This is a genomic window from Massilia eburnea, from assembly GCF_009720745.1.
GTDB classification, from domain to species: Bacteria; Pseudomonadota; Gammaproteobacteria; order Burkholderiales; family Burkholderiaceae_D; genus Rugamonas; species Rugamonas eburnea.
Window position 1 is genome coordinate 112,869 of record NZ_WNKX01000012.1, and the last position, 46,415, is coordinate 159,283.

At 61.9% G+C, this 46,415-nt stretch carries 41 protein-coding genes (1 of these 41 only partly in view); 20 read left to right on the forward strand and 21 right to left on the reverse strand.

Features of this window, described 5'->3' with window-relative positions; translation table 11 throughout:
- Positions 1-720, reverse strand: partial view of a rod shape-determining protein gene (locus tag GM658_RS16745; RefSeq protein WP_028102363.1) — the 5' portion only. Its footprint begins 324 nt before the window's first position; only the first 720 of its 1,044 coding nucleotides appear in the window; the start codon lies at positions 718-720; its stop codon lies off the left edge, out of view.
- 239 nt (positions 721-959) lie between these two features.
- On the opposite strand from GM658_RS16745, the gene gatC reads away from it, so the two are divergent.
- The 3 genes from gatC (at position 960) to gatB (ending at position 4,325) form a co-directional block, all read left to right on the forward strand.
- Positions 960-1,259 carry an Asp-tRNA(Asn)/Glu-tRNA(Gln) amidotransferase subunit GatC gene (gene gatC, locus GM658_RS16750; RefSeq protein WP_155455194.1) on the forward strand — a complete coding sequence of 100 codons (300 nt, stop codon included), beginning with the start codon at positions 960-962 and terminating at the stop codon, positions 1,257-1,259.
- Positions 1,260-1,374: 115 nt separating this feature from the next.
- Positions 1,375-2,850: an Asp-tRNA(Asn)/Glu-tRNA(Gln) amidotransferase subunit GatA gene (gatA, locus tag GM658_RS16755; RefSeq protein ID WP_155455195.1), complete on the forward strand. Its 1,476-nt coding sequence runs from the start codon at positions 1,375-1,377 to the stop codon at positions 2,848-2,850.
- 14 nt (positions 2,851-2,864) lie between these two features.
- On the forward strand, positions 2,865-4,325 hold the full coding sequence (gene gatB / locus GM658_RS16760; protein ID WP_155455196.1) for an Asp-tRNA(Asn)/Glu-tRNA(Gln) amidotransferase subunit GatB: 1,461 nt from the start codon (positions 2,865-2,867) through the stop codon (positions 4,323-4,325).
- 126 nt (positions 4,326-4,451) lie between these two features.
- On the opposite strand, the gene GM658_RS16765 is transcribed toward gatB, so the two are convergent.
- The 3 genes from GM658_RS16765 to pyrE all read right to left on the reverse strand — a co-directional run bounded on the left by GM658_RS16765 (position 4,452) and on the right by pyrE (position 6,462).
- Positions 4,452-5,354, reverse strand: coding sequence for an alpha/beta fold hydrolase (locus tag GM658_RS16765; protein ID WP_155455197.1), 903 nt, complete (start codon positions 5,352-5,354; stop codon positions 4,452-4,454).
- A gap of 4 nt (positions 5,355-5,358) precedes the next feature.
- Positions 5,359-5,733: a hypothetical protein gene (locus GM658_RS16770; protein WP_155455198.1), complete on the reverse strand. Its 375-nt coding sequence runs from the start codon at positions 5,731-5,733 to the stop codon at positions 5,359-5,361.
- A 72-nt stretch (positions 5,734-5,805) separates the two neighbouring features.
- Positions 5,806-6,462: an orotate phosphoribosyltransferase gene (gene pyrE / locus GM658_RS16775; protein WP_155455199.1), complete on the reverse strand. Its 657-nt coding sequence runs from the start codon at positions 6,460-6,462 to the stop codon at positions 5,806-5,808.
- 48 nt (positions 6,463-6,510) lie between these two features.
- Here pyrE and GM658_RS16780 point away from each other — a divergent pair, with 48 nt between their 5' ends.
- From GM658_RS16780 to GM658_RS16795, 4 genes are all read left to right on the forward strand, one after another.
- Positions 6,511-7,281, forward strand: coding sequence for an exodeoxyribonuclease III (locus tag GM658_RS16780; RefSeq protein ID WP_155455200.1), 771 nt, complete (start codon positions 6,511-6,513; stop codon positions 7,279-7,281).
- 105 nt (positions 7,282-7,386) lie between these two features.
- Complete coding sequence (locus tag GM658_RS16785; RefSeq protein WP_155455201.1) at positions 7,387-8,133, forward strand: DUF4386 domain-containing protein; 747 nt, start codon at positions 7,387-7,389, stop codon at positions 8,131-8,133.
- Positions 8,130-8,531: a hypothetical protein gene (locus GM658_RS16790; protein ID WP_155455202.1), complete on the forward strand. Its 402-nt coding sequence runs from the start codon at positions 8,130-8,132 to the stop codon at positions 8,529-8,531. Before GM658_RS16785 ends, GM658_RS16790 begins: the two co-directional genes overlap by 4 nt.
- A gap of 3 nt (positions 8,532-8,534) precedes the next feature.
- Complete coding sequence (locus tag GM658_RS16795; protein ID WP_155455203.1) at positions 8,535-9,224, forward strand: hypothetical protein; 690 nt, start codon at positions 8,535-8,537, stop codon at positions 9,222-9,224.
- 1 nt (position 9,225) lies between these two features.
- Here GM658_RS16795 and GM658_RS16800 read toward each other — a convergent pair whose 3' ends face one another.
- The 12 genes from GM658_RS16800 to GM658_RS16855 form a co-directional block, all read right to left on the reverse strand.
- Positions 9,226-10,131: a pseudouridine synthase gene (locus GM658_RS16800; RefSeq protein ID WP_229416944.1), complete on the reverse strand. Its 906-nt coding sequence runs from the start codon at positions 10,129-10,131 to the stop codon at positions 9,226-9,228.
- A 1-nt stretch (position 10,132) separates the two neighbouring features.
- A complete protein-coding gene (locus tag GM658_RS16805) occupies positions 10,133-11,029 on the reverse strand; it encodes a M48 family metallopeptidase (RefSeq protein WP_155455204.1) in 897 nt (298 codons plus the stop codon).
- Between the two features lie 23 nt (positions 11,030-11,052).
- On the reverse strand, positions 11,053-11,664 hold the full coding sequence (metW, locus tag GM658_RS16810) for a methionine biosynthesis protein MetW (protein ID WP_155455205.1): 612 nt from the start codon (positions 11,662-11,664) through the stop codon (positions 11,053-11,055).
- Positions 11,661-12,818 carry a homoserine O-succinyltransferase MetX gene (metX, locus tag GM658_RS16815; RefSeq protein ID WP_155455206.1) on the reverse strand — a complete coding sequence of 386 codons (1,158 nt, stop codon included), beginning with the start codon at positions 12,816-12,818 and terminating at the stop codon, positions 11,661-11,663. Before metX ends, metW begins: the two co-directional genes overlap by 4 nt.
- 30 nt (positions 12,819-12,848) lie before the next feature.
- The gene (ptsP, locus tag GM658_RS16820) at positions 12,849-14,597 is read right to left on the reverse strand and encodes a phosphoenolpyruvate--protein phosphotransferase (protein WP_155455235.1); all 1,749 of its coding nucleotides are present in this window, start codon (positions 14,595-14,597) and stop codon (positions 12,849-12,851) included.
- Between the two features lie 18 nt (positions 14,598-14,615).
- Complete coding sequence (locus GM658_RS16825) at positions 14,616-14,885, reverse strand: HPr family phosphocarrier protein (RefSeq protein WP_155455207.1); 270 nt, start codon at positions 14,883-14,885, stop codon at positions 14,616-14,618.
- Positions 14,886-14,898: 13 nt separating this feature from the next.
- Positions 14,899-15,300: a PTS sugar transporter subunit IIA gene (locus GM658_RS16830; RefSeq protein WP_155455208.1), complete on the reverse strand. Its 402-nt coding sequence runs from the start codon at positions 15,298-15,300 to the stop codon at positions 14,899-14,901.
- A 2-nt stretch (positions 15,301-15,302) separates the two neighbouring features.
- Positions 15,303-16,253 carry a glutathione synthase gene (gene gshB / locus GM658_RS16835; protein WP_155455209.1) on the reverse strand — a complete coding sequence of 317 codons (951 nt, stop codon included), beginning with the start codon at positions 16,251-16,253 and terminating at the stop codon, positions 15,303-15,305.
- Between the two features lie 145 nt (positions 16,254-16,398).
- Positions 16,399-17,697, reverse strand: a complete 1,299-nt coding sequence (gene gshA / locus GM658_RS16840; protein ID WP_155455210.1) for a glutamate--cysteine ligase — start codon at positions 17,695-17,697, stop codon at positions 16,399-16,401.
- A gap of 118 nt (positions 17,698-17,815) precedes the next feature.
- On the reverse strand, positions 17,816-19,366 hold the full coding sequence (locus GM658_RS16845) for an ammonium transporter (protein ID WP_371865136.1): 1,551 nt from the start codon (positions 19,364-19,366) through the stop codon (positions 17,816-17,818).
- 23 nt (positions 19,367-19,389) lie between these two features.
- Positions 19,390-19,728, reverse strand: coding sequence for a P-II family nitrogen regulator (locus GM658_RS16850; RefSeq protein WP_028102386.1), 339 nt, complete (start codon positions 19,726-19,728; stop codon positions 19,390-19,392).
- A gap of 12 nt (positions 19,729-19,740) precedes the next feature.
- Entirely contained in the window at positions 19,741-20,502 is a 762-nt protein-coding gene (locus GM658_RS16855; RefSeq protein ID WP_155455212.1) for a TorF family putative porin, read from the reverse strand.
- 194 nt (positions 20,503-20,696) lie between these two features.
- Between GM658_RS16855 and GM658_RS16860 the strand changes: the two genes are divergently transcribed.
- From GM658_RS16860 to GM658_RS16875, 4 genes are all read left to right on the forward strand, one after another.
- A complete protein-coding gene (locus GM658_RS16860) occupies positions 20,697-20,939 on the forward strand; it encodes an accessory factor UbiK family protein (RefSeq protein WP_155455213.1) in 243 nt (80 codons plus the stop codon).
- A gap of 108 nt (positions 20,940-21,047) precedes the next feature.
- Positions 21,048-22,058 carry a patatin-like phospholipase family protein gene (locus tag GM658_RS16865; protein ID WP_155455214.1) on the forward strand — a complete coding sequence of 337 codons (1,011 nt, stop codon included), beginning with the start codon at positions 21,048-21,050 and terminating at the stop codon, positions 22,056-22,058.
- 9 nt (positions 22,059-22,067) lie between these two features.
- On the forward strand, positions 22,068-24,017 hold the full coding sequence (locus tag GM658_RS16870) for a gluzincin family metallopeptidase (protein WP_155455215.1): 1,950 nt from the start codon (positions 22,068-22,070) through the stop codon (positions 24,015-24,017).
- A 9-nt stretch (positions 24,018-24,026) separates the two neighbouring features.
- A complete protein-coding gene (locus GM658_RS16875) occupies positions 24,027-25,556 on the forward strand; it encodes a ComEC/Rec2 family competence protein (RefSeq protein ID WP_155455216.1) in 1,530 nt (509 codons plus the stop codon).
- Here the strand turns inward: GM658_RS16875 and gcvA are convergent.
- The gene (gene gcvA / locus GM658_RS16880; protein ID WP_170298849.1) at positions 25,549-26,442 is read right to left on the reverse strand and encodes a transcriptional regulator GcvA; all 894 of its coding nucleotides are present in this window, start codon (positions 26,440-26,442) and stop codon (positions 25,549-25,551) included. The genes GM658_RS16875 and gcvA overlap by 8 nt on opposite strands.
- 113 nt (positions 26,443-26,555) lie before the next feature.
- Between gcvA and gcvPA the strand changes: the two genes are divergently transcribed.
- From gcvPA to GM658_RS16905, 5 genes are all read left to right on the forward strand, one after another.
- A complete protein-coding gene (gcvPA, locus tag GM658_RS16885) occupies positions 26,556-27,938 on the forward strand; it encodes an aminomethyl-transferring glycine dehydrogenase subunit GcvPA (protein ID WP_155455218.1) in 1,383 nt (460 codons plus the stop codon).
- A 5-nt stretch (positions 27,939-27,943) separates the two neighbouring features.
- Positions 27,944-29,512: an aminomethyl-transferring glycine dehydrogenase subunit GcvPB gene (gene gcvPB, locus GM658_RS16890; RefSeq protein ID WP_229416945.1), complete on the forward strand. Its 1,569-nt coding sequence runs from the start codon at positions 27,944-27,946 to the stop codon at positions 29,510-29,512.
- On the forward strand, positions 29,509-30,642 hold the full coding sequence (locus tag GM658_RS16895; RefSeq protein ID WP_155455220.1) for an ATP-NAD kinase family protein: 1,134 nt from the start codon (positions 29,509-29,511) through the stop codon (positions 30,640-30,642). The genes gcvPB and GM658_RS16895 overlap by 4 nt, the downstream gene beginning before the upstream one ends.
- Positions 30,643-30,673: 31 nt before the next feature.
- Positions 30,674-33,160, forward strand: a complete 2,487-nt coding sequence (locus GM658_RS16900; protein ID WP_155455221.1) for a TonB-dependent receptor — start codon at positions 30,674-30,676, stop codon at positions 33,158-33,160.
- An 85-nt stretch (positions 33,161-33,245) separates the two neighbouring features.
- Positions 33,246-35,474, forward strand: a complete 2,229-nt coding sequence (locus GM658_RS16905) for an MGH1-like glycoside hydrolase domain-containing protein (RefSeq protein ID WP_155455222.1) — start codon at positions 33,246-33,248, stop codon at positions 35,472-35,474.
- Here GM658_RS16905 and GM658_RS16910 read toward each other — a convergent pair.
- Genes GM658_RS16910 through GM658_RS16925 form a run of 4 tightly spaced genes read right to left on the reverse strand, consistent with a single transcriptional unit; the run spans position 35,410 to position 41,088 of the window.
- On the reverse strand, positions 35,410-36,858 hold the full coding sequence (locus tag GM658_RS16910) for an amino acid permease (protein ID WP_155455223.1): 1,449 nt from the start codon (positions 36,856-36,858) through the stop codon (positions 35,410-35,412). The genes GM658_RS16905 and GM658_RS16910 overlap by 65 nt on opposite strands.
- A 7-nt stretch (positions 36,859-36,865) precedes the next feature.
- The gene (locus GM658_RS16915; RefSeq protein WP_170298850.1) at positions 36,866-37,321 is read right to left on the reverse strand and encodes a beta-galactosidase subunit beta; all 456 of its coding nucleotides are present in this window, start codon (positions 37,319-37,321) and stop codon (positions 36,866-36,868) included.
- Positions 37,318-40,305 (reverse strand): beta-galactosidase subunit alpha, encoded by a 2,988-nt coding sequence (gene ebgA, locus GM658_RS16920; RefSeq protein WP_170298851.1) that lies wholly within the window; start codon positions 40,303-40,305, stop codon positions 37,318-37,320. Before ebgA ends, GM658_RS16915 begins: the two co-directional genes overlap by 4 nt.
- A gap of 3 nt (positions 40,306-40,308) precedes the next feature.
- Positions 40,309-41,088: an SDR family NAD(P)-dependent oxidoreductase gene (locus tag GM658_RS16925; RefSeq protein ID WP_155455224.1), complete on the reverse strand. Its 780-nt coding sequence runs from the start codon at positions 41,086-41,088 to the stop codon at positions 40,309-40,311.
- 187 nt (positions 41,089-41,275) lie between these two features.
- On the opposite strand from GM658_RS16925, the gene GM658_RS16930 reads away from it, so the two are divergent.
- The 4 genes from GM658_RS16930 (at position 41,276) to GM658_RS16945 (ending at position 46,137) form a co-directional block, all read left to right on the forward strand.
- On the forward strand, positions 41,276-42,796 hold the full coding sequence (locus GM658_RS16930) for a YifB family Mg chelatase-like AAA ATPase (RefSeq protein WP_155455225.1): 1,521 nt from the start codon (positions 41,276-41,278) through the stop codon (positions 42,794-42,796).
- Between the two features lie 68 nt (positions 42,797-42,864).
- Positions 42,865-45,174: a TonB-dependent receptor domain-containing protein gene (locus GM658_RS16935; protein ID WP_229416946.1), complete on the forward strand. Its 2,310-nt coding sequence runs from the start codon at positions 42,865-42,867 to the stop codon at positions 45,172-45,174.
- A gap of 30 nt (positions 45,175-45,204) precedes the next feature.
- On the forward strand, positions 45,205-45,717 hold the full coding sequence (locus tag GM658_RS16940) for a hypothetical protein (protein WP_155455226.1): 513 nt from the start codon (positions 45,205-45,207) through the stop codon (positions 45,715-45,717).
- 69 nt (positions 45,718-45,786) lie between these two features.
- Positions 45,787-46,137, forward strand: a complete 351-nt coding sequence (locus GM658_RS16945) for a DUF1840 domain-containing protein (RefSeq protein WP_155455227.1) — start codon at positions 45,787-45,789, stop codon at positions 46,135-46,137.
- Positions 46,138-46,415 lie beyond the last annotated feature (278 nt).

Consider the following 46,415-nt stretch of genomic DNA (forward strand, 5'->3'; position numbering starts at 1 on the left):
GCGGCCCTTGACTTCCATTTCCTTGACTTCGGAGCCAGGGAAAGCGGAGCCGATGGCCTTCTTGATCGCTTCGGCGGTCTGTTCGCCGATCAGCATGCCGTAGTTGCGGCGGATGTAGTTGACGATCGCTTCGTCGAACTTGTCGCCGCCCACGCGCACGGAGCCCTTGTACACCATGCCGCCCAGCGAAATGATGCCCACCTCGGTGGTGCCGCCGCCGATGTCGACCACCATCGAGCCGGTCGCGTCGGATACCGGCAGGCCGGCGCCGATCGCCGCTGCCATTGGTTCTTCAATCAGGTATACCTGGGATGCGCCGGCGCCCAGCGCCGATTCGCGGATCGCACGGCGTTCCACCTGGGTCGAGCCGCAAGGCACGCAAATGATGATGCGCGGCGATGGGCGGAAGAATTTGGAGTCGTGCACCATGCGGATGAACTGCTTGAGCATCTGCTCGGTGACGGTGAAGTCGGCGATCACGCCGTCTTTCATCGGGCGGATGGCCTCGATGTTGCCAGGTACTTTACCCAGCATCTGCTTTGCTTCCTTACCAACGGCCTGGATCGTTTTCTTGCCGTTCGGGCCACCTTCCTGGCGGATCGCCACGACGGAAGGCTCGTCCAGCACGATGCCGGAACCGCGGACATAAATCAGGGTGTTCGCCGTACCCAGGTCGATAGCCAGGTCAGACGAAATATAGCGACGTAAAAAACCAAACATGAGTGTCCTGTAGGGCGCAATGCGCAAAATTCGTTATTTAAGGTATCCGGTCAAATGCGGCCGGGCGGGCAGTCAGCACCAGCAGCGCATTAACCCGCGATTGTACCTTATAATCTGTGGGTTATTTGCCCTAAATCCACTCTATTGTGCGCGCATGCAACCGTTGATTTATGCGGTGTTCGCCGCGATTTAACTGGTGATAGGCAATCAATCCAATAAATTATATTTTTGACAATTCCATGTCCCTGACACTGAACGACGTTAATCGCATCGCCAAACTGGCCCAGTTGGAGATGGACGAAGCCCATTCGGCCAATATGCTGGACAAACTGAACGGCATTTTTGCGCTGGCCGAGCAGATGCAGGCTGTCGACACCGAGGGCGTCGCCCCGCTGTCCCACCCGCTGGCCAACGCCATGCAGGTCGCCCTGCGCCTGCGCGAGGACGTGGCCACAGAGCCGAATCGCCGCGAGGAGTACCAGAAGGTGGCGCCGAAGACTGAGGATGGCCTGTATCTGGTGCCGAAGGTGATCGAATAAAACCCGGTAAACCTGGGTCAGACCCAAGGGGCTGGCCCGATCGGCGACCGCCGCGTCATACAGGGTCTGACCCTTGGGTCTGACCCCGCCTTACCGGGTTTAAAAAGGAAAACGAATGCACACCAAAACAATCAAAGAGCTCTCCGAGCTCCTGCAAAAAAAGGAAGTCAGCGCCGTCCAACTGGCGACCCACTTCCTGGACCGAATTGAAAAAAGCGACCTGAACGCCTTCCTGCACGTGGACCGCGCCCTGACGCTGGCCCAGGCCGCAGAAGCCGACAAGCGCATCGCCGCTGGCACAGCAACGCCCCTGACCGGCGTGCCGATCGCGCACAAGGACATCTTCGTGACGCAAGGCTGGCGCTCGACCGCCGGCTCGAAGATGCTGGCCAACTACACCAGCCCCTTCGACGCCACCGTGGTGCAGAAGATGCTGGACGCCGGCATGGTCAACCTCGGCAAGCTAAATTGCGACGAATTCGCCATGGGTTCCTCGAACGAGAACTCGGCCTTCGGCGCCGTGAAAAACCCTTGGGATAAAGCAGCCGTTCCAGGCGGCTCCTCCGGCGGCTCCGCAGCGGCTGTTGCAGCGCGACTGGCACCAGGCGTCACCGGCACCGACACCGGCGGCTCGATCCGCCAGCCGGCATCGTTCTGCGGCATCACCGGCATCAAGCCAACCTACGGCCGCGCATCGCGCTTCGGCATGATCGCTTTCGCCTCCTCGCTCGACCAGGCCGGCCCGATGGCGCAAACCGCCGAAGACTGCGCGCTGCTGCTGTCCACCATGACCGGCTTTGACGAACGCGATTCGACCAGCCTGACCGCTGAACAGGGCAACGCCGCCGAAGACTTCACCCGCGACCTGAACAAGCCGCTGGCCGGCCTGCGCATCGGCGTACCGAAAGAATACTTCGGCGAAGGCCTTGCTGCCGACGTGGAAAAGGCCGTGCGCGCCGCGCTGGCCAAGTTCGTGGAACTGGGCGCCACCCTGGTCGACATCTCCCTGCCGAACACCGCGCTGTCGATTCCTGCGTATTACATGATTGCTCCGGCGGAAGCCTCGTCCAACCTGTCGCGCTTTGACGGCGTGCGCTACGGCCACCGCGCCGAAGGCTACAAGGACCTGCAGGACATGTACAAGAAGAGCCGCGCCGAAGGCTTCGGTCCCGAAGTACAGCGCCGCATCATGGTCGGCACCTACATCCTGTGCCACGGCTACTACGACGCCTACTACCTGAAAGCGCAGAAGATCCGCCGCAAGATCACCCAGGACTTCGCCAATGTGCTGGGCAGCCAGTGCGACGTGATCATGGGCCCTGTGGCCCCGACCGTGGCCTGGGACCTGGGCTCGAAGGCCGACGATCCGGTAGCGAACTATCTGGCCGACATCTTCACCCTGTCCACCAGCCTGGCCGGCTTGCCTGGCATGTCCATCCCTTGCGGTTTCGGCGAAGGCGAAAAGAACGCCAAGCGCCCGGTCGGCCTGCAAATCATCGGCAACTACTTCGCTGAAGCGAAGCTGCTGAATGTGGCCCACCAGTTCCAGCAAGCGACCGATTGGCACAAGCGCGCACCGAGCGGCATCTGATAAGGAAAAAGAATATGGAATGGGAAGTCGTCATCGGTATTGAGAACCACGTACAGCTCACTACCGAATCCAAAATTTTCAGCGGCTCGCCGACCAGGTTCGGCGCCGAACCAAACACCCAGGCCAGCCCGGTTGACCTGGCGCTGCCAGGCGTGCTGCCTGTGATGAACAAGCAAGCGGTCGACCGCGCGATCCGCTTCGGCCTGGCCGTAGGCGCGAAAGTGGCGCCGCAATCGATCTTCGCCCGCAAGAACTACTTCTACCCTGACCTGCCGAAGGGCTACCAGATCTCGCAGTTCGAAGATCCGGTGGTCCAGGGCGGCCAGCTGACTTTCGGCTTCGAGAAAGATGGCCAGTTCGTCACCCGCACCGTGAACCTGACCCGCGCTCACCTCGAGGAAGACGCAGGCAAGTCGCTGCACGAGGACTACCACGGCATGTCGGGCATCGACCTGAACCGCGCCGGCACCCCGCTGCTGGAGATCGTGTCCGAACCAGAGATCCGCTCCGCAGCCGAAGCCGTGGCCTACTGCAAGGCCTTGCACGGCCTGGTGATGTGGCTGGGCATCTGCGATGGCAATATGCAGGAAGGCTCCTTCCGCTGCGACATCAACGTATCAGTACGCCCGAAAGGCCAGAAGGAATTCGGCACCCGCTGCGAGATCAAGAACCTGAACTCCTTCCGCTTCATCGAAGAAGCCGTGCACGTTGAAGTCGCGCGCCAGATCGAGCTGATCGAAGATGGCGGCAAGGTAGTGCAAGCGACCCGCCTGTACGATCCGGACAAGAAGGTCACCCGCGAAATGCGCACCAAAGAAGATGCGCAGGATTACCGTTACTTCCCTGACCCGGACCTGCCACCTCTGACCATCGGCGCCGACTGGATCGAGCGAGTGAAAGCCTCCATGCCGGAACTGCCGGCCGTGATGCGCGCACGCTTCGTGGAAGAGTACAAGCTGCCGGAATACGATTCGCTGGTCCTGACCGCTTCCAAGGGAATGGCTACCTACTTCGAAGCGGTGGTTGCCGCTGCGGGCAAGGAGAACGCGAAAGCTGCCGCCAACTGGCTGATGGGCGACGTGTCCTCGACCCTGAACCGCGAAGGCGTGGAAATCACCGAGGCGCCGGTGCGGCCGGCGCAGCTGGCCGGTATGCTGAAGCGCATTGCCGACGGCACGATCTCCAACAAGATCGCGAAGGAAGTGTTTGGCGCGATGTGGGAAGCGAAGTCGGAAGATCCTGACTTGGTTGATGTGATCATCGAGCAGAAGGGCCTGAAGCAGATTTCCGACACCGGCGCGCTGGAAGCAATCGTCAACGAGGTGATCGCCAACAATGAGAAGTCGGTTGAGCAGTACCGTGCTGGCAAGGAAGCGGCGATCAACGCGTTGATCGGCCAGGCGATGAAGGCTTCGAAGGGTAAGGCGAATCCGGCGCAGCTGACCGAGCTGCTGAAGAAGAAGCTGGCCTCCTAAACCCGGTAAACCTGGGTCTGACCCAAGGGTCAGACCCCGTCTGCGGCGCAGCCAAGGGTAACGGTTGTGCGCAGTTGACCTTCGTCGAAAGTCAAATACTTAGCCCCAACCCCGTTGGCCGGGAGATCATACAGGGTCTGACACTTGTGTCAGACCCTGGTTTACCGGGTTCGAAAGGTGCGCGCACATCCACCGCAAAATATCAGCGAAGATTTCCTCGCGATTCACCTCATTGAAATTCTCGTGGTAATTCTCATGCTGCACATGGCACTCCAGCAGCTTAGGATCAACCATCGCCAGCAAATCCAAAGTAGCCTTCGGATCCGCCAGCTTATCATCCCCCGCCACAACAGCGTATAACGGCCAGCGCCAGGTCGGCATCAGCGACGCCAGCCCCTTCTGCGCCCCTTGCAACGCCACCCCAAACCGCACCGTACACTCGCTCGCTCGCACATTGTCCGCCTCATCGCGATGATGACGCGCAGTAATCGCCACATCATGCGTCAGCAAGTCCGTCAACGAAGCCATCGGCACTTTCATGGTCGGCAGCAAAGTCGCCAGCACCCCAGACAGCTTTTCAAGCACCGCAGGCACCTTGATCGCATTCACGTAATACGGAGAAGACAGCACAAAGCCCTTCACCAGCGGATCGCGCTCCAGCCGTTCAAGCCCGAAACGCGTCGCAATCAGCGCTCCCATCGAATGTCCCATGATGAACACTGGCATACCAGGGAAGTGCTGCTTGACCCAATGCTGGAACAGCTCCACTTCCTCAATAAAGATGCCAAAGTCCGGAATATCCACCCGTCGCGCATTCTCATGCCCGCACAGATCGAACGCCACCGTGGCGAAGCGATGCTGCTTGAAATACAGCGCCGGCGTCACATAATCACCCGCATGTGCCAACCCGCCGTGGATCGCCAGCAGCACGCCAGCCGGAGCCTCCAACGGCTCCCAGATATGGATCTTGCGTTCAGCGCCGTGCCGGCCCTTGAAAGTGGCAAAGCGGTCTTCGGAGAATCGGTTCATTCGGTCAGGAGGAAATGCTCAACGCAATACCCATCTCCAGCAACAGCGAGAGATCGGCCAGCGTAAAGTCGAGAGTGGATGCGCCCTGTGCAGGCGCGGCAGGAGCAAAAGCAAGGCGCAATTCAGCCTGGATCGGCGCCACGTCAAAGGTGATGCCGCGCGCTTGGCATTCGTGCAGATAGGCGCGCACCTGGCGCATCAAGGCGTCGGGATCGGCGTCCGTGCCCAGCGTGGCATAGAAGCCGTGGTCAATGCGGGTACGGCCGGTCGGGCTGGTGTCGCCCTTTTTCCAGTCGCTTTCGGGCTCGCTGGGGAGCCCGTCCCGCACATCCGCCACGGCGGCCTGGTCGCCGTACACCTTGAGCGTTGCGATGTTCATTACTTTCCTCGTTCCAATGTTGTAAGGAAGTAATCGCAGTCTAGCACAACGCCCGCCCGGCGCCAGCGTGCTTTATACGACGCCGTAGCGTGAACGGTAAGCCGCCACCGCGTCCTTGTATTGCGCAAGCGACGGGTCGGCCGACAGGTAGGCGAACAGGTCGGCCAGGTTGCCGATCGAGATCACCGGGATACCGTAGTTCTTGCTCACTTCCTGCACCGCCGACAACTCGGACATCTGGCCATCCTTGCCGCCACGTTCCATGCGGTCCAGCGCGATCAGCACGGCGCAAGGCTCGGCGCCTGCGTTGCGGATCATTTCCACCGACTCGCGCACCGACGTGCCGGCCGAGATCACGTCGTCAATAATGACAACCTTGCCAGTCAGCTTGGCGCCCACCAGGGTACCGCCTTCGCCGTGGTCCTTGGCTTCCTTGCGGTTGTAAGCGAAGGACGTGTTGCGGCCCTTGGCTGCCAGCGCCATCGAGGTGGCCGACGCCAGGGTGATGCCCTTGTAGGCCGGGCCAAACAGCATGTCAAATTCAACGCCGGAATCCAGCAGGGTCTGGGCGTAGAAGTCAGCCAGCCTGGCCAAAGTCGCGCCGTCGTGGAACAGGCCAGCGTTGAAGAAATAGGGCGACTGGCGCCCTGCTTTGGTCGTAAACTCGCCGAATTTCAGCACTCCCGCCTGTACGGAAAACGCGATAAACTCTTGCCTCAAATTGCTCATAGTGCACCCATCCTTGTTCAAAGTGCCGATATTTTAACCGGAACACCTATGCCAAAAATCATTTCCGCAAACCTGAACGGAATCCGCTCCGCCGCCAAGAAGGGCTTTTTCAACTGGATGGCCACTGTCGACGCCGACATCATCTGCGTGCAGGAACTGAAAGCGCAGGCGCCGGACATGACCGAGGAATTCCTCAACCCGCATGGCTACCACGGCCACTTCCACTACGCTGAGAAAAAAGGCTATTCCGGCACCGGCATCTACAGCAAGACCGCGCCTGACCGCGTGATGATCGGCTTCGGCAGTCCTGAATTCGACGCCGAAGGCCGCTATGTGCGCGCCGACTTCGGCAACCTGACCGTGATTTCAGTCTACTGCCCTTCCGGCTCTTCATCCGAAGAACGCCAGCTGGCCAAGTTCCGCTTCATGGAACTGTTCCTGCCGCACCTGCAGCAGTTGCGCGACGAAGGCCGCGAGTTCGTGATCTGCGGCGACTGGAATATCGCCCACAAGGAGATCGACCTGAAAAACTGGAAAGGCAACCTGAAAAACTCCGGCTTCCTGCCGGAGGAACGCGCCTGGATGACCAAGCTGTTCGACGAAGTGGGCTATGTCGACGTGCACCGTGGCCTGGACCAGCGTCCGGAGCAATACACCTGGTGGTCCAACCGCGGCCAGGCTTATGCGAAGAACGTGGGCTGGCGTATCGACTACCACGTCGCCACCCCAGGCATCGCCGCCAAGGCGCACACCGTGTCGGTCTACAAAGACGAGAAATTCTCCGATCACGCGCCACTGATCATCGAATACCACGCTTGATGTATCCCGTTCGGTGCCGGCGCAACAGGCCGGCACCGTCTTATTGCTTGTGGCGGTAGCCTGTGCCATCCTGCATATTCTTTTCAAAAACACAAGGAAAAGACTATGCAACAGAGTACGCCCACCAAGCGCCTCGCGCGCACTGCCGGCCTGCTGTACCTGGTCGTCGTCGTCGCCGGTACGTTTGCCTTGTTGTATGTCCCGTCGCAGCTGAAGATTGGCACCGATTCCGCCGCGGCCTTGGCGAACATCCGCGCCAACGAGGGTTTGTTCCGCGCAGGGATCGCGGCAAGCTTGGTATGTTATCTCGCCTTCCTGCTGCTGCCGCTGGCGCTCTATAAACTTCTCAGTCCATACGGCCGCAATACCGCAATAGTGATGGTGGCGCTGGCGGTGGCCAGCGTACCGCTATCCTTTGCCAATGTTGGCCATCGGATTGAGGTCCTTAACCTGATCGGCAACGCTGAATACTTGCGCAGCATTGCGCCCGATGTACTGGCGCAGCAAGTGATGCTGTCGCTGAAGGCCTACAGCGAGGGGATGGTACTTGATCAGGTTTTCTGGAGCTTGTGGCTGGGGCCTTTGGGCTACCTTGTCTACAAGTCCGGTATATTGCCCAAGCTGCTCGGCATTCTCTTGATGGTGGGCAGTGCGGGGGATGTGGCGGAGACATTCGGCCTTATCCTGATGGCGGATTTTGAAAAGTTGCCGGGGGCAGTATTTTGGTCCGTCCCCGCGTCACTTGGGGAGATCGGCACTTGCCTGTGGCTCTGCATTATGGGCGCGCGCGAGCCGGCGCCGAGCGTGGACGCCTATAATATGGGAATAGAAATCGTCCGGAACCAAACATGAAATCAGTCCTTGTCCTTTTCCTGCTGACCATCAAAAGCAGCTTTATCAATGACGAAGAATCCGAAGCCACCGACGAGCAATTCGACACGATCCAGTTCGTGCAAACCGAGAAAGGCACTTGGCGCTTCAAGACTTTCGCCGAGGACGAGGATGTGCACCTGTGGAGCATTGAGGCCGACGGCGACCTGGTTGAACTGGCGATCGAAACCACCAACCGCCACTACGGCGATGTGATTGACGAAGCCTTCATCATCGAAAGCGAAGATGGCGTGGAAGGCCTGCGCCGCGAATTGAAAAAGCAAGGCTTGAGCGACAACCTGCAAATCTCGCCGAAAGGCCCGCTGTTCTGGGCCCCGCCAGGTTCCGACTACAGTCCAAAGTCCGCCCCTTCACACTGAATCATGCGCCGGGCTACCCTCGCCTTAGCGGCGCTTGCCGGCCTGACCGCATGCGCCGGCAATTCCATCGACTACGCCTACAGCAGCGCCAGGATTGGGAATCTCGAGATCCGCATCGTAAACTCTCCTGTTGGAGCATCGTTCGATCTCGCTGGCGTGTCCCCTGCGGCCGGCAAGATCAACGCATACACCAAACACTGGAGGGATGAGCAGGCCGCCAGCGCCCGCGAATGCCGCTCTAATGGCGATCCGGGATGGCAAAGCAAGCTGACCGCAAAGCAGGTCATTGGGCGCTACCTGCTTGTCATCGATGAGACGGGGCAAAACGTCTGCGGTGGCGCACTCGATAATTCGCATCATTACACCGACATATTCGACCTCGATTCCGGCGACAAGGTCAACGCATGCGGCTGGCTGGCGGGCAGGTGCGAGGGCCTCGAAAATTATGGGCATCCCCTAAGCCGCCTGGGCGAAATGATCAAGGAACGCGCGCGCACTTCGCCGGGGTGCCAGATCCTTTCGTCCATGTACGGCGTTCCGGAACCTTATCCCACTGCCGACGGCCTCGCTTTTCCCACCATCCACGATGCCAAAGATTGCGATGTCGAAGTACTGGTAAGTTACGACGAAATCGCCCCATTTCTTTCTGCGGAAGGCAAGAAGGTCGTCGCCGGCTTGAAAGGCCTGCGCTAATTCAAAGCGTGCGCTTGCTTTCGAAGTAGCGCCACTCCCCCGTCAGCGGATCCGGGAAACCGATGGCTTTCGCCAGCAGCTTGAGGGGCGACGACACGTCGTCCTGCTTGCATGGCAGGGCGACCGGATAGAAGACATCGTTCACGATGGGGATGCCGAGCGACGACAGGTGCACACGCAGCTGGTGCTGGCGGCCGGTATGCGGCCACAGCCGGTACAGCACATGTTCGCCGCGCTGCTCGATCACGTCGATCATGGTTTCCGAATTCGGCTCGCCCGGTTCTTCCTTCATGGTAAAGAACTTGTCGCCCTCTACCATGCGGCTGCGGTAGACGAAGGGGAACTCGCGGCCCGGCAGCGGACCGGCCAGCGCTTCGTATTCCTTCTGCACAAGGCGTTTCTGGAACAAAGACTGGTAATCGCCGCGGCTGCGGGCATTGCAGGAAAAGATCACCAGGCCCGCCGTTTCGCGGTCCAGGCGGTGGATCGGCACCAGGTCTTCGATGCCCAGCTTCCGGCGCACGCGCACCAGCAGCGTCTCTTTCACAAATCGGCCGGACGGAATGGTGGGCAGGAAGTGCGGCTTGTCGACCACCACGATATGTTCGTCCTGGTGCAGCACTTCTTCTTCAAATGGAATCGGGAATTCGTGATCGAGCTCACGGTAGTACCAGATGCGGGCGCCGCGCACGTAGCGAGATTCGGGCTGCACCGGCACGCCCTTGCCGTCCACCACATCGCCGCGCGCCATGCGTTCGCGCCACTGGGCTTCCGTCACGGCGGGATAGTTGGCGGACATGAAGGTGATCATATCCGGCCAGTCGCCCTCCGGCAGCCACAAATAGCTGGGCGTGACGCCATCGCGCATCGGCAGCGGCGGCGCGACGGCTTGCTTCGGGCGGGGCATCTCAGTTCGGCAGCGGCGACGTCTGGTAAGGCGGCAGCTTGTTCACGTCCAGGCCGCGCACGCGGGCGTAGACCGGCAGCACCAGCGGCATCTGCTTCTGCATGTCCTGGATGCGCGACTCGCCGCTTGGGTGGGTCGACAGGAATTCCATCGGCTCCTGCGAATTCACGGCGCCCATCTTCTGCCACAGCGCGAGGCCTGCGCGCGGATCGTAGCCGGCTCGGGCTGCCAGGTCGATGCCAACGAGGTCGGCCTCGGTCTCATCGCCGCGCGAGAATTTCATTACCGTCAGTTGGCCGGCCATATTCGCGCCGGCATCAGTAAGGCGCGGATCGATGCCCAGGTAGGAAGACAGCGCAGCGCCACCCAGCCTGCTGGCAATCGACACGGCGGTCGATTGCACCGCGCGCTTGCGTGCATGTTCACGCAGGGCGTGGGAGATCTCGTGGCCCATGACCATGGCCACCTCATCATCGGTCAGGTTCAGTTTCGTCAGGATGCCGCTGTAGAAAGCAATGCGGCCGCCCGGCATGCAGAAAGCATTGACCTGGTCGGAATTGAGCAGGTTGACTTCCCAGTTCCAGTTGGCGGCGGCAGGATTCCAGCGCTTTGCATTCGGCACGATGCGCGCGGCGATGGCGCGCAGGCGCTTGACCTGCGGATCGCTGTCCGGCACCAGGGCCTCTTTCTGCTTTGCTTCGCTCAGCAGTTGCGAATACTGGAGCTTGGACTGCTGGTCCATCTCCTGTTCGTCGGCGAACACGCGCAAGCGCGACAGCTTGGTGACGGGAATACCGTCAGCCCTGGGATTCATCGGCGCCTGTGCGGGCGCTTGTCCGGCCGAGGCGGCGCCGGCAGCCAGGGCCAGCGCAATCAGTGTGAGCTTGAACTTCTTCATATTGCCTACGATACCACAACAACTTAACTGCTTTGCTTTTTGCGCAAGCGGAACACGGCCAGGTCGCCGCGCAGGTTAGGCAGCAAGGACACGGTCTTGCCCTCGGCCAGCGCCACGCATTCGATCACTTCCAGCCCCACCTCTTCCGCCAATTCCTGGAAGTCATAAATGGTGGCGCAGCGCACGTTCGGCGTGTCGTGCCACTGGTATGGCAGCGACTTGGAGACCGGCATGCGCCCCTTCAAGAGTGCCACCCGGTGCGGCCAGTAAGCAAAGTTGGGAAAGGATACGATGGCTTCACGGCCCACGCGCACGATGTCGCGCAGCAGGTCTTCCACATGCTTCATCATCTGCAGCGAGGACAGGCACAGCACCGTATCGAAAGAGTTATCGCCGAACATGCCCAGGCCATTCTCGAAGTCCTGCTGGATCACGCGCACGCCGCGCTGGGTCGAAGCCAGCACCTGCTCGTCCGCCAGTTCCAGCCCGTAGCCGGAACAGCGCTTGTCGCTCTGCAGGTAATCCATCATCACGCCATCGCCACAGCCCACGTCGAGCACGTGGGCGCCTTCGCGCACCCAGTGCGCAATGAAGGCCAGGTCGGGACGGGCGCTGCTCAGGTCATCGAAAGTCATGCTGCTTGTTCCTTGTTCGTTTCTTTCCACACTTGCTCGTAATAGGCGCGCACCATATTCATATAGCGCGAATCCTCGAGCAGGAAGGCGTCGTGCCCATGCGGTGCATCGATCTCGGCATAGGTCACCTCGCGGCGGTTGGCCAGCAGCGCCTGCACGATTTCGCGGCTGCGTTCAGGCGAAAAGCGCCAGTCCGTGGTGAAGGAAGCGAGGAAGAACTTGGCCTTGGTACCGGCCAGGGTCTTCGTGAGGTCGCCGTCGAATTTGCGCGCCGGGTCGAAGTAGTCGAGCGCCTTGGTGATCAGCAGGTAGGTGTTGGCGTCGAAATATTCCGCGAACTTGTCGCCCTGGTAGCGCAGGTAGGACTCGATCTCGAAGTCGATGCCGAAGCCGAATTTGTAGTCGCCGCCGCTGGCAGCAATATCGCGCAGCTTGCGGCCGAACTTCTCGGCCATGTCGTCGTCGGACAGGTAGGTGATGTGGCCAATCATGCGCGCCACTTTCAGGCCGTTCTTCGGCACCACGCTGTGTTCGTAAAAGTCGCCGCCATGGTAGTCCGGGTCGGACAGGATAGCCTGGCGCGCCACGTCGTTGAAGGCGATATTCTGCGCCGACAGCTTGGGCGTGGAGGCGATCACCAGGCAGTGGCGCAAGCGTTCCGGATACATGATGGACCAGGCCAGCGCCTGCATCCCGCCCAGCGAACCACCCATCACGGCGGCGAACTGCTGGATGCCCAGCTGGTCGGCCAGGCGCGCCTGCGCCGCCACCCAGTCTTCCACCGTCACCACCGGGAAAGCGGCGCCGTACTGCTTGCCGGTCTCCGGATTGATGTGCATCGGGCCGGTGGAGCCGAAGCAGGAACCGAGGTTGTTCACGCCGATGACGAAGAACTTGTCGGTATCGAGCGGCTTGCCGGGACCGACCATATTGTCCCACCAGCCCACGTTCTTCGGATTGTCGGCGTAGTAGCCGGCCACGTGATGCGAGGCATTCAGCGCGTGGCACACCAGCACCGCGTTCGACTTGTCCGCATTCAGCGTGCCATAGGTCTCGTACATCAGCATATAGTCGCGCAGGGACGCTCCGCTCTGCAGCTGAAGGGGTTCCGCAAAGTGCATGGTCTGCGGCGAGACGATTCCAATCGAAGGCATGTGAATCCGGTTGTATGAAAAAGGTTGGTATTACAGGGCTTGCAGGGCGATCACGGCGTCGGCAATTGTGTCCGGGTCCATGGCCCGCATGATCTTGCGCATCTGCGGCTTGATCAGCGATAGGTCGCTGTTCAGGATTTCCTGCTTGACCGACAGCAGCTGCGACGGGTGCATCGAGAATTCGCGCAGGCCCATGCCCAGCAACAGGCGGGTCAGCTTGGCGTCGCCCGCCATTTCGCCGCACACCGCCACTTCGATGCCGGCTTTGTGTCCGGCTGCAATGGTCATGGCAATCAGTTGCAGGATGGCCGGGTGCAGCGGGTTGTACAGGTGCGCCACCTCGTAATCAACGCGGTCGATTGCCAGCGTGTACTGGATCAGGTCATTGGTGCCGATCGACAGGAAGTCCATCTTCTTGACGAACATAGGCAGCGCCAGCGCCGCAGCGGGAATCTCGATCATGGCGCCGACCGGCACGTCGGGATCGTACCTCTCGCCCCGCTCGTCCAGCTGCGCCTTGGCGCGCTTGATCATGGCCAGCGACTGTTCGATCTCGAAGGCATGCGCCATCATCGGGATCAGGATGCGCACCTTGCCGTGCACCGATGCGCGCAGGATGGCGCGCAGCTGGGTCAGGAAAATCTGCGGTTCGGCCAGGCAGTAGCGGATGGCGCGCAAACCCAGTGCCGGATTGAGCGCCGTGTGCTCCATCTGGTCCAGCGGCTTGTCGGCGCCGATGTCGAGCGTACGGATGGTGACCGGGCGGCCCTTCATGGCCAGCACGGCCCTGGTGTATTGCTCGTATTGCTCGTCCTCGGACGGCATGCTGTCGCCGCGGCCCATGAACAGGAACTCGGAACGGAACAGGCCGACGCCATTGGCGCCCGACTCCATCGCGTGTTCGCAATCTTCCGGCAGCTCGATATTGGCCATCAGCTGGATCTGGGTGCCGTCCTTGGTGATGGCAGGCGTCTTTTTCAGCTTGCCCAGCTTCTTGCGCACGCGCAGCGCAGCCAGCTGGCGTTCGCGGTACTGCTCCAGCACCTGTGCGCTCGGGGTGACGATCACCACGCCGGCGTCGCCGTCGATGATGACCCAGTCGTCCTGCTGGATCAGGGTCGAAGCCTGCGACATGCCGACTGCCGCCGGAATGTCGAGCGAACGGGCCACGATGGCCGTGTGCGAGTTCTGCCCGCCCACATCGGTCACGAAACCGATGAAGGAACGGTCGCGGAACTTCAGCATGTCGGCTGGCGAGATATCGTGGGCCACCACGATCATCTGGGCCAGGAATTCATCGCCTTCGAGTTCGCCCTGCTTCGGCAGCAGCGGCTCGCTGCCCATCAGGACTTTCAGCACCCGCTCGGCAACCTGCTGGATATCGGCCTTGCGCTCGCGCAGGTAAGGATCTTCGATTTCGTCGAACTGCGCCGACAGCTCGTCGATCTGCGTCAGCAGCGCCCACTCGGCGTTGTAATGGCGCGAGCGGATAATCTCCAGTGGCGCCTCGGAAATCATCGGGTCGGACAGGATCAGGGCGTGCACGTCGATGAAGGCGCCCAGCTCCGTCGGGGCGTCTTTCGGCAACTCATTCCACAGCGTCTGCAGCTCGCGGTGCACGGCGGCCAGCGCCAACTGCAGGCGCCGTACTTCCGCTTCCACGTGCTCCTCGGCGATCAGGTAGTGCTTGACGTCGAGCGCCGCCGGCGCAAGGATGTGCGCGCGGCCGATCGCGATGCCACGCGAAACCGGGATGCCGTGGAGGGAGAACGATGCCATCGGGCTGCCGTCCCGCATTTACTCGCCTTCGCCGAACTTGTCGTTGACCAGTGCGGTCAGGGCGTTGATGCAATCCTGTTCGTCGGAGCCGTCCGCTTCCAGCAGGACCTTGGCCCCCTTGCCAGCGGCCAGCATCATCACGCCCATGATGGACTTGGCGTTGATGCGGCGGCCGTTACGCGACAGCCAGACATCGCTCTGGAATTTGGCTGCCAGCTGGGTGAATTTTGCAGAAGCACGTGCATGCAATCCGAGCTTGTTGATAATTTCAAGTTCTTGCTGAATCATGTTTTAGTTTTGTTTAGTTGACTCGGATACGGTTATCAACCTTGACGGCGCCATTCTGCGCGCCGGCCAAGGCCATTTCCACTACGACGTCCAGCGTGTCGGTACGGTAGGTAATCGCGCGCAGCAGCATCGGAAGGCTGATGCCCGCAACCACTTCGACCCGGCCCGCGTCGGCGATCTTGTTGCAGCAATTGGCGGGCGTACCGCCCTTGATATCGGTCATGACCAGCACGCCGGCGCCGGAATCGAGGCGTTTGATGGCCTCGCGCGCCAGCTGCTGCACTTCGTTCAGGTCCTGGTCCGCCATTACGTCGATCGCCTCCAGTTTCTCCACCGGGGCGCGGAACACATGCGCTGCGGCGGCCATGAAGGCCTGGCCCAGCGGCGCGTGCGTCATCAGTAAAATCCCTACCATGTTTATCCTTGCTTGCCTGCCCGGGCTTCCACCGCGTCGATGAACATGGACGCGACCTGGAAACCGGTCTGCTGCGTGATCTCCTGGAAGCAGGTCGGGCTGGTGACGTTTACCTCGGTGAGGTAATCGCCGATCACGTCTAATCCTACCAGCAAGAGGCCGCGCGAAGCCAATTCCGGACCAAGGGCCTCGGCAATTTCGCGGTCGCGCTGCGACAGGGGCTGGGCCACGCCGGTGCCGCCAGCGGCCAGGTTGCCGCGCACTTCGCCGGCTTGCGGGATGCGGGCCAGGCAGAAGGGCACCGGTTTGCCGTCGATCAGCAGGATGCGCTTGTCGCCCTTGACGATGTCGGGGATGTAGCGCTGCGCCATGATGGTGCGGGTGCCGAGCTGGGTCAGCGTCTCGATGATGGAGCCCAGGTTCAGGCCATCGGCCTTCACGCGGAAGATGCCGGCGCCGCCCATGCCGTCCAGCGGCTTGAGGATCACGTCGCCGTGTTCGGCCTGGAAGTCGCGCAGGCGGGTTTCGTCGCTGGTGACCAGGGTCGGCGCGGTGAATTGCGAGAACTGGGCGATGGCCAGCTTTTCGTTGTGGTCGCGGATGGCGGAAGGCTTGTTGAAGACCTTTGCGCCCTCTTTCTCGGCCAGCTGCAGCAGGTAGGTGCCGTAGACGTATTCCATGTCGAACGGCGGGTCTTTGCGCTGGATCACGGCGTCGAAGGCGGCCAGGCTGGTGTCTTCCGATGGCGCGGCCTTGTACCATTCGTCCGTGTCGCCGGTCAGCTCGATGCGCGAGACGTAGGCCGTGACCTTGCCTTCCTTGAGCGCCATATGGCGCTGCTGGAAGGCATACACCTCATGCCCCCGGCGCGCCGCCTCGGCCATCATGGCGAAGGTGGAGTCCTTGTAGATCTTGAAGCTGGACAGCGGGTCGGCGAGGAAGGCGATTTTCATGGATTAGTCCAAAAATGTAACAACTGATTCTAGCCTAAACCCGGAAAATCTGGGTCCGACCCAAGGGTCAGACCCGATATGCACCCGCCGCAGGCCGTTGATCAGACAGAGTCTGACCCTTGGGTCAGACTCAGGTTTACCGTGTTTAGTAGACCTCCGGATCCGGATCAGTCCTCTCCATCTCCAGCGAAGCCGCCAGCAGCGCCAGCCGCGCCACCACGCCATAGACATAGAACCGGTTCGGCACTGCCGTCCCCGGCTTAGCCTTCACGTCCGGCACCGCATGCTGCTGCGCGAACGCCAGCGGCACAAACTGCGACCCCGGCGCGTTCAGGTTCTGGTCCGGCCCCTTCTCGCCATGCACGCGATAGAAGCCGCCCACCACATAGCGGTCGATCATATAGACCACCGGCTCCGCAAATGCCTCCTTGATGCTCTCAAAGGTCGGCACACCCTCCTGGATATTCAGGTCGGTCACCGCCTTGCCATCCTTAATCACCGTCATGCGCTTGCGCTGTTCTTCCGACAACTCTTTCAGCTCGGCCGCGTCGCGGATGGTGATCACACCTTTGCCATACGTCCCGGCATCCGGCTTGATGATCACAAACGGCTTCTCCTTGATGCCGTATTCCTTGTATTTCTTGCGGATCTTGGCCAGCACCGCATCGACCGAGGCCGCCAGGCTCTCCTGCCCCTCGCCGGTGGTCAGGTCCACCGCACCGCACTTGGCGTGGAACGGATTGACCATCCACGGATCGACCCCAATCAGCTTGCCGAACTTCTTCGCCACCTCGTCATAGGCATTGAAGTGGTTGGACTTGCGGCGCAGCGCCCAGCCGGCATGCAGCGGCGGCAGCAGGCTTTGCTCGTGCAGGTTGGTCAGGATGTCCGGGATACCGGCCGACAGGTCGTTATTCAGCAGGATGGTGCAAGGATCGAAATCCTTCAGCCCCAGGCGGCGGCCATTGGGCGAGCGTACCAGCGGCTCCACCACCAGCATGTTGCCGTCCGGCAGCGCCAGCGGCGTCGGCTCGGTGACCGAAGGGTCCAGCGAGCCGAAACGCACGTTCAGGCCGGTCTGGCGGAAGATCTGCATCAGGCGGGCGACGCTCTGGAAGTAAGTCGGGTGGCGCGGCTTAATTTCCGGAATCAGCAGCAGGTTACGTGCATCTGGGCAATATTTGTCGATTGCCGCCATGGCCGCCTGTACCGACAGCGGCGCCATCTCATTGGCCAGGAAATGGAAACCACCCGGGAACAGATTGGTATCCACCGGCGCCAGCTTATAGCCGGCATTGCGCAAGTCCACCGAAGCGTAGAACGGTGGCGTATGCTCCTGCCACTCGAGGCGGAACCACCGTTCAATGGCTGGGGTCGCGGCAATGATCTTTTCTTCAAGATCCAGTAACGGTCCGGTCAGGGCCGTGACGAGATGGGGAACCATGTGACTTCCTTGCGGGTTGGAATTTGCAGACTCTCCATTTTGGGGCAAAACCGCCAATTAAAAGATACTTTTAAACAAAAAAAGCGCCCCGCAGGGCGCTTTTCTCGTTCCAGGCTTATCAAGCGTGGTACGCGGACTCGCCGTGGCTGGTGATGTCCAGGCCTTCGCGCTCTTCTTCTTCCGGTACGCGCAGGCCGATCACGACGTCAACCAGCTTGTAGGCGAGGAAGGCGACGACAGCCGACCAGACGATGGTGATGCCCACGGCAGTTGCCTGGGTCAGTACCTGGCCGCCGATCGAGTAGTCGGCACTTGCCTTGTTGGCAACGTAGTCAAAAGTACCCTGGCCGCCCAAAGATGGTGCAGCGAACACGCCGGTCAGGATCGCACCCAGGATACCGCCCACGCCGTGCACGCCGAACACGTCCAGCGAATCGTCGGCGCCGATCAGGCGCTTCAGGCCATTCACACCCCACAGGCAGACGATACCAGCCAGCAGGCCGATCGCCAGTGCGCCCATTGGGCTGACGAAGCCGCAAGCCGGGGTGATCGCCACCAGGCCGGCCACCGCGCCGGACGCGCCGCCCAGCATGGAAGGCTTGCCCTTGAAGATCCACTCGCCGAACACCCACGACACGGTTGCGCAGGCAGTCGCCAGCAGGGTGTTGACGAAGGCCAGCGCTGCGATGTCGCCAGCTTCCAGCGCGGAGCCCGCGTTGAAGCCGAACCAGCCCACCCACAGCAGCGAAGCGCCGATCATGGTCATGGTCAGCGAGTGCGGAGCCATGGAGTCGCGGCCGTAGCCAACGCGCTTGCCGATCAGGATCGCGCCCACCAGGCCGGCGATTGCGGCATTGATGTGCACCACGGTGCCGCCGGCGAAGTCCAGCGCGCCCTTCTGGAAGATCAGGCCGCCCTTGGCGGTTTCAGTCGCCAGGGTGGCGGCGTTGGTGATCGCGTCAGGACCGGTCCAGAACCAGACCATGTGGGCGATCGGCAGGTAGCTGAAAGTGAACCACAGCACCATGAAGGCCACCACGGCGGTGAAACGCACGCGCTCAGCGAAGGCGCCGACGATCAGCCCGCAGGTAATGGCAGCGAAGGTGCCCTGGAACGCAACGTAGACGAACTCAGGAATCACGACGCCCTTGCTGAAGGTAGCAGCGGTCGAGAAGGCGCCCTTCACAGGATCGTAAATGCCGTTCAGCAGCGCACGGCTGAAGCCGCCGAAATAGGCATTGCCTTCGGTGAATGCCACCGAGTAGCCATACAGGCACCACAGCACAATGATCAGAGCGAAGATGAAGAACACTTGCAGCAGCACGGACAGCATGTTCTTCGAGCGCACCAGGCCGCCGTAGAACAGGGCCAGGCCAGGAATGGTCATCATGATCACCAGCAGGGTCGATACCATCATCCAGGCGGTGTCGCCTTTCTGTGGAACCGGTGCGGCGGCTGGAGCGGCAGCCGGGGCTGCAGCAGCGGCTGGCGCGGCAGCATCAGCGGCCGCCGGCGCAGCGGCAGCTGGCGCAGCAGCAGGAACAGCGGCCGATGCGGCAGCGCTGGCGGCAGCAGTAGGTGCTTCAGCCGGCTTGGCGTCTTGCGCCAGCACAGGCAGTGCTGCGCTGAAAGCCAACAGGACAGTCACCCCCGCCAGCCATTTCTTCATGGTCTTATGCATCACGGTTCCCCTTACAGTGCTTCGTTGCCGGTCTCGCCGGTACGGATACGGATTACTTGTTCCAGCGACGAGACGAAAATCTTGCCGTCGCCGATCTTGCCGGTGCGGGCAGCGTTTTCGATCGCCTCGATCGCCTGGTCAACGATGGCGTCGTCCACCGCCGCTTCGATCTTGGTCTTTGGCAGGAAATCGACCACGTATTCCGCGCCGCGGTACAGCTCGGTGTGGCCTTTTTGGCGTCCGAAGCCTTTGACTTCGGTCACCGTAATACCTTGCACGTTGATCGCCGACAGGGCTTCACGCACCTCGTCGAGCTTGAACGGCTTGATAATGGCGGTAATCATTTTCATACGGTTGCCTCTTTAGAAGGTTTTGGACACGGTCAGCACCACGCCGCCCTTGCCCAGGTTTTTGCCATTGGTCGGCGCGATATAGGCCTCGCTGGTGGTCTTGATATATGCCAGTGCAACCGATGCCACGCCAAAGTCCTTGGTAGCGCCGACCTTGTAGTCGGTGTAGCTGAAGGCTGGGCTGTTCTTCACTTTCTGGCGGCCCACGTGCAGGTTCAGCGTGTAGCCTTCACCCAGGTCCTGGTTGACGGAAGCATCGATGTAAGAGCTGTGCTTGCTGTCCGCAAAACCGAACAGGTTGCTCAGGGAGTTCGAGTATTTCAGGGTGGCGGGGCCGTAACCGACCTGGCCGTAGACTTCACGCGTATTGGCGCTTGGGTTCAGGCCGTTGGACGGGTAGATATAGGCCAGGAAGCCTACGTCGTAGCTGACGCCAGGGACGATCTCGCCGCGCTTGCCGCCATACACGTCGATTTCGACGCTGGCGTCGCCGCCGCCGTCCTTGACCCATTTGATGGTCGAGGCCCAGGTGCCCGCATAGAAACCGGTCGGATTGTTGACCCAGTCGGCGCCGCCTTGCAGCGCAGGTTTCAGGCGAGTTTGCGAGATACCACGGTAGCGGTAGTCGCTGGTCAGGGCCGCGTTATAGCTAATCTCATTATCAGGCTTCGCCTCGGGTGCGGCATCGGCTGCTTGGGCCTGGCTGGTTCCCATCGATGCGATTGCGAATGCGACTGCAGCGGTGAGACCCAGCTTCTTGCTCTTATGAATCATGGCGATTTCCTTTGGAGTGAACTTTTATTGCGGTTTAAAATTCAGTCTGAAACAACAGCTTTACTGCTTAGTAGCAGATTGCGTGCCAGCCATAATCCGTGCAGGAATTGAAGTAAAGACAGCTTTCCGCACCATTACAATCCAAAGCTGCACCGTCGTGGTGCACAAACTCACACACATCAGGAATAGACAACATGGACATGAACGCCTTCTTCAATGACTTGCAACAGAAGGTCAACCAGGTCATCGAAAATTCGCCGGCCAAGGATATTGAAAAGAACGTCAAAGCGATGATGACCCAGGGCTTTGCCAAGCTGGACCTGGTCACCCGCGAGGAATTCGATATCCAGGCGCAAATGCTGGCCAAGGCCCGCGCCAAGCTGGAACTGATGGAATCGCGCCTGGCCGAGCTGGAAGCCAAACTGGCCGACAAGTGATAATTCGTGAATTTCCTGGCAATTTTTTGACCTACTCTGTAGGAATCGCCCTAACGTAGCGGAAGATTCCTCACGCCATGGGCGAGCGCTTTCCTACGGAGGTGTTCCATGGCGATCATTGTCAACGGTGCCAGCAAGCGCATCGGCCTTACCCTGTCCGGCGGCGGCTTTCGAGCTGCCGCTTTTCATTTGGGCGTGTTTCGGCAGCTGCAGGCGCAGCAGTTGCTGGACAAGGTCGATCTCATCTCCTGCGTCAGCGGCGGCAGCATTGCCGGCGCCTTCCTCGCCCTCAACTGGCACGATCCGAAAGCGTTGGACAAGCTGGACCAGTATCTCGCCACGCGTTCGATTGCCGTCGCTTCGGTCATCGGTGGCGTGCTCGATCCCTTCCATTCGCGGCTGGACAAGCTGGCCGAGACTTACGAGCGCGACCTGTTCCAGGGCAAAAAGCTGGGCGACCTGACGGAAGGCCCGCGCATTTACCTGAACACCACCAACCTTGCCACCGGCAATATGTTTTCCTTCATCGCCGGCGGCAAGGGCAAGAGCGAGATGGGCGACCACGAGCTGGGTTATGCCGACGCGGCCGACTTCCCGATCGCGCGCGCGGTGGCCGCGTCCTCGGCTTTCCCGCCCGTGTTTCCTCCATTGCGGCTCGACAAGGCGGCCTATCCGCCCGCCGCCAAGTGCGACTACGTCACCCTCAGCGACGGCGGCTTGTACGACAATCTCGGCGTCAATCCCGGCCTGGCCGCGCTGAACGAACTGAATTACCTGCTGGTCAGCGACGCCGGCAAGCCCTACGTCATCAAGGCCGATCCAACCGAATCCAGCGCCCTGGTGCTGAAGGAAGGACTGGACATCATGATGGAGCAGATCCGCGGCCTGCAATTCGATCGTATGAAGCACCGCCACCTGGCCAAGGCCGGCCCCTGCCCGCTGTGGTTCTCCATCGACAGCCGCGACGGCGAAGCCAATGCGGGCGACTCCGTGTTCGCATCCACGATCGAAACCAACCTGAAGGCGCTCAACGATGCCGAGCGCGCCGTGCTGGCGCGCCACGGTGCTGCGCTGGTGGCTGCCCGCATCAAGGAATGGGCGCCGGAACTGGCGCAATAAGGAGGCGCCATGTACTCCTCCGCCAGCAGCCAGGATTACAGCCAGAAGGCGATTGAACAAGGCAGCAAACGTCCGCCGTTCCGGCGTTTGCGCGGCTATGCCTTCGATCCCAGCATGTCGCTCAAGCTCGATACCGCCTCCATCAACCAGCGCATCTTCAACATTCCGTGGGAGAGCGAGCTGCAGCCCGGGCCGCGCGGCGAATACGTGGAGGTGGTCGACTTCGATCCGGCCAGCGATTGCTGGTACGAGCCGGTCGACCTGAATAGCCCCAACCTGCTGGCGCAGGATGGCCATCCGCCTTCCGAAGGCAATCCGCAATTCCACCAGCAGATGGTGTACGCGGTGGCGATGAACACCATCTGCAATTTTGAAAAGGCGCTGGGGCGCCAGGTACAATGGTCGCCGCGCGAGGACGCCAGCAAGCACGAGGAATTCGTACAAGCCCTGCGCATCTACCCGCACGCCCTGCGCGCAGCCAACGCCTATTACAGCCCGCAGAAGAAAGCGCTGCTGTTTGGCTATTTCCAGGGACCCAGCGGCATGGTGTTCTCCTGCCTGTCGCAGGACATCATCGCCCACGAGACCACGCACGCCCTGCTGGATGGCATGCACCGCCGCTACCTGGACGACAACAATCCGGACACCCTGGCCTTCCACGAAGCCTTTGCCGACCTGGTGGCGCTGTTCCAGCACTTCACCTTCCCCGAGGTGCTGAAACACCAGATCTCCCGCACCCGCGGCAACCTGGAGGCGCAGTCCTTATTGAGCGAACTGGCGCAGGAATTCGGCGTGGCCACCGGGCGCTATGGCGCCTTGCGCAGCGCCATCGGCGAGATGGACGAAAACGGCGCCTGGCACCCGGTGCAGCCCGACCCGGCGCGGCTGGCGCAAGCATTGGAGCCGCATGAACGCGGCTCGATCCTGGTGGCGGCCATGTTCTCGGCCTTCATCGAAATGTACAAGCTGCGCAGCGCCGGCATCGTCTGCCTGGCCAGTTCAGGCACCGGCAAGCTGCCCGATGGCGCACTGCATCCGGTGCTGGTCGACGAACTGGCTTCCGTGGCGACCAAGACCGCGCGCCAGTTCCTGCTGATGCTGATCCGCGCGCTCGACTACTGTCCGCCGTTCGACATTACCTTCGGCGACTACCTGCGGGCGCTGGTCACGGCCGATTACGACATGGTGCCGGACGACCGCCATGGCTACCGCGTGGCGCTGATCGAATCGTTCCGCCGCTGGGGCATCCTGCCGGAAGGCTTGAAAACGCTGTCGGAAGAACAGCTGCGCTGGCCCTATGCCCGCATCGAACTGGCCGACGGCAGCCCCGACCCGACCAGCGTGCTCACCGGGCTGGCCAAGGAATTGAGCGGGCTGGTGCAGGACTCGCTGTACCAGCGCAAACGCAGCAGGGTGTACGAGACGCTGCGGCGGGCCCGCATCCGCGCCCACGATTACCTGGAAGAGGTGATCAAGTCGGATAACAAGGCCCGCTGCGAGGAGTTCATGCGCGTGACAGGGCTCGAACTGCACCGCAACGGCAAGCTGGCGGGCTTGCGCTACGACCGCGATGGCCTGCCCAGCTTCGAAGTGCACGCCGTGCAGCCGACCTTGCGGGTCATGCCCGACGGCGACATCCTGAAGCAGCTGATCATCTCGATCACCCAGCGCCGCCGCAAGCTGCCGGTGGAGCCGGGAAATCCAGGCATTGGGAGTTTCGATTTCCCTGGCGGCTGCACCCTGGTGTTCGACCTGGAAGGCGATATCCAGGACGACGGCGGCGTGATACCGACCTTGCGCTACGCGATCAAACGCGCACTGGATGACGATAAGCGCCTGGCTGCCGTGCGCGCCCACCGCAGCATGCGCTACGACGCCGGTGTCGCGCTGCGCTCGACTTATTTCAATGTGGACGGCGACAGCGCCGAGCCGTTCTGCATGCTCCACTCCAACGAATAAGGTGCCGCCATGAATTCACCAACCGTCCCGCCCCTGGCTGCCCGGGCCAAGACACGCCCGCGCGCACCGCAGGCAGTCGCCGAGCCCCATCCGCACAAGCAGGCCGCCACCGAGGCACGCCTGCGCATCCGCTTGTACCGGCATGGACTGGGCGACTGCATCCTCCTGCGCTTTGCCAAAGAGGGCGGCTTTGGCACCTGCAACGTGCTGATCGACTGCGGCCTGATCACCGTCGCCGACCAGCCGAAAGAGAAAATGCAGGCAGTGGCGCACGATATCCGCGATGCCTGCAACGGCCATCTTGACGTGGTGGTGATGACGCACGAGCACTGGGACCATGCCTCCGGTTTCCATTCCTCGCAGGCGCGCGACGTTTTCGACGCGATGGAGATCGGCGAGGTCTGGTACGCCTGGACCGAAGACCCGCGCAACGAACTCGGTCAGCGCTTGCGCGCCGAACGCGCCGCCAAAGTGAATGCCTTGGCTACGGCGGTTGCCGCCTTCACCAGGTCTGCTTCGCCCGGCATGCGGGACCGCGGTGCGCAGCTCGGCCGCCTGCTTGGGTTCTTCGGCCTCAAGCCGGGCGACCCGCCTGGCACGGCCATCGGAAAAACGCGCGATGCCTTCGAATACCTGCAAAACAAGCAGGACGTGAAGACGCGCTACCTGTCGCCGAAACAGGCGCCGCGCCTCCTCGATGGAGCCGCGAATGTGCGCGTCTACGTGCTTGGTCCGCCACCGGACGAAGGCATGATCAAGCGCAGCACGCCGACCAAGACCGGGCGCGAAGTCTATGAGCTGGCTTCCGAATTGCAGCTGGCGAGCAACCTGGACGCAGCGTTCCTGCGCCTTGCCCCGGGCGCCGCGCCCGCCGGCGACAGCTTCGACGACTGTCCTTTCGACCCTGGCCTGCGGCGCCAGGCCAAGGCCGGCCAACGCTACTCCCCTGCTTTGGCCGACCTGGTGTCCAATGTCTGGCAAGCGCAAGGCGAGGACTGGCGCAAGATCGAGGAAGACTGGACCCAGGCTGCGGAAACACTGGCACTGAACCTGGACAGCCACACGAATAACACCTGCCTCGTTCTCGCCTTCGAATTCACCGACACCGGCGAAGTCATGCTGTTTCCGGCCGATGCGCAGGTTGGCAACTGGCTCTCCTGGCAGGACTTGCACTGGAAGGTCGGCGAAAACACGGTCACCGGGCCGGACCTGCTGTCACGCACCGTGTTCTACAAGGTCGGCCACCATGGCAGCCATAACGCCACCTTGCGCGATAAGGGACTGGAGCAGATGACCAGCGAAGACCTGGTCGCCTTCATCCCCGTGAACAAGGGGCAGGCCATCAAGAACCGCTGGATGGGCATGCCCTTCAATCCGCTGGTCGCGCGCCTGAAGGAAAAGACCTTTGGCCGCTTGCTGGTGGCCGACGAAGAGCGCCCGAGCGACGCCAGCCTGACCGACCTGTCGCCGGCTGCGCGCAAGCTTTTCAAGACGACGGTGGAACAACAAGAACTCTGGTTCGAGGTGAGCATCAAGTAGCGCGCGCCTCGCCACGCAAGAAATCCGAAAACGAAGTCAGTGCTTCGTGTTCGCTGCGGCTTGGCCGCCAGCACATGTAGTAGGCGCCCTGCGCGGTCAGCGTCTGGTTGAAGGGGCTGACCAGCGTGCCACGCTGCAGGTCGTCCTGGATCAGCACCATGCGGCCTAGCGCAATGCCCTGTCCATTGAGCGCCGCCTGCATCAGCGCATTGCTGTCGTCGATCAGCGGGCCGCGCAGCGCCAGCGACGGCGCCAGGCCGGCCTGCTCGAACCAGCGCTCCCAGTCGTCGCAGCTATCCTCGTGCAGCAGCGTGTAGTGCGCCAGGTCGGCCGGCGTTTGCAGCGGCGGGCCATCCTTCAACAGCGTTGGTGAACATACGGGCAGCAGTTCGGTGCCGAACAGCCGTTCGCATTCCACGCCCGGCCACTTGCCATCGCCCCAGCGGATCGCCAGGTCGATGCTGTCGCGTCCCAAGTCGGTATGCATCACGGTGTGCACCAGCCGCACTTCCAGTTCGCTGTGCGCGGCCAGGAAGCGGTCGAGCCGTCCCACCAGCCAGCGCGAACTGAAGGCCGGCGTCACCGCCACCGTCAAGCGCTTGCGCGCGCGGCCCTCGCCTTGCGCCAACTGCGCCAGCACGCGGTCGATGCGGCCGAAAGCGTCGACCAGGCTGCGTTGCAAGATCGCCCCTTCGCCGGTCAGCGTGATGGCCCGCGTCATGCGCTTGAACAGCTTGATCTGCAGCGCATCTTCCAGCGTCTTGATCTGGTGGCTGACCGCCGCCTGCGAGATGCACAACTCGTCGGCGGCACGGGTAAAACTCATGTGCCGGGCGGTGACTTCGAAGGTTTTCAATTGGCGCAGCAGGCTTGACGAATGGGCCACGGGGCACTCCATGCATAAGGTTTTCTAATGTATCGCATGCATACTGATCATTTGTCAATGTTATTTCGCTCCTCCAAGATCGGGCCATCCGACTCCGATCAACAGGAAATGACATGGCCACACATCCCTACATTCCGAATTCCGTCCCCGCAGTGCGCGCGGCCATGCTGCGCGAGGTAGGCGCAGCGAGCACCGAAGATTTTTTTGCCGACATCCCCGCTGCACTGCGCATGCAGGCGCCGCTGAATCTCCCGGCGCCACACCTGTCCGAAGCGCGCCTCAAGCGTCATGTGGATGGCCTGCTGCGCAAAAACCAGCACTGCGGCGCGCATCTCAGCTTCCTGGGCGGCGGCTGCTACCAGCACCACGTGCCGGCCGTGTGCGACGAGATCAATGGCCGTAGCGAATTCGCCACCGCCTACGCTGGCGAACCTTATGACGACCATGGCCGCTTCCAGGCGCTGTTCGAATATTGCAGCATGATGGGCGCCTTGCTGGAGATGGACGTGGTCAACGTGCCAGTGTATGACGGCTTGCAGGCCGCCGCCACCGCCGTGCGCATGGCAAGCCGCCACACCGGCCGCCGCCGCGTGGTCGTCGCCGGCAATATCAATCCGGACAAGCTGTCCATGATGCGCAACTACGGCCGCGCCGACCTTGATTTCGATATCGCGCCTTTCGATCCGGCTACCGGCCTGCTGGACAAGACTGGCCTGGCCGCGCTGCTCGGCCAGGACACGGCCGCGCTTTACCTGGACGTGCCTTCCTTCCTCGGCACCATCGACGACGGCGCCGCGCTGGCTGCGGCCGCACATGCTGCCGGCGCCCTGTTCGTGGTCGGCGTCGATCCACTCTCGCTTGGCGTACTCGCGACGCCGGCCAGCTACGGCGCCGACATCGTCTGCGGCGACATCCAGCCGCTGGGCATGCACATGAACTACGGCGGCGGCCAGGGCGGCTTCATCGCCAGCCACGACGATCCGGCCATCGTCATGCAATATCCATCACGCCTGTTCGGCATCGTTCCGACCAGCGTGCCCGGCGAATACGGCTTCGGCGACGTCGCCTACAGCCGTACTTCCTTCGACAAGCGCGAGAACGGCAATGAATTCGTCGGCACCGCTGCTGCTCTGTGGGGCATTACGGCCGGAGTCTTCCTGGCGCTCATGGGGCCACAGGGCATGGGCGAACTGGCGACCGGCATCGCCCAGCGCACTGCCTACGCCAAGCAGCGAATGGCACGCATTCCGGGCCTGCGCATCACGCATGGCGGCAGCTGCCACTTCCGCGAATTCGTCGTCAACTTCGATGGCGCCGGGCTGCCAGTAGCCGCCATCAACGCGGCCTTGCTCAAACAGGGAATGTTCGGCGGCCATGACCTGAGCGCGGACTTTCCTGTGCTGGGCCAGTCGGCGCTGTACGCCTTTTCCGAAGTCCACACACAGGAAGATATCGACCTGCTCTGCGCAACGCTTGAGAAAGCCATCCAACAATGAACTCCATGGAAAACATCGCCTCCCACCGCACGCCGCCAGTGCGCCGTTTCCACCAGGCGCGCTGGGACGAACCCGTCATCTTTGAACTGAGCCAGCCAGGCGAACGCGGCATCCTGGTACCGGAAGTGGAGCCCGCCATCGCGCAGGCCGCCGGACAACCGCTGCCCGCCTGCATGCTGCGCCAGCAGCCGCCCGCGCTGCCGGAAATGTCGCAGAACCGCGTGCTGCGCCACTACCTGCGCCTGTCGCAGGAAACGCTGGGTGCGGACCTCAACGTTGACGTCGGCCAGGGCACCTGCACCATGAAGTACAACCCGAAAATCAATGACCAGCTGGCGCGCCAGCCAGGCATGTCGGAACTGCACCCGCGCCAGCCCGACAGCACCGTGCAGGGCATGCTGGAAGTGATGGACAAGCTGGAAGGCGTCATGCGCGAAGTATCCGGCATGGATGCCGTTTCGCTGCAAGCGCGGGGCGGTTCGCAAGCTATCTTCGCCAATATGTCGATGGTGCGCGCCTGGCACGAAAGCCGCGGCGAAGCGGACCAGCGCGACGAAGTGATCACCACCATCTTCTCGCACCCGTCGGATGCGGCCTGCGCCAAACTTGTGGGCTACAAGGTGATCACCATCTATCCCGACGTCGACGGCTACCCGGACCTGGCCGCGCTGAAAGCGGCAGTCTCGCCGCGTACCGCAGCGCTGGTGATCACCAATCCCGAAGACACCGGCATCTTCAACAGCCGGATCCGCGAGTTCGTCGACGCCGTGCACGCCGCCGGCGGCTTGTGCGTGTACGACCAAGCCAACGCCAACGGCCTGCTGGGCATCGCCCGCGCACGCGAAGCGGGCTTCGACCTGTGCCACTTCAACCTGCACAAGACTTTCGCCACCCCGCATGCCTGCGGCGGACCGGCAGTCGGCGCGGTGTGCTGCACGGCGGAGCTGGCGCCCTTCCTGCCCAGCCCGTTGTTGCGGCAGGAGGATGGGCGCTACCGGCTGGTAAAAGGCGGCGCGCAATCGATCGGCAAGATCAGCAGCTTTGCCGGCACCGCCTCCATCATGCTGCGCGCTTACGCATGGATCATGAACCTGGGCGGCGAAGGCTTGCGCACCGTGTCCGAAATCGCGGTCCTGAACAACAACTACATGATGCATGAGCTGCTGAAGATCGACGGCATGGCCGCGCCTTACGCGGCCGGCAAGCGGCGCATCGAGCAAGTACGCTACAGCTGGTCCGGGCTGACCGAAGCCACCGGGGTGACTTCCGAAGAAATCGGACTGCGCGCCGCCGATTTCGGCGTGCATTACTGGACCAGCCATCACCCTTATGTGGTGCCGGAACCCGCTACCATCGAACCGACCGAGTCCTATTCGCGCGCCGACCTGGATGAATTCATCGGCGTGATGCGCCATATCGCCGGCGAAGCGCGCAGCAACCCCGAAGTGGTCAAGGGCGCGCCGCATAACTGCCCGGTGCATCGCGTGCAGGGAGAAATGCTGGACGACCCCGAACGCTGGGCGATTACCTGGCGCGCCTACCAGCGCAAGCTGGGCGAGCGCGGGCTGGCATGAAAGTAGGACTGGTGGTCAATCCGCTGGCCGGCATCGGCGGCCCCGCCGGGTTGAAAGGCTCGGATGGCGATGCCTGCGTGCAGGCCGCGCTGGCATCGGGCAGCCAGCCACAGGCCGCCGCGCGCCTGGCCACCATGTTGCGCGCATGTGGCGATGCGGCGCATGCCATCGGCTGGTATGCGGCAGACGGCGAAATGGGCCTGGCCGCACTGCGGAAGGCCGGCCTGGAGGCGAGCGCCGTGGTGCCGGTAACGTCGCCTTCCCAAGCGGCCGACACACGCCGCGCGAGCCGCACCCTGGCCGGCATGGGAATCGACCTGCTGCTGTTTGCGGGTGGCGACGGCACCGCACGTGACGTGCTGGACGGCGTGCGCGAGGCAGGCATGGCGGCCACGCTGCCCGTCCTGGGCCTGCCGGCCGGCGTCAAGATGCAGTCGGCCGTATTTGCCAACCATCCCACTGCAGCGGGCCTCCTTCTGCGCCAATTGCGGCAGAACGGCCTTGCGCTGTGCAGCGATGCCGAAGTGCTGGACCTGGATGAAGAACAGTTGCGGCGCGGCGTGATCGCCCCTCGGCTGTATGGCTATCTGCAATCGCCGCAAGTGCCATCGCTGACGCAAGGCGGCAAAGCGCGCCACGTCAGCGGCAGCGGCGCCCAGCGCCTGGCCATCGCGCGCGGCTTCGCGGAAGGGATGCAAGCGGATGCTCTTTACCTGGTGGGTCCCGGCACAACGACGCAGGCACTGCTTGCCGTGCTGGGGGTCGACGGCACCCTGCTCGGCGTCGACGCCGTACAAGGGGACGGCACCCTGGTAGCAAGCAATGCAACCCGCTTCGAGCTGGAAGGCCTGGCCAGCAATTGGCAAGCCCCGCTGCACTTGGTGTTGTCACCTATCGGTGGCCAGGGCCTGGTGCTGGGACGGGGAAACCAGCAGATTTCGCCGCGCCTGCTGCGCGCCGCCGGCCGGCACGGGCTGCATGTACTGGCGCCGCCGGACAAATTGATTTCACTGCGCGGCGGCGTGCTGCGCATCGACAGCGGGGATCCGCAACTCGACGAAGAATTCAACGGCTATCTGCCGGTGACGACTGGGTACCGGGAACAGACCATGTGGCCTGTTTCGGTGTAGCAGCAATCATGACAATAAAGAGGAGAACCAGATGAGACAAAAGAAAGGGCTGACCATGTCGGTCGCCACCCTGGCCCAGGTCGCGGCCATGCACGCGGCGCAGGCGCAGGCCACGCCCGATACGCCGATGCAGGAAGTCGTCGTCACCGGAACCACCGCCAAGAACCGCACCAAGCTCGAATCTTCGGTCGCCATTACCACGGTAGACCAGGCCAAGCTGGAAAAGCTGGCGCCGCACAGCCTTGCCGATTCGCTGCAGCAGGTGCCCGGCCTGTGGGTGGAAGCCTCCGGCGGCGAAGTCTCGAATAACGTCTCCCCGCGCGGATTGAGCGGCGGCGCAGCCTTCCAGTTCATCAGCTTGCAGGAAGACGGCTTGCCGGTCATTTACGACGGCGAACTGGTGGACGTGCTGCTGCGCGAGGATCTCACCATCAAACGCTTCGAAGCAATCCGCGGCGGCACCTCGGCCATCCTGTCCACCAACGGGCCGGCGGCCATCGTCAACTTCATCAGCCACAAAGGCACCCAGACGCCGCAGGGCGAAGTCAAGGTCACCGCCGGCGACTACGGCATGGTGCGCACCGAAGGCGTGTATTCAGGGCCGATCAACGAGGACTGGAGCTACGCGGCTGGCGGCTACTACCGCCATGGCAAAGGCGTGCGCCCGATCGGCATGACAGCCGACCATGGCGGCCAGTTCCGCCTCAACCTCACACGCCGCCTGGCAGGCGGTGAGCTGAACCTGTCGGCCAAGTACGTCAACGATCACAACACGTTCTACCTGCCGATCCCGCTGACCAACCCGTCCAAACCGGCCGGCGTGCCCGGCGTAGATCCGCATTTCGGTTCGCTGGATGGTCCGGATCTGGCGGTGATCAGGAACCAGACTACCAACGGCAATATCGAGACCAACCTGCATACCGGTTTCCATGTCCTGGCCAAAGTGCTGGGCGCCGACTTGCAGCACGAACTGGGCGACAACTGGTCCTTCCGCAATAACGCGCGCTACACCCGCTACGACGTTGCGCCGCATTCGGTGTTCAATGGCCCGAACAGCTACCTGGTACGCGCCAGCAACCGCCTCGATCCGGAGCAATCGAGCGACGTCGCTGCCCTGCTGCAGCGCTTCGGCGGCACCGCCAAATTCGCCTATGCCGGCACCGGGCAGGTGATTGCCGATCCGTCCACCCTGAACGGCAATGGATTTACTACCGACGCCGTGGCTGAAACGCGCTTCCGTTCCCTGGGCCATTTTGTCGACAAGCTGTCGCTGACGAACGAAAACGACAAGAACAGCTTCACTGCCGGCGTCCTGTTCGCCAAGCAGAAACTGTACGACGATTCCGACTATGGCGCTCGCATCATCACTGAGGTGCGCGACCAGCCCAAGCGGCTCGACATCGTTGCGGTGGATGCCAACAACAACATCCTGGGCTACCTTTCGGACAAAGGCGTCCTGCGCAACGGCTACTTCTACGAACGCCACAAGGGCGACATGAATTCGACGTCCTTGTTCGTCAACGATGAATGGAAGGTCAGCAAGAACCTGCGCCTGGACGCCGGCGTACGCTACGAAATCGCCCGCTACGACGTGCAGGACGAAAACGTGCTGGCCGCAGGAGAAGACCTGCCTGGCAACAGCCTGACCGGCGGCGCGGTCATCCCGGGTGCGCTCAACCCTGATGGCAGCGACAAGGACAACATCATCGCCAACAACTATATGCGCCGCGCAGGCACCGGCGAATGGACGCGCAAGAAGAAGACGATCAAGGAGTCTTCGTACACTGCAGGCTTCAACTACGCCTTCAACGACCACATAGCGACCTATGGCCGCTATGCCAGCGGTACCAACATGCCAACGCTGTACAGCACCGACAGCTTCGTGGACGGCGCCAGCCGCCTCAGTTTCGCGGAAGCCGGCGTGCGCTACATTTCGCCGTTCTGGACCACGTCGGCCACCCTGTTCCACACCAAATTCGACAACCTGTCCTTCGGCGAAACCGACCAGGCAACGGGTAACTTCCGCCAGGTCTTCGTCAAGACGCTGTCGACCGGTGTCGAACTGGAAGGCGTTGTCAACTTCCACAAACGTTTCTCGCTGGAGTACGTAGCCACCCTGCAGGACGCCACCATCGACGGCATTGATCCAAACGCCGAGGAGGCCAAGCAAAACGGCAACCAGGTGATGCGCACGCCGAACACCCAGGTGCGGCTGATCCCGACCGTGCACTTCGACTTCGGCGACGTGTTCCTGGTCTACAGCTACATCGGCAAGCGCTACGCCGACTTCGAGAACGCCCTGGCGCTGCCGTCCTACCATGTGCTCGACATGGGCGCGGAGTTCAAGATCGACAAGCACTGGAAGCTGAACCTGAAGGTGAACAACCTGACCAACGAGATCGGCCTGACAGAAGGCAATCCGCGCAGCGGCTTTAACCAGAGCTCGAATGGCAGCCTGTTCTACGCACGTCCTATCCTCGGGCGCAATGCAACCGTTTCGTTGTCTTACCGCTTCTGATGCGGTTTGGCCGGGTGCACCGCGCGCCCGGCCTTTTTGCTTTTGTCCGTGTTACCCTTCCCTCCAACCAGTTTCCATCCCGCTTATGGCTCCTTTTTTCCGCAAACTGCTGCTGGCCGCAGCCTGTTCGGGCGCATGGTCCGCGCAAGCCGAATCCCCTTCGATCAACCGCTACGGCACGCCGTCCGCCGTGCGCGACTTCGACGCTGAACAAAACCAGCGCTTCAATCCCATGTTCGACGCGGGCAGCTGGCACGGCTACCTGCTGCCGGACAGGCCCACGCTGGCCGGCGCCTTCAGCGGCCCGCTGGTGGTAGCGGAAGAGTACAGCCTTTACATCTCCCAAGCCCTTGAGCGCCTTGAACTGGCCGACCGCAGGACGGGCCAACGTTTCAAGCCAGAACAGGCCCGCTGGACCAGTGAGTCGCGTCCCGGCGTATTGCGCCAGCGCCTGGTCTGGCCAGGCCTGCAGCTCGACGTGGACCTGCATTTCATCAGCGCCAGCAGCGCCCTGGTTCGCTACCGTCTGTGCAATACCTCCGGCAAGCCGCTGTCGCTGCGGGCGCAGTGGCAAGGCGATTTGATGGCGCAATGGGATCAGGAAGGCCCGGTCGCAAAAGTCCAGCCGGTATGGGCGCCCAAGCTGGCAACTGACGCCGGCGGCGTCACCATCAGCTTCGGCATGGTCCGCGACGCCGCGAATGTGATGACTAGCGGCCGCTCGCGCTATCGAATCGAACGCAGCGTGCAAGCGCACGATGTCGTGAGCGGCAGCCATTACAACAGCAGCGCCGACTTGCCCCTCCTTGCCCCCGGCCGCAAGCAGACTATCTACGCCGCCCATAGCTATCACCTGGACGACGCCGACGCCATGCGCTCCGCCGTCCCGTTGGCCAGCCCCGCGCGCATGGAACAAGCCATCGCCGCGAATCGGCGCCGCTGGACCGCATGGCAAGCAAGGCTTCCAGCCTCGCCTCTCAGCACCAAAGCCCTGGAAACCCTGATTGGCAACTGGCGCGCGCCTCGCGGCGCCTTCCATCACGATGCTATGGTCCCATCGACCACAGCCCGTTGGTTCAACGGCGCCTGGACCTGGGACACCTGGAAGCAAGCCTACGCACTGGCAGCCATCGACCCAACCCTGGCTGCCAATACCGTACGCTCCCTGTTCGATTACCAGATCAAGCGTGGCGACCCGATACGGCCACAAGACGAAGGCATGTTGCCCGATAACGTCTTCTACAACATGGATGCCGCGCGCGGCGGCGATGGCAGCAACTGGAACGAGCGCGACACCAAGCCGCCTTTGGCTGCATGGACGGTGTGGGAAATCTACCGCCATTCCCACCACCGCAACTGGTTGAAGGAAATGCGGCCCAAGCTGGAGGCCTATCATCGCTGGTGGTACCGCAACCGCGACCACGACCAGAATGGGCTGGCCGAATACGGCGCCACCGTGCACCCTGCACATAGCGGCGACGCCGGCCAGCTGCAGCGCGCAGTGCAGCAAGCGGCGGGCTATGAATCTGGCATGGACAACGCCGCGCGCTTCGGCTTTATCGAGCCAGCCGCCCTGCAGCGCTACGCAGACAGCACACATGGGGGCGACCTGGCGGCCGCAAGCCGCGACTGGCAAGTGAGCGTGGTCGAAAACCGCAACAGCAAAGGCGAGCTGCTCGGTTACTCCATCGACCAGGAATCGGTCGACCTGAACGCCTTTCTCTATCGGGAAAAACTGGTACTGGCCGACATTGCAAACGAGCTTGGCGAACCAGTCTCCGCACGCGCGTGGCGTGAAGACGCAGCAAAGCTTCGTGGCCTGATCAACAGCACGTTCTTCGACTCCGCCAGCGGTTTCTATTATGACCGCCAGCTGGGGGGAAAACTGCTCACCATGCGAGGACGCGGGCCGGAAGGCTGGACCGCCTTGTGGGCAGGCGCCGCCGAGCAGCAGCAAGCCGACGCCGTGATCGCCAAGATGCTCAATCCTGGCGAGTTTGCGACCCCGGTACCCATGCCAACCGCAGCGCTGTCCAATCCCTCGTACGCCCCGGATATCTACTGGCGTGGCCGCGTGTGGCTGGACCAGCTCTATTTCGGCGTTGCCGCCATGCGCAACTACGGCCACGACGTGGAAGCCGATGCCATGGCCGAACGTTTCACGGCCGGCGCCGAAGGCTTGTTGGGTGACGCGCCGATCCGGGAAAACTACAACCCGGTATCAGGCCATATGCAAGGCGCCACGAATTTCAGCTGGAGCGCTGCGCACTTGCTGATGCTGGCAAGAGAGGCTGGCTCGAAGCCTGCGAAGTAGCCACGCTGCGCTCATACTGCCGGTATTTCCACCAAGCCCAACCGAGGAACAGGACCACGCCGCCCACGTTGTAACCCAGCGTGAGCAGCAGGTCCTGCCCGGCCGGGAAAATCGCTGCAATAAACGCCAGCCCCGAAAATGCCAGCAGCGTGCCCGCCACCGCCAGCCCCACCCGCCGCGATCCCATGCGGAAATCGCGCGGTAGATGATCGAGCCGCAGGCGCAAATGGAAATACGCGGCCATGATCACGAGCGGCGGCAGCAAGGCGGTAGCCGCCGTCATATTGATCACCACATTGAGCAACTGGTTGACGTTGGACGAGCCCATTGCAGGAATGATCAACAGCGGCACAACAACGAAGAACTGGATCCACGCCGCACGCTCCGGCATATCGTGACGGTTGAGGGCAATGGCGCGCTCGCCGAAAATGCCTTTCGGGATCTCTGAAAACAGCGCCTTGACGGGCGCCGCGGTCCACACCATTAACGTTCCGAAAGAACCAAGCAGCATCACCGCGCCCACCAGGCGGTTCAGCATCAGCGGCGACACCGAATGATGCTCGCCCAGCGCCCCGAACACCTGGAACACGCCCGATGTATAACTCAGTTTTGACGCAGGTACATATAAATTGAGCACCAGCGCAGAAACCGAATACAGTGCACCGATCAGCAAGCCTGCGAAGATAATCGTGCGCACAAACGTCCTGGCGCCGCCTCGCACATCGTTCAGGAATACTCCGACCGACTCGGCGCCGCCGGCCGCGAAAAGGATCCACGCCATCGTACCCATGAAGGACCAGCTAACGGCGGGCGCCATCGCCGCGGCTGTCACCGGCGTTGCAGGCGTCGCGCCGCCTATCCAGTCGAAGGCGCTCAATGCCACGAATCCGAACGCCATCACCAGTACCAGCGAGCTGCCGATAGACGTAACCCTTCCGACCCAGGCTGCGCCCTTGGTCGACACCCAAGTGGCAAAGGCAAACAGCAAGATCGACAACAGCACGGCGAACAACGGCGAGAACTGCACCTCGTAGCCCAGCCAGGCGTACGACGAATACACCAGGATATTCGGCAGCACCGAGGTGAAATAGAACAGGTTCACGAACCAGTAGCAATACGCGCCGACGAAAGCCCACTTGTCGCCCAGGGAGGAGCGTATCCACTGGTAGATGCCGGACTTGGCATCCTTATTCAGGCTGACGAATTCGGCGATGATCAGCACATACGGAATGAAGAACGTCGCCGTCGCAAAAAGGAAGGCGGGCACCGCCGCCAGCCCAATTGCGATATTGCTGTTGACGACATTGCGGATATTGAAGATTGCTGCCACTGCCATCGACAGCAGCATGAAGCGGCCGATTTGGATATCACTACGGTTAGCCATGTTCAGCTCACTTATTGTGGAATGTCGCGCCTTCTATCGTCACCATCAGGACCAGCTTGCGCAGGTGGCCCGCGCCCAAGGGCCGGTAGGCGTAATCGTTATCGAAAATCAGCAGTTGTCCGGCGCTGGCGCCATGCCGCAGGGTACCGTCGCCGGCGAATGTTTCGCGATCAGTCTCGTCGCTGTAGGGCGACAGGGAGGACAGCTCCGACTTGGGCGCGAAATCGACGCTTTCGCCGCCTTCGAGGTAATAGTGGACCTCCACATAACGGCGGTTACCCGTGAAGCACGCAGCTGCGGCAGCCGGCCCGTCCACCAGGCGGTAAACCAGCGAATCGCCGATGGAATGACAAACGCCCGGCTTCAGGGCCTGTAAGTTGGCGATGGCCTCGAGACAGCGCCGCCACTTCTTCGCCGAGTGGTAGCGTTGCCGGAATTCTTCCAAACTGTTCAGGATAATCACCGCGCATCCTCCCCATCAAGCGGCGACAGCTCCAGCGCATAACTGAATTCATCCAGGTAGACTCGATAGGAATCCAGCACTTCCGATCCCCATGAATTGGAACCCAGGCCGCTTACCTTGTGATCCAGGTTCACGGTCCAGAAATCGTCATCGCACAATTCGTTGTCGTGCCGCGTGGCTGCAATCTGCCCGGCACTGTATGGCCAGACGCTGAAGTGAACAGCATCCTTCTCGCGTGCATCGATACGCAATCCCTTGCCACGCTTATCCCGCAGCATGGCCCACCTGACTTCCATGCGGTTGCCGTTATCCTGTGGCTTGGGATAATGCTCGAACATGTCCGCGGCATTGGTGCGGTAGCGGTCAATGATGTTGCACGCTTTGCTGTCCGGGTAGTTCTCGCCGGGGCCACGGCCAAAGTATTCGACCTGGTCCAGCTGGCGGTTCAGCCCCAGCGTCATGCCGATCTTCGGAATCATGTCGCGCATGCCGCCATATGGCGTGCCGGACAACGTGAGCTGCACCCTGCCCGCGCCGTCGACACGGTAGTAGTAGCGGCAGCGCATGCCATAGCCCAGCACCGGCGGCGCGATCTGGCAATCGACGATCACTTCCACCACGTCGTCATCCAGTTGCACCCGCATGCCGCGCAAATGTTCCTGCATGATGTCCAGGTGCTGCGGCAGCCAGAGCGCTTCGTTTTCCTGCTTGTGGTTGTCAATACAAGGCTTGTAGAACGTCAGCTGCGGCGGACGGGCAATAAACGACAGCTCCCCCGCCGTCCATTTCTTGAGCTTACCCGTCAGCTTGCAGAACACGATGCGGAATCCAGTGCCTTCGACCAGGTAATCCAGGCGCCGCTCGGTCAGCACAGGCGGTGCGACGCGAGTCCGGGCGCGCACGGGCTGTATGCCGGCACTCGGCAACGCGAACTGGTAGACCGCCAACTCGTGTCCGGCCGCGCTGTAAGGCGTAGCCTGTTCGCGCACCACGTGTACATTCATATGGCGCTGGCCACTGCCCACAGGTGGTGCAGCAACGCGAATTTCCTGGCGTTGTCCCGGCGGCAGTGGCGGCAACTGCAAGCGTTCGCGGCGCAGCACTTCGCCATCCGCCTTTGTCTCGACCAACAACGCGATGCCTTCGAGGCCGCTGAACCAGTAGCGGTTCTCCACCTCCAGCCGCCCGGCTTCCACATCGATCGAACGCACCTTCACGGGCGCGATCACCTGCTTGTACTCGCGCAAACCAGGCCCCGGCCGCTGATCGGGGTAGAGCAGGCCATCGCAGCAGAAATTGCCGCTGTTCGGATAGTCCCCATAGTCGCCGCCGAAAGCATAAAACGGCCGTCCCGCCACATCCGGCTGCAGGATGGCATGGTCGCACCACTCCCACAGGTAATGCCCTTGCAGGTGCGGATGACGGTCCATCACCGCCTGGTATTCGCTGAGGCCTCCTGGCCCGTTGCCCATCGCATGCGCGTACTCGCACAGGATGCGCGGCTTCGCCATCGGGTATTCGCCGAAGGCATTCATCATCTGCACGCGTGAGTACATCGTGCTGACCACGTCGCACACCTCGGCATCACGGTCTTCTTCGTAATGGATCAAGCGCGTAGGATCGATCTCACGGCAGCGCGCAGCCATCGCACGGATATTGCAGCCGTAGCCGGACTCATTCCCCAGCGACCACATGATGATGGACGGATGATTCTTCTGTGCGTGAACATGGCGCTCAATGCGGTCGACAAAGGCAGGTTCCCACGCAGGGTCGTCGGTAATCTGGCTAAGGTTGCCGATATTGACGAAGCCATGGGTCTCCACGTCGGTTTCGGCCATCACAAACAAGCCGTATTGGTCGCACAACTCATAAAAGCGTGGATCGTTTGGATAGTGCGCGGTGCGCACCGAATTGATATTGTGCTGCTTCATCAGCGCGATGTCCTGCTCTACACGCGTCATCGTCACGGCCCTGCCGCGAAGCTGGTCGTTGTCATGACGGTTCACGCCGTGCAGCTTCACGTAGCTGCCGTTCACGTACATCAAGCCATCACGTACCTTGACCTCGCGAAAGCCGACGCGCAGCGGAACCACTTCCAGCAAGCGGCCTGCGGCGTCGTACAGGCTGATCTCCAGGCGGTACAGATAAGGATCTTCCGCATTCCAGTGGCGTGGCGCGGGCACATCCGCTTTCCAAGTCGGTGCCTGGCCACCGCCCTGTACCAGCCGCCGGGCTTCGTCGTACAAGGCCCAATCGACGCGCCAGCCAGTGCGCACCGAAACCTCGATCGAGCAAGACAGCGTGGCGTTATGGCATGCCTCGTCAAAATGCGTCTGCACGCAGACGTCACGCAAGTGAATCGTGCCTTTTCCAACCAGATAAACGTCGCGGAAGATGCCGGCGGTCCACCACATATCCTGGTCTTCAAGATAGCTGGAGTCAGCCCACTGCAGGACCCTTACACTAAGCAGGTTTTCGCCCTCGGCAAGCAGCGCCGTGATATCGAATTCCGCCGCCAGGCGGCTGCCTTTGCTCATGCCGGCATAGCTGCCGTTGACGTAAATTTCGAAGTAAGTTTCAACGCCGTCAAAGCGCAGGATCGCCCGCTCGCCGCGCCACTCAGGTCCCAGGGTGAATCTGCACTGGTATGCACCGGTCGGATTCGACGACGGCACGTACGGCGGATCAACAGGAAACGGCATGCCGTCGTCCGTGTACTGCAATTGCCCGTGGCCCTGCAGCTGCCACATGCCCGGCACTTCGATCAGGCCCCAATCCTCCATATCCTCACTGTAGAACTGCGGCGGCACTTCCAGCGGATGGCTGAAATACGCAAAGCGCCAGGCGCCGCTCAAGGACAGGAAGCGGCGGCTTCGCTCACGCTGGAAGCTGCGTGCGGTTTCGGCATCGCCGTAAGCAAAGAAATAGGCGTGCGGAGGCAGCCGGTTCTCCTCCAGCAGCTGGGGGTTCTCCCACTGGTTCACGGATTACGCCGATCCGGCCAGGCCGCCGCCATCCACCACCAGAGCGTCGCCGGTGACGAAGGAAGAGCGATCGGATGCGAGGAACAGCACCGCCTGGGCGATTTCCGGCGGCTGCCCCACGCGCATCAGCGGACGGCTCGCACCGGCTGCCACCAGCGCATTCTGCTCCAGCCCGAGCTGGTGTGCTTCCTTGCGTAGCATAGGCGTATCGGTATCGCCGGGGCAAACGCAGTTGACGCGAATGCCCTGCGGACCGTGGTCCACCGCCATGGCCTTGGTCATGATCACCACTGCACCTTTCGAGGCGCAATAGGACACGGCATCCTTGCCGCCCACCAGCCCCCAGCCGGAAGCAGTGTTGATGATGCTGCCCCCACCCTGCATCTGCATCACCGGCACGGCGAATTTGCACATCAGGAAGATCGATTTGACGTTGACCGCCATCACCTGGTCCCATTCCTGCTCGGTGGTGTCGATCACGTTGGCACGGCGGGTAATGCCGGCATTATTGAACAGCACATCCAGGCGGCCGTAGCGCGCGACCGCCGCCGCCACCGCCGCCTCGCAGTCGGCGGCCGACGCCACATCGGTGCGGATAAAGGAGGCGCGCCCGCCGGCGGCATTCAACGCCGCCACCGCCATTTCTCCAGCCATGCCATCGCGGTCCGCGATCAGCACCGTGGCGCCTTCGCGCGCAAACAATTCCGCCGTTGCGCGTCCAATGCCGGACGCGCCGCCCGTGACCAATGCCACCTTGCCCGCCAGTTCTCCATGCTGCTGCATTTGCCGTCTCCAAATTATGTGTTATGCCCTATGTTGCCCCCATTTTGTCCGTAATGACAAATGAAACCTCCGAATCGCATGCATAAGCTGAACTAATGCGAAACCCGCCTCGCGCCAAAGTTTGCGCCGCCTCAATGGCTACACACCCCGCAACCCCTACGATGTCGGAATCCCGTGGGAGAAAGCCATGACACTAGCCGTCATCAAAAGCCGCGCACTGGCCGGCATGCAGGCCCCCGAAGTCAGCGTGGAAGTCCATCTCGCCAACGGTTTACCTGCTTTCACCATGGTCGGCCTCGCCGAGACGGAAGTGAAAGAAGCACGCGACCGGGTGCGCGCAGCCATCACCAATGCTGGCTTCGATTTGCCGCAGCACCGCATCACCGTCAACCTGGCTCCAGCCGACTTGCCGAAAGAGTCCGGCCGCTTCGACCTGCCGATCGCCATCGGCATCCTCGCCGCCTCAGGCCAGATTCCATCGTCCGGGCTGGAACACTTTGAATTCGCCGGCGAGCTTTCCCTGACAGGCGACTTGCGCCCGATCCGTGGCGCCCTGGCGATGACATACGCCATGCAGCGCTCCCCCGGCGGACATGCGCGCGGCTTCATCCTCCCCATCGCCAATGCCGACGAAGCCGCATTGGTCGCCGACGCCGCCATCTACCCCGCTTCGACATTGCTGCAGGTGTGCGCACACTTCAGCGCCAATGCCGACGGCAGCTTCGCCCTGGCCCGCCACGTCTCGCAGCCAATGCCGTTGCCGCCAACCGTTCCGGATTTCGCCGACGTCAAAGGCCAGGTGCTCGCCAAGCGCGCCATGGAGGTCGCCGCCGCCGGCCGCCACTCAGTGTTGCTGGTCGGTCCGCCAGGCGCCGGCAAGACCATGCTGGCCACCCGCTTCGCAGGCCTGCTGCCACTCATGACAGACGACGAAGCACTGGAAGCGGCAGCCGTGCAATCGCTGATCAGCGGTTTCACCGTGGAGGGATGGAAGGTGCGCCCCTTCCGCGCGCCCCACCATACCTCCTCAGGAGCGGCGCTGGTCGGAGGCGGCAGCGTTCCCCGCCCCGGCGAAATCTCTCTGGCGCACTGTGGCGTCCTTTTTCTGGATGAACTCCCGGAGTTCGACCGGCGCGTGCTGGAAGTGCTGCGCGAACCACTGGAATCGGGCCGCGTCACCATTGCGCGCGCCGCGCGGCATGCCGACTTCCCGGCCCGCTTCCAGCTGATCGCCGCCATGAACCCATGTCCATGCGGCTACCTCGGCCATCCTGCAGGCACCTGCCGCTGCACGCCCGACCAGGTTCTGCGTTACCAGAGCCGCATTTCGGGTCCTCTGCTGGACCGCATCGACATGCAGATCGAAGTCGGCCCGGTGCCGCCGGAAATCCTGCAAGCCGACGCCAGTGGCGAGAAGTCCGCCGCCATCGCCACCCGCGTGCACGCCGCTTTTGAGCGCCAGCTTGCACGCCAGGGCAAATCGAACCAGCAGCTCACGCCTCGCGAGATCGACCGCTTCTGCAAGCCCGATGCGGCTGGACAGGACGTGCTGCGCACCTCCCTGCACAAAATGCAGTGGTCCGCGCGCGCTTACCACCGCGTGCTGCGGCTGGCGCGCACGGTGGCCGACCTGGACGGCCAGAAGCAGGTCGGCGGCAAGCACGTGTCGGAAGCGGTCCAGCTGCGGCGCGCCCTTCAGCAACCTTAAGTTTCAAATGTAAGACCAGGTAAAGGCGCGGTTTTTGGCCGGCTTTGTTGGCTAGAATTGCCGGCACCATGACTACCCACTACCGTTACGCGCGCTATAGCGCAGGCTCTCTCATGATCATCCTGTGCTGCGCCCATGCCGCAGCACAGACACAGCTTACCCAGCCAGCCAAGGCCGATGCCCAGCCAGCCACGGTAAAGAAAGAAGTCCCTGCGGAGAATGGCGCAGCCATCGCCAGCGTGACGGTGGCTGCGGAACGGCCGACCAACCGTATCGACCGCCAGGTCTACGACGTCAAATCCGACATTGCGACCAGCAACAGCTCCGCCGCCGACGCCCTGAACAACGTTCCTTCAGTGAACGTCGACCCGGACGGCTCGCTGACCCTGCGCGGCAGCAGCAATGTACAGGTCTACATCGACGGCAAGCCCTCCGCCATGCTGCAGGGCGATAACCGCGGTCCGGCGCTGCAGGCGATTCCCGCCGACGACCTGGATTCGGTGGAAGTCATCAACAATCCCGGCGCGCAATTCGGCAATGAAGGCGGCGGCGGCCCGATCATCAACCTGGTGATGAAACGCTCGCGCCGTCCCGGCGGCTTTGGCGTCGTCAATGCGAATGCCGGTACCGCGGGCCGCTACAACAGCGCCCTTTCCGGTACCTACAACGAGGGACCGTGGGGCTTCCAGGGCGGCATGAACGTGCGACATGACGGCCGCAACTCCATCGGCGAAACGGTCCGCGACCGCATCGACCCGCGCGATGGCAGCCTGTCGCACAGCGACCAGCAGTCGCAATCGAACGGCCTGAATGAGAACGCCGCGATGAATGCCGGCGTCACGTACAACCTCGGCGCCAACGACACGCTTGGCGCCCAAGTGGCCTATTCCCACCGCACCAACAATGCCCACTCGAGCGACAACTACCTGTCAACCGATGCCGAAGGCGCTGTCACCGGCGATTACCTTCGCAGCACCGTGCGCGAGGGCGAGAGCAAGAACTATTCGTGGACCGGGCGCTGGGACCATAAGGGCGCCCTGCCAGGTGAAACCTTCAAGATGGACTTGCGCACATCGAGCGCCACCAACGATTACGACAGCACCTACCGCAACAACTATGTCGTGCTGCCGCCGTCCGGCAGCCTGCAGGACAGTTCGCAGAAGAACCGGGGCAAGACCGAAATCATCGACTACACGGGCGACTACGAAGCTCCCTTGTTCGGCGGCGTCACCAAGCTCGGTTACAAGATCGTCCAGACGCGCAATGATTCGAGCATCGATTACACCAACATCGATCCGATTACGCAGGAAGGATCACCTAACGCCTTACGCAGCAACGCCTTCAACCTGAAAGAAACCATCTACGCCGCTTACGGTTCCTACCAGATGCACCTGAATGAGCAATGGGGCGTCATGGCGGGCCTTCGCGCAGAACATACGGTGATGGACATCGACCAGCTGACAAGCCAGGTCACTGCCAGCAACACCTACACCAACCTGATTCCAAGTTTCTTCGCGACTTACAAGCTGGACGAAAAGTCGACGCTGCGTTTCGCCTATGCCCATCGCTTGCGCCGTCCGAATGCGCAGGACCTGAATCCCTTCGTGGCCTATCGCGATGAACTGAACGTCTCCTCCGGTAATCCAAAACTGAAGCCGGCGCAAACCGACTCTTTCGAACTCGGTTACGAGACGCATATGTTCGGCCTGGAGACCAACCTGCGCGGCTACTTCCGCGACGAGACCGATTCGATCCTGGACCGCAAATACTTCATCAGCAATACGGTACTGCTCACCACCCGCGAAAACGCCGGCACCACCCATTCCGGCGGCATGGAATTCACCATGACCGGCAAGCTGCTGCCGACACTGACCCTGAACCTCAGTGGCAACGTGGCGCGCTTCGGCCAGAACGTGATCGAAATGAACGGCGACCAGACCAGGCGCACCGCATCTTCGCTGAGCGGACGCCTGCGCCTGAACTGGCAAGCCACCAGCACCGACATGTTGCAGGCTGCTGTGCAGGCAACAGGCAAGATGCTGACCGGCCAGGGCTACCGCGAACCCAACACCACGCTGAACCTGACCTGGCGCCACGCCCTCACGCCGCAACTGGCGCTGATGGTCAACGCCACCGACGTCTTCAACACCAACAAGATCGCCACCGTCACCGATACCTACGCCCTGCGTGAGCAGACAATGCGCCGCTTCGATGGACGCATCATCTACGTGGGCCTGTCCTACCGCTTTGGCGGGACGAGCGGCATGCATCGCGAGGGCGGTCAGGACGGACATCCTCGCGGACCTGGCGGTATGCACGGCCCAGGCGTGGGACCACCGCCGGGCGGCGGCATGGGTCCCGGCCCTGGCGGCGATTGATACAGTCCTTGAAGTGCTACCATGCAGGGTATGAAGAAACTGACCCTGAAAAAAACCTGCGCTGTCCTTCTCATGGCCGGCGCAGTAGTCGCCTGCAGCCCTAAATTCGATTGGCGCGATTTCCGCAGCGCCGATGCGCCTTATACCGTCATGCTGCCGGGTAAACCCGCTACACACACCCGCTCGATCAACCTCGATGGCCAGGAAGTGAAGATGACCATGTCCGCCGCCGAAGTTGACGGCACCATGTTCGCCGTCGGCACTGCCGAGCTACCGGACGCGGCCAAAGCCGCACTGGCTGTCCAAGCCATGAAACTGGCCATGGTGCGCAATATCGGCGGCACCATCACCAAAGAAACCACCAAGGACGGCGCCTTTGACGTCGAAGCCCGCGGTGTTGGCCAGAATGGCGCGCCGCTGGCCATGCACGGCCGTTTCCTGGCCAAGGATAAACGCGTATATCAGGTGGTTATTCTGGGTAACCAGAAACATTTTGATGCGGATACGGTTGATACATTTTTGAGTTCGTTTAAATTGTATTAAGAGGCACGACGCGCGCGACTGCAACCGTGCTATCGTATTAGCACATCAACAAACTACGGGAAGCGCACCATGTTGATCAAATTTAAATCCATTTCGTCGCCGGAAGTCATGATGGCTCACGAGCATGTCGAACGCATCATGGACTTGCTGCAGAAGAGCCCAACCAGGGGCGTCATCACAGCAGCCGAAGCTTCCCAGGCCCTGCAATTGCTCGAGAAGGAAGTTGCTCTCAGCAAACTACATCCGGAGGTCGACTCCGAACACGCCTCGCATACGCCGAACCACGGCCTGCCGGACGAAGACGGCGACGCGGAATTCGGGCAAACCGAGAAGGTAGGATTCGCGCAGCGGGCATTCCCCCTGCTGGAGATGCTGCGTGCAGCCAAGTCTGGCGGCTACGATATTGTCTGGGGAGTTTGACGCCAAACCGGTAAACCTGCCGGATGGCCGCCCCGTCAGACCACAGGGTCTGACACCGTCTGCGCAACCCTCTCGGCTTAATTTAAGCCTGCGTCCTGGAGACCGTAGAGGGTCAGACCCTTGGGTCTGACCCAGGTTTACCGGGTTTAGAAAAGCAAAAAGCCCGCTGGCACATGCCTAGCGGGCTTTTCTAATAAGAGCCTGACGATAACCTACTTTCACACTGGTTGCAGCACTATCATCGGCGCAGAGTCGTTTCACGGTCCTGTTCGGGATGG

Bases quoted from the DNA above. Each gene is read 5' to 3' on its own strand.
- gatC (WP_155455194.1), top strand. From the start codon at position 960: ATGTCCCTGACACTGAACGACGTTAATCGCATCGCCAAACTGGCCCAG.
- gatA (WP_155455195.1), top strand. From the start codon at position 1,375: ATGCACACCAAAACAATCAAAGAGCTCTCCGAGCTCCTGCAAAAAAAG.
- gatB (WP_155455196.1), top strand. From the start codon at position 2,865: ATGGAATGGGAAGTCGTCATCGGTATTGAGAACCACGTACAGCTCACT.
- GM658_RS16765 (WP_155455197.1), bottom strand. From the start codon at position 5,354: ATGAACCGATTCTCCGAAGACCGCTTTGCCACTTTCAAGGGCCGGCAC.
- GM658_RS16770 (WP_155455198.1), bottom strand. From the start codon at position 5,733: ATGAACATCGCAACGCTCAAGGTGTACGGCGACCAGGCCGCCGTGGCG.
- pyrE (WP_155455199.1), bottom strand. From the start codon at position 6,462: ATGAGCAATTTGAGGCAAGAGTTTATCGCGTTTTCCGTACAGGCGGGA.
- GM658_RS16780 (WP_155455200.1), top strand. From the start codon at position 6,511: ATGCCAAAAATCATTTCCGCAAACCTGAACGGAATCCGCTCCGCCGCC.
- GM658_RS16785 (WP_155455201.1), top strand. From the start codon at position 7,387: ATGCAACAGAGTACGCCCACCAAGCGCCTCGCGCGCACTGCCGGCCTG.
- GM658_RS16790 (WP_155455202.1), top strand. From the start codon at position 8,130: ATGAAATCAGTCCTTGTCCTTTTCCTGCTGACCATCAAAAGCAGCTTT.
- GM658_RS16795 (WP_155455203.1), top strand. From the start codon at position 8,535: ATGCGCCGGGCTACCCTCGCCTTAGCGGCGCTTGCCGGCCTGACCGCA.
- GM658_RS16800 (WP_229416944.1), bottom strand. From the start codon at position 10,131: ATGCCCCGCCCGAAGCAAGCCGTCGCGCCGCCGCTGCCGATGCGCGAT.
- GM658_RS16805 (WP_155455204.1), bottom strand. From the start codon at position 11,029: ATGAAGAAGTTCAAGCTCACACTGATTGCGCTGGCCCTGGCTGCCGGC.
- metW (WP_155455205.1), bottom strand. From the start codon at position 11,664: ATGACTTTCGATGACCTGAGCAGCGCCCGTCCCGACCTGGCCTTCATT.
- metX (WP_155455206.1), bottom strand. From the start codon at position 12,818: ATGCCTTCGATTGGAATCGTCTCGCCGCAGACCATGCACTTTGCGGAA.
- ptsP (WP_155455235.1), bottom strand. From the start codon at position 14,597: ATGGCATCGTTCTCCCTCCACGGCATCCCGGTTTCGCGTGGCATCGCG.
- GM658_RS16825 (WP_155455207.1), bottom strand. From the start codon at position 14,885: ATGATTCAGCAAGAACTTGAAATTATCAACAAGCTCGGATTGCATGCA.
- GM658_RS16830 (WP_155455208.1), bottom strand. From the start codon at position 15,300: ATGGTAGGGATTTTACTGATGACGCACGCGCCGCTGGGCCAGGCCTTC.
- gshB (WP_155455209.1), bottom strand. From the start codon at position 16,253: ATGAAAATCGCCTTCCTCGCCGACCCGCTGTCCAGCTTCAAGATCTAC.
- gshA (WP_155455210.1), bottom strand. From the start codon at position 17,697: ATGGTTCCCCATCTCGTCACGGCCCTGACCGGACCGTTACTGGATCTT.
- GM658_RS16845 (WP_371865136.1), bottom strand. From the start codon at position 19,366: ATGAAGAAATGGCTGGCGGGGGTGACTGTCCTGTTGGCTTTCAGCGCA.
- GM658_RS16850 (WP_028102386.1), bottom strand. From the start codon at position 19,728: ATGAAAATGATTACCGCCATTATCAAGCCGTTCAAGCTCGACGAGGTG.
- GM658_RS16855 (WP_155455212.1), bottom strand. From the start codon at position 20,502: ATGATTCATAAGAGCAAGAAGCTGGGTCTCACCGCTGCAGTCGCATTC.
- GM658_RS16860 (WP_155455213.1), top strand. From the start codon at position 20,697: ATGGACATGAACGCCTTCTTCAATGACTTGCAACAGAAGGTCAACCAG.
- GM658_RS16865 (WP_155455214.1), top strand. From the start codon at position 21,048: ATGGCGATCATTGTCAACGGTGCCAGCAAGCGCATCGGCCTTACCCTG.
- GM658_RS16870 (WP_155455215.1), top strand. From the start codon at position 22,068: ATGTACTCCTCCGCCAGCAGCCAGGATTACAGCCAGAAGGCGATTGAA.
- GM658_RS16875 (WP_155455216.1), top strand. From the start codon at position 24,027: ATGAATTCACCAACCGTCCCGCCCCTGGCTGCCCGGGCCAAGACACGC.
- gcvPA (WP_155455218.1), top strand. From the start codon at position 26,556: ATGGCCACACATCCCTACATTCCGAATTCCGTCCCCGCAGTGCGCGCG.
- gcvPB (WP_229416945.1), top strand. From the start codon at position 27,944: ATGGAAAACATCGCCTCCCACCGCACGCCGCCAGTGCGCCGTTTCCAC.
- GM658_RS16895 (WP_155455220.1), top strand. From the start codon at position 29,509: ATGAAAGTAGGACTGGTGGTCAATCCGCTGGCCGGCATCGGCGGCCCC.
- GM658_RS16900 (WP_155455221.1), top strand. From the start codon at position 30,674: ATGAGACAAAAGAAAGGGCTGACCATGTCGGTCGCCACCCTGGCCCAG.
- GM658_RS16905 (WP_155455222.1), top strand. From the start codon at position 33,246: ATGGCTCCTTTTTTCCGCAAACTGCTGCTGGCCGCAGCCTGTTCGGGC.
- GM658_RS16910 (WP_155455223.1), bottom strand. From the start codon at position 36,858: ATGGCTAACCGTAGTGATATCCAAATCGGCCGCTTCATGCTGCTGTCG.
- GM658_RS16925 (WP_155455224.1), bottom strand. From the start codon at position 41,088: ATGCAGCAGCATGGAGAACTGGCGGGCAAGGTGGCATTGGTCACGGGC.
- GM658_RS16930 (WP_155455225.1), top strand. From the start codon at position 41,276: ATGACACTAGCCGTCATCAAAAGCCGCGCACTGGCCGGCATGCAGGCC.
- GM658_RS16935 (WP_229416946.1), top strand. From the start codon at position 42,865: ATGACTACCCACTACCGTTACGCGCGCTATAGCGCAGGCTCTCTCATG.
- GM658_RS16940 (WP_155455226.1), top strand. From the start codon at position 45,205: ATGAAGAAACTGACCCTGAAAAAAACCTGCGCTGTCCTTCTCATGGCC.
- GM658_RS16945 (WP_155455227.1), top strand. From the start codon at position 45,787: ATGTTGATCAAATTTAAATCCATTTCGTCGCCGGAAGTCATGATGGCT.